This window comes from Actinomyces procaprae (assembly GCF_004798665.1).
GTDB classification, from domain to species: Bacteria; Actinomycetota; Actinomycetes; order Actinomycetales; family Actinomycetaceae; genus Actinomyces; species Actinomyces procaprae.
Genome location: NZ_CP039292.1, coordinates 2,644,967 through 2,702,637 on the forward strand (window position 1 = coordinate 2,644,967; position 57,671 = coordinate 2,702,637).

46 protein-coding genes and 1 pseudogene (1 of these 47 cut by a window edge) are annotated in these 57,671 nt (G+C 68.8%); 20 read left to right on the forward strand and 27 right to left on the reverse strand.

The window, feature by feature from the left end; all coding sequences use genetic code 11:
* Nucleotides 1-1,068 precede the first annotated feature (1,068 nt).
* Complete coding sequence (locus tag E4J16_RS10820; RefSeq protein WP_136313997.1) at nt 1,069-2,052, reverse strand: alpha/beta hydrolase; 984 nt, start codon at nt 2,050-2,052, stop codon at nt 1,069-1,071.
* Nucleotides 2,053-2,207: 155 nt separating this feature from the next.
* Here E4J16_RS10820 and E4J16_RS10825 point away from each other — a divergent pair, with 155 nt between their 5' ends.
* Nucleotides 2,208-3,116, forward strand: a complete 909-nt coding sequence (locus E4J16_RS10825; protein ID WP_136313998.1) for a LysR family transcriptional regulator — start codon at nt 2,208-2,210, stop codon at nt 3,114-3,116.
* A gap of 91 nt (nt 3,117-3,207) precedes the next feature.
* Here the strand turns inward: E4J16_RS10825 and E4J16_RS10830 are convergent, their stop codons facing one another.
* Entirely contained in the window at nt 3,208-4,260 is a 1,053-nt protein-coding gene (locus tag E4J16_RS10830; RefSeq protein ID WP_204519805.1) for a LacI family DNA-binding transcriptional regulator, read from the reverse strand.
* 200 nt (nt 4,261-4,460) lie between these two features.
* Here E4J16_RS10830 and E4J16_RS10835 point away from each other — a divergent pair, with 200 nt between their 5' ends.
* Genes E4J16_RS10835 through E4J16_RS10845 form a run of 3 tightly spaced genes read left to right on the forward strand, consistent with a single transcriptional unit; the run spans nt 4,461 to nt 8,120 of the window.
* Complete coding sequence (locus E4J16_RS10835) at nt 4,461-5,975, forward strand: sugar ABC transporter ATP-binding protein (protein ID WP_136193728.1); 1,515 nt, start codon at nt 4,461-4,463, stop codon at nt 5,973-5,975.
* On the forward strand, nt 5,972-6,955 hold the full coding sequence (locus tag E4J16_RS10840; protein ID WP_136313999.1) for an ABC transporter permease: 984 nt from the start codon (nt 5,972-5,974) through the stop codon (nt 6,953-6,955). The genes E4J16_RS10835 and E4J16_RS10840 overlap by 4 nt, the downstream gene beginning before the upstream one ends.
* 49 nt (nt 6,956-7,004) lie before the next feature.
* Nucleotides 7,005-8,120: a substrate-binding domain-containing protein gene (locus E4J16_RS10845; RefSeq protein ID WP_168709491.1), complete on the forward strand. Its 1,116-nt coding sequence runs from the start codon at nt 7,005-7,007 to the stop codon at nt 8,118-8,120.
* Between the two features lie 116 nt (nt 8,121-8,236).
* Here E4J16_RS10845 and E4J16_RS10850 read toward each other — a convergent pair whose 3' ends face one another.
* Nucleotides 8,237-9,730, reverse strand: a complete 1,494-nt coding sequence (locus E4J16_RS10850; protein ID WP_136314001.1) for an ATP-binding cassette domain-containing protein — start codon at nt 9,728-9,730, stop codon at nt 8,237-8,239.
* Nucleotides 9,731-10,145: 415 nt separating this feature from the next.
* The gene (locus tag E4J16_RS10855; RefSeq protein WP_136314002.1) at nt 10,146-11,156 is read right to left on the reverse strand and encodes an aldo/keto reductase; all 1,011 of its coding nucleotides are present in this window, start codon (nt 11,154-11,156) and stop codon (nt 10,146-10,148) included.
* A gap of 466 nt (nt 11,157-11,622) precedes the next feature.
* On the opposite strand from E4J16_RS10855, the gene E4J16_RS10860 reads away from it, so the two are divergent.
* Entirely contained in the window at nt 11,623-12,462 is an 840-nt protein-coding gene (locus E4J16_RS10860) for a hypothetical protein (protein ID WP_204519807.1), read from the forward strand.
* Between the two features lie 1,235 nt (nt 12,463-13,697).
* Here E4J16_RS10860 and E4J16_RS10865 read toward each other — a convergent pair.
* From E4J16_RS10865 to E4J16_RS10900, 8 genes are all read right to left on the reverse strand, one after another.
* Nucleotides 13,698-14,150 carry a zinc ribbon domain-containing protein gene (locus E4J16_RS10865; protein WP_136193722.1) on the reverse strand — a complete coding sequence of 151 codons (453 nt, stop codon included), beginning with the start codon at nt 14,148-14,150 and terminating at the stop codon, nt 13,698-13,700.
* Nucleotides 14,151-14,261: 111 nt separating this feature from the next.
* Nucleotides 14,262-15,452: an ATP-binding protein gene (locus E4J16_RS10870; protein WP_240038121.1), complete on the reverse strand. Its 1,191-nt coding sequence runs from the start codon at nt 15,450-15,452 to the stop codon at nt 14,262-14,264.
* A gap of 435 nt (nt 15,453-15,887) precedes the next feature.
* Nucleotides 15,888-16,400 carry a GNAT family N-acetyltransferase gene (locus E4J16_RS10875; RefSeq protein ID WP_204519810.1) on the reverse strand — a complete coding sequence of 171 codons (513 nt, stop codon included), beginning with the start codon at nt 16,398-16,400 and terminating at the stop codon, nt 15,888-15,890.
* Between the two features lie 46 nt (nt 16,401-16,446).
* A complete protein-coding gene (locus E4J16_RS10880; protein ID WP_204519812.1) occupies nt 16,447-17,265 on the reverse strand; it encodes a Fic family protein in 819 nt (272 codons plus the stop codon).
* A gap of 58 nt (nt 17,266-17,323) precedes the next feature.
* Nucleotides 17,324-18,391 carry a low-specificity L-threonine aldolase gene (gene ltaE, locus E4J16_RS10885; RefSeq protein WP_204519814.1) on the reverse strand — a complete coding sequence of 356 codons (1,068 nt, stop codon included), beginning with the start codon at nt 18,389-18,391 and terminating at the stop codon, nt 17,324-17,326.
* Between the two features lie 35 nt (nt 18,392-18,426).
* Nucleotides 18,427-19,410, reverse strand: a complete 984-nt coding sequence (gene guaA / locus E4J16_RS10890) for a glutamine-hydrolyzing GMP synthase (protein ID WP_204519816.1) — start codon at nt 19,408-19,410, stop codon at nt 18,427-18,429.
* Between the two features lie 399 nt (nt 19,411-19,809).
* Nucleotides 19,810-21,366: a glutamine-hydrolyzing GMP synthase gene (gene guaA, locus E4J16_RS10895; protein WP_136314679.1), complete on the reverse strand. Its 1,557-nt coding sequence runs from the start codon at nt 21,364-21,366 to the stop codon at nt 19,810-19,812.
* Nucleotides 21,367-21,541: 175 nt separating this feature from the next.
* The gene (locus E4J16_RS10900; RefSeq protein ID WP_136314005.1) at nt 21,542-22,279 is read right to left on the reverse strand and encodes a sulfite exporter TauE/SafE family protein; all 738 of its coding nucleotides are present in this window, start codon (nt 22,277-22,279) and stop codon (nt 21,542-21,544) included.
* A gap of 97 nt (nt 22,280-22,376) precedes the next feature.
* Here E4J16_RS10900 and E4J16_RS10905 point away from each other — a divergent pair, with 97 nt between their 5' ends.
* Complete coding sequence (locus tag E4J16_RS10905) at nt 22,377-23,735, forward strand: MFS transporter (protein ID WP_136314006.1); 1,359 nt, start codon at nt 22,377-22,379, stop codon at nt 23,733-23,735.
* Nucleotides 23,736-23,898: 163 nt separating this feature from the next.
* Here the strand turns inward: E4J16_RS10905 and E4J16_RS10910 are convergent, their stop codons facing one another.
* The gene (locus E4J16_RS10910) at nt 23,899-24,150 is read right to left on the reverse strand and encodes a mandelate racemase (protein ID WP_136193714.1); all 252 of its coding nucleotides are present in this window, start codon (nt 24,148-24,150) and stop codon (nt 23,899-23,901) included.
* Between the two features lie 248 nt (nt 24,151-24,398).
* On the opposite strand from E4J16_RS10910, the pseudogene E4J16_RS16275 reads away from it, so the two are divergent.
* The 4 genes and pseudogenes from E4J16_RS16275 to iolE form a co-directional block, all read left to right on the forward strand.
* Nucleotides 24,399-24,509, forward strand: a pseudogene (locus tag E4J16_RS16275) (hypothetical protein); the annotation flags it as partial.
* A gap of 125 nt (nt 24,510-24,634) precedes the next feature.
* Nucleotides 24,635-25,423 carry a LacI family DNA-binding transcriptional regulator gene (locus tag E4J16_RS10920; protein WP_168709492.1) on the forward strand — a complete coding sequence of 263 codons (789 nt, stop codon included), beginning with the start codon at nt 24,635-24,637 and terminating at the stop codon, nt 25,421-25,423.
* A 469-nt stretch (nt 25,424-25,892) separates the two neighbouring features.
* Nucleotides 25,893-27,089 (forward strand): Gfo/Idh/MocA family protein, encoded by a 1,197-nt coding sequence (locus E4J16_RS10925; protein WP_136314008.1) that lies wholly within the window; start codon nt 25,893-25,895, stop codon nt 27,087-27,089.
* Nucleotides 27,090-27,148: 59 nt separating this feature from the next.
* Nucleotides 27,149-28,075: a myo-inosose-2 dehydratase gene (iolE, locus tag E4J16_RS10930; RefSeq protein WP_136314009.1), complete on the forward strand. Its 927-nt coding sequence runs from the start codon at nt 27,149-27,151 to the stop codon at nt 28,073-28,075.
* Nucleotides 28,076-28,288: 213 nt separating this feature from the next.
* On the opposite strand, the gene E4J16_RS10935 is transcribed toward iolE, so the two are convergent.
* The gene (locus E4J16_RS10935) at nt 28,289-29,443 is read right to left on the reverse strand and encodes a zinc-binding dehydrogenase (protein WP_136193710.1); all 1,155 of its coding nucleotides are present in this window, start codon (nt 29,441-29,443) and stop codon (nt 28,289-28,291) included.
* A 210-nt stretch (nt 29,444-29,653) separates the two neighbouring features.
* Here E4J16_RS10935 and E4J16_RS10940 point away from each other — a divergent pair, with 210 nt between their 5' ends.
* The 3 genes from E4J16_RS10940 to E4J16_RS10950 all read left to right on the forward strand — a co-directional run bounded on the left by E4J16_RS10940 (nt 29,654) and on the right by E4J16_RS10950 (nt 32,853).
* Nucleotides 29,654-30,670: a LacI family DNA-binding transcriptional regulator gene (locus E4J16_RS10940; RefSeq protein ID WP_136193709.1), complete on the forward strand. Its 1,017-nt coding sequence runs from the start codon at nt 29,654-29,656 to the stop codon at nt 30,668-30,670.
* Nucleotides 30,671-30,878: 208 nt separating this feature from the next.
* The gene (locus E4J16_RS10945; protein WP_136314010.1) at nt 30,879-31,880 is read left to right on the forward strand and encodes a Gfo/Idh/MocA family oxidoreductase; all 1,002 of its coding nucleotides are present in this window, start codon (nt 30,879-30,881) and stop codon (nt 31,878-31,880) included.
* A gap of 109 nt (nt 31,881-31,989) precedes the next feature.
* Nucleotides 31,990-32,853: a sugar phosphate isomerase/epimerase family protein gene (locus E4J16_RS10950; protein WP_136314011.1), complete on the forward strand. Its 864-nt coding sequence runs from the start codon at nt 31,990-31,992 to the stop codon at nt 32,851-32,853.
* A gap of 142 nt (nt 32,854-32,995) precedes the next feature.
* Here the strand turns inward: E4J16_RS10950 and E4J16_RS10955 are convergent, their stop codons facing one another.
* From E4J16_RS10955 to iolC, 9 genes are all read right to left on the reverse strand, one after another.
* Nucleotides 32,996-34,450: a sugar porter family MFS transporter gene (locus E4J16_RS10955; RefSeq protein ID WP_136193706.1), complete on the reverse strand. Its 1,455-nt coding sequence runs from the start codon at nt 34,448-34,450 to the stop codon at nt 32,996-32,998.
* 210 nt (nt 34,451-34,660) lie between these two features.
* A complete protein-coding gene (locus E4J16_RS10960; RefSeq protein WP_136193705.1) occupies nt 34,661-35,533 on the reverse strand; it encodes a sugar phosphate isomerase/epimerase family protein in 873 nt (290 codons plus the stop codon).
* A 36-nt stretch (nt 35,534-35,569) separates the two neighbouring features.
* Nucleotides 35,570-36,580, reverse strand: coding sequence for a Gfo/Idh/MocA family protein (locus E4J16_RS10965; protein ID WP_136314012.1), 1,011 nt, complete (start codon nt 36,578-36,580; stop codon nt 35,570-35,572).
* Between the two features lie 84 nt (nt 36,581-36,664).
* Complete coding sequence (locus E4J16_RS10970) at nt 36,665-37,606, reverse strand: sugar phosphate isomerase/epimerase family protein (RefSeq protein ID WP_136314013.1); 942 nt, start codon at nt 37,604-37,606, stop codon at nt 36,665-36,667.
* Nucleotides 37,607-37,854: 248 nt separating this feature from the next.
* Entirely contained in the window at nt 37,855-39,348 is a 1,494-nt protein-coding gene (locus E4J16_RS10975) for a CoA-acylating methylmalonate-semialdehyde dehydrogenase (protein ID WP_136314680.1), read from the reverse strand.
* 83 nt (nt 39,349-39,431) lie between these two features.
* Nucleotides 39,432-41,339, reverse strand: a complete 1,908-nt coding sequence (iolD, locus tag E4J16_RS10980) for a 3D-(3,5/4)-trihydroxycyclohexane-1,2-dione acylhydrolase (decyclizing) (protein ID WP_136314014.1) — start codon at nt 41,337-41,339, stop codon at nt 39,432-39,434.
* Between the two features lie 76 nt (nt 41,340-41,415).
* Nucleotides 41,416-42,303 carry a 5-deoxy-glucuronate isomerase gene (iolB, locus tag E4J16_RS10985; protein WP_136193701.1) on the reverse strand — a complete coding sequence of 296 codons (888 nt, stop codon included), beginning with the start codon at nt 42,301-42,303 and terminating at the stop codon, nt 41,416-41,418.
* Nucleotides 42,300-43,178, reverse strand: a complete 879-nt coding sequence (locus E4J16_RS10990; protein ID WP_136314015.1) for a Cgl0159 family (beta/alpha)8-fold protein — start codon at nt 43,176-43,178, stop codon at nt 42,300-42,302. Before E4J16_RS10990 ends, iolB begins: the two co-directional genes overlap by 4 nt.
* Before the next feature lie 12 nt (nt 43,179-43,190).
* The gene (gene iolC / locus E4J16_RS10995) at nt 43,191-44,180 is read right to left on the reverse strand and encodes a 5-dehydro-2-deoxygluconokinase (RefSeq protein WP_136193699.1); all 990 of its coding nucleotides are present in this window, start codon (nt 44,178-44,180) and stop codon (nt 43,191-43,193) included.
* A 269-nt stretch (nt 44,181-44,449) separates the two neighbouring features.
* Here iolC and E4J16_RS11000 point away from each other — a divergent pair, with 269 nt between their 5' ends.
* The 3 genes from E4J16_RS11000 (at nt 44,450) to iolG (ending at nt 48,255) form a co-directional block, all read left to right on the forward strand.
* Nucleotides 44,450-45,196, forward strand: coding sequence for a GntR family transcriptional regulator (locus E4J16_RS11000; RefSeq protein WP_136193698.1), 747 nt, complete (start codon nt 44,450-44,452; stop codon nt 45,194-45,196).
* A gap of 820 nt (nt 45,197-46,016) precedes the next feature.
* On the forward strand, nt 46,017-47,093 hold the full coding sequence (locus E4J16_RS11005) for a transaldolase family protein (RefSeq protein ID WP_136193697.1): 1,077 nt from the start codon (nt 46,017-46,019) through the stop codon (nt 47,091-47,093).
* A gap of 172 nt (nt 47,094-47,265) precedes the next feature.
* Entirely contained in the window at nt 47,266-48,255 is a 990-nt protein-coding gene (gene iolG, locus E4J16_RS11010; RefSeq protein WP_136314016.1) for an inositol 2-dehydrogenase, read from the forward strand.
* A 67-nt stretch (nt 48,256-48,322) separates the two neighbouring features.
* Here iolG and E4J16_RS11015 read toward each other — a convergent pair whose 3' ends face one another.
* Nucleotides 48,323-49,375 carry a LacI family DNA-binding transcriptional regulator gene (locus E4J16_RS11015; protein WP_136193695.1) on the reverse strand — a complete coding sequence of 351 codons (1,053 nt, stop codon included), beginning with the start codon at nt 49,373-49,375 and terminating at the stop codon, nt 48,323-48,325.
* Between the two features lie 333 nt (nt 49,376-49,708).
* Here E4J16_RS11015 and E4J16_RS11020 point away from each other — a divergent pair, with 333 nt between their 5' ends.
* The 4 genes from E4J16_RS11020 (at nt 49,709) to E4J16_RS11035 (ending at nt 55,565) form a co-directional block, all read left to right on the forward strand.
* On the forward strand, nt 49,709-50,908 hold the full coding sequence (locus tag E4J16_RS11020; RefSeq protein WP_136314017.1) for a Gfo/Idh/MocA family protein: 1,200 nt from the start codon (nt 49,709-49,711) through the stop codon (nt 50,906-50,908).
* Between the two features lie 65 nt (nt 50,909-50,973).
* Entirely contained in the window at nt 50,974-51,972 is a 999-nt protein-coding gene (locus E4J16_RS11025) for a sugar phosphate isomerase/epimerase family protein (RefSeq protein WP_136314018.1), read from the forward strand.
* Nucleotides 51,973-52,243: 271 nt separating this feature from the next.
* Nucleotides 52,244-54,298, forward strand: a complete 2,055-nt coding sequence (gene pta / locus E4J16_RS11030; protein WP_136193692.1) for a phosphate acetyltransferase — start codon at nt 52,244-52,246, stop codon at nt 54,296-54,298.
* A gap of 82 nt (nt 54,299-54,380) precedes the next feature.
* A complete protein-coding gene (locus E4J16_RS11035) occupies nt 54,381-55,565 on the forward strand; it encodes an acetate/propionate family kinase (protein ID WP_136314019.1) in 1,185 nt (394 codons plus the stop codon).
* Nucleotides 55,566-55,600: 35 nt separating this feature from the next.
* On the opposite strand, the gene E4J16_RS11040 is transcribed toward E4J16_RS11035, so the two are convergent.
* The 3 genes from E4J16_RS11040 to E4J16_RS11050 form a co-directional block, all read right to left on the reverse strand.
* Nucleotides 55,601-56,158 carry a ribonuclease H family protein gene (locus tag E4J16_RS11040; protein ID WP_136314020.1) on the reverse strand — a complete coding sequence of 186 codons (558 nt, stop codon included), beginning with the start codon at nt 56,156-56,158 and terminating at the stop codon, nt 55,601-55,603.
* Between the two features lie 937 nt (nt 56,159-57,095).
* Entirely contained in the window at nt 57,096-57,362 is a 267-nt protein-coding gene (locus tag E4J16_RS11045; RefSeq protein WP_073328472.1) for an HPr family phosphocarrier protein, read from the reverse strand.
* 154 nt (nt 57,363-57,516) lie between these two features.
* A protein-coding gene (locus E4J16_RS11050) for an ABC transporter substrate-binding protein (RefSeq protein WP_136314021.1) crosses the window boundary here: on the reverse strand, nt 57,517-57,671 show its 3' portion. It continues 1,225 nt past the right edge of the window; 155 of the gene's 1,380 nt are visible here — the last part of the coding sequence; its start codon lies beyond the right edge, outside the window; it ends in the stop codon at nt 57,517-57,519.

A 57,671-nucleotide genomic window follows, 5' to 3' on the forward strand; every position in this document is an offset into this window, starting at 1 on the left:
GGGGCTGTGGTGCGGGGGTGGTTGGGGTGATGCGGTCGTGCTCGGGTCAGTGCGACATCGTCGGACCGCCGAAGACGCTCTCCCGGAAGGCACCCTCGAGGGCCGGGGCGTGTCCTCTAGCAGCCCCGCCAGGTCATCTGGACCGGCTCGTCGTGCTCGTGGATGTGGCGGCCGGCGTGTCTCCGGGTGAGGAAACCGGTGGGCCTGCCGGCTCGACACGGCGACCGCCGCCCAGCTGTCACTGATTGCACCATTTTACCCGCCCGGACGCGAGCCACCTAGCACACATCGTTGAAATCATGCGGTTCTGTCGACCAGGTTCCCGGCATGGCCAGCGAAAGTGGTGCAATCTGTGACAGCTGGGAGCACCATCGGATGCTCACCGGCGCTACGCGTTTGCGGGCGTGGCGGTACGGGCCCGCAGGTGGTCGCGCTCGGGTGTACGAGGTCGTGCTCGGGCGTGCTGTTCGGTGTGCACCGGGCCGGCTAGGAGGTCGTGCTCGGGCGCGTGGGGTCGCGCTCGAGCGCGCGGGCATGCTCGGGGCGCCGAGGGCGTTGTCCGCCGGGCAGGGGCGCCCTCGCCGCGGCCGGGCGGAGTGCTCGAGGACCCGGTTTGAACCTCCACGGCGCCGGCTCACCACGCCAGAACGCCAGGCCTGGCTGCACTTGGCTGCCGACAGCTCCGGCGCCCGGAAGCGGGACCGTCTGCTGCGCCACCCCCGGTCTACTGCGCCGCTTCGCCATCTGCAACGCCACTTCGGGGTTAACAACGCCAGTTAACCGTCTGCTGAAGGCCCCAGGGGTATACAGCAGAGCGTTAAGTAGCGTTGTTAACGCCCAGCCGACGCACCAGACACCCCACCCCACCCCATGCCATGTCCCAGGGAATCGGCAGCACTCCTGCCCCAGCCCAAGACAACCACCACACCCCCAAACCGGAAGAGCCACTTCTCCGCTCGGCACGCCGCCCGGGACCTCAAAGCCGCCGGAGGCCGAGGCCAAGCCAACGGGGTGGGCCACCACACGGCGGCCCACCCCGGAGTGCTCAGAGCCGAGCGCAGACGCGACTCAGGCGAGGTTGGTGCGCAGGAACTCGGTGAGCTTCTCCCACGGGATGGCGCCGTTCTCGCCACCGTCGTACAGGTCGGTGTGGGAGGCGCCGGGGATGGAGACGAATTCCTTGTTGTCGCCCTGCAGGCGGGCGAAGGCGTCCTTACCCATGTAGTAGGAGTGGGCCGCCTCCCCGTGGACGATCATGACGGCATTCTCGATCTCCTCAATGTAGCCGAGCAGGGTCGCGTTCATCAGCGAGGAGCCGCCGATAACCGTCCACCCGTCGTTGGAGTTCAGGGAGCGGGGGTGGTAGCCGCGGGGCTCCTTGTAGTAGGCGTAGTAGTCCTTGACGAAGCCGGGAGCATCCTCGGGCAGCGGGTCCACCACCCCGCCGGCCATGGCGTAGGTGCCGGAGCGGTAGTCGGCGGTGCGCTGGGCGGCCACGGATGCGCGCATCTGCTTGCGGGCCTCGGCGGAGTCGGCGGAGTCGAAGTAGCCGTTCGCGGCCACCCGGCTCAGGTCGTACATGGTGGAGACCACGGTGGCCTTGATCCGCGGGTCGGCGGCCGCGGCGGCCAGCGCCATGCCGCCCCAGCCGCAGATGCCGATGATGCCGATGCGCTCGGGGTCGACGTCCTCGCGCACGGACAGGAAGTCGACGGCGGCCTGGAAGTCCTCGATGTTGATGTCCGGGGAGTTCATGTAGCGGGGCGTGCCGCCGGACTCGCCGGTGAAGCTGGGGTCGAAGGCGATCGTGAGGAAGCCGCGCTCGGCCATGGTCTGGGCGTACAGGCCGGAAGACTGCTCCTTGACGGCGCCGAAGGGCCCGCTCACGGCCAGTGCGGGCAGCTTGCCGTCGGCGCTCTTCGGCTTGTACAGGTCGGCGGCGAGGGTGATGCCGAAGCGCGTGTGGAAGGTGACCTTCTCATGGTCCACGGCGTCGGACTGGGGGAAGACCTTGTCCCACTCCTGGGTCAGCTCGAGGTTCTCGGTGCTCATTTCCTGAGTCTCCGTTTCTTCGGTGCTCGTGAGTATCTGCGGTGCTGCGGCACGGTGCCGCAGCACCTCCGGCATCCAAATTAACCACTAGGCCGACATGACGCTAATGATTGTTTTGCATATTCGACATGCCGTTTTGGCATATCATGGCCGGTATGGAGATCCGCACACTGCGGTACTTCGCCGCCGTGGCCCGGGAGGAGAACATGACCCGAGCCGCCGCACAGCTGCACGTCTCGCAGCCGACGCTTTCGAAGCAGATGAAGGCGCTGGAGCGGGAGTTGGGGCACAAGCTGTTCGTCAGGCACTCCTTCAGCATCGAGCTCACCGAGGAGGGCCGACTGCTGCGCGAACGGACCGAGGATCTGATCGGCCTGGCAGATCGCATCGAGGCCGACTTCCTCGCCCTGGGTGACATCACCGGAGGCGATCTGTACCTGGGGCTGGCCGAGTCCTACCAGGTGGGTCTGCTCGCCCGCCAGCTCAGGCTGCTCAAGCAGGAGTGCCCCGGGCTGCGCTACCACGTCACCAGCGGCGACACCGAGCAGGTCACCGAGAAGCTGGACCGGGGCCTGCTCGACTTCGCGGCGATCGTCGAGGAGCCCGACGGCGAGCGCTTCAGCCGGTACGAGACGCTGCCCCTGCCCGTGGCGGACAGGTGGGGCGTGGTGCTGCGGCACGACGACGCCCTGGCCGGCAAGAAGGCCGTCACCGTGGACGACCTGGCGGGACTACCGCTCTTCTGCTCGGAGCAGTCCTGGGCACGGGACATCCCGGCCTGGGCCGGCAGCCGCATGGGCGAGCTGCAACTTGAGGGCACCTTCCGCCTGCCCTACAACGGCGCGGTCTTCGCCCGCGAGGGCCTGGGCTACCTGCTCACCTTCGACCGCCTGGTGGACACCAGCCCCTCCAGCGGACTGGCCTTCCGCCCGCTGGAGCCGGCACTCGAGTCGCGGATGTACCTCATCTGGCGGCGGCAGCAGGCCCACTCCCCCATGGCGGAGCGCTTCCTGGAACGGCTGCGCGCCTCGCTGGCCGACGACGCCGCTCCTGCGCCCCGCTAGTAGCCCCCTATTCCGAGACCGGCACCGTCGGCATGCCGACATCCCCTTGGAACTCCCCGAGCGCCTGCGGTCGACGATTGAACTGAGCATCCTAGGCGCCGGGCCCGATCTCCCCACTGCCACGAGTAATGAACTGCGTGGGGATCACAATGTGCTCTGGTTGGAGTGCCTCACCCTCCAGGCGGCGGAACAGGCGCTGCGCAGCCACCCTTCCCATGCGCCGTGGATCCTGCCGCACCACCGTGAGCGCCGGCTGAAGCATGTCCGCAAGCGGCAGGTCGTCGAAGCCGATATGCGCAATCCGCCTCCGCAGGTCCAGCCTATGCAACGCATGCAGCGCCCCCTCGGTGAGGAGGTTCTGCCCACTGAAGATCGCCGTCGGCGGGCTCGGCTCACTGAACAGTCCAGTGACGGCGCGCTCGGCGGATTCAGGACCAACCAGTCCCGAGACAACCAGCGCACCGCCGGCATCGGCACCGTATGCCGCGAAGGCCGCATTGAATCCCTCCCGGCGCTCCACTGCCGTGGCTACATTCAGACGCTCGGTGAGCAGCGCGATACGCCGGTGCCCACGCTCAAGCAGATGCAGGGTGGCCCGCTCGGCCGCAGACCGGGTGTCACTGGTTACGCAGTCGGCCTCGACGGCGTGCGGAGCACGGTCGACGAACACGATCGGCACGCCCAGATGCAGAACCCGCTCCAATGCGGCGCCGTCCACCGTGGTGGTGTTGACGATGATCCCGTCCACGTGGCGCCTGATTGAGTCCTCCACCGCCGCCACCTCCCGGTCCGGCCGCTCATCCAGGCTGGAGGCCAGCACCGCCACATCGTGCTCCCGGGCAACGTCCTCGACTCCCCGGTGAAGCTCACCGGCGAAGGGATTGTCAACACTGCCCACCAGCAGGGCAATCGTGCGTGTGGCTCCGCCGGGGCGACGCAGGCTGCCGGCACGCAGGTCCACGTGGTAGTCCAGCTCCCGCACCGCCTCCCACACGCGCTCCGCCGTGGCATCGGCGACATTGGGTTCCCCGTTAACAACACGCGAGACCGTCTTCACTCCCACCCCAGCCAGGCGGGCGACCTGCTTCATAGTCGCGCGCGGCCGCACCCCCGACGCCGCGCCGACGGACGAGTATGACGCCACTGTCTCCTCCCCGAATCTCAAGACGCACTTGACCCACGTGGTGACCAACCGTACCATCGACACTGCGGTTGACATCGTTGTCAGCACTGGAACGCCGCGGTTGGAGGGGTTCCAGTACCCCACTCCCACAGCCGCTTCGGCGGTTCTCCCAACCACCCCGGCACTGCCGGGATCGGGCACCTACAAGCAATGGAGCAGATATGGCACCACCACAACCACCCCTGCTGAGACTTACAGACGTCTCCAAGTCCTTTCCCGGCGTGCAGGCCCTCAGCGGCGTCTCCTTCGATCTGCAGCCCGGGGAGGTGCACGCCCTCGTCGGTGAGAACGGAGCCGGCAAGTCCACACTCGTCAAGATCCTCACCGGCATCCACCCCGACTTCGAGGGCAGCTACGAGTACGGCGGCGCCCCGGCCGCCTTCCACTCCATCCGCGACGCCCAGCGCGCCGGGATCGCCATCGTCCACCAGGAACTCAACATGATGGCCGACCTGAGCGTCGCGCAGAACATCTTCATCGGCAGGGAGTCCTCCTCCCTGCTGGTCTCCGATCGCGTACTGAACCGCCGCGCCCAGGAGCTGCTCGCCGAGCACGAGGTCGATGTTGCCCCGCAAACCCTGCTGCGGGACCTGTCGGTCTCCAAGGCACAGCTGGTGGAGATCGTGCGCGCCATGTCCTTCGAGGCGACCAAGGTGCTGATTCTGGACGAGCCGACGGCGGCGCTGTCGGAGGCCGAGAGCGCCGAGCTGCTTCAGCGAGTGCGACGACTGCGGGACCGCGGTGTCTCGGTCGTCTACATCTCCCACCGCATGCACGAGGTCATGGCGATAGCCGACCGCATCACGGTCCTGCGCGACGGCGCGCACGTGGGCACGCTCAAAACGGCCGACACCAACCTCGATGAGATCATCGAGATGATGGTCGGCCGGCAGGTCGTCAACACCCCCAAGGCCGCATCCGAGGTGGCACCGGACGCACCCGTCGTCATGCGCGCTGAGCACCTGGCCTCCGCCGACGTCCAGGACGTGTCCTTCACCCTCCGCCGCGGGGAGATCCTCGGATTCGCGGGCCTGGTCGGCGCCGGCCGCACGGAGACCATGCGGATTGTCGCAGGCGCGGACCGTCCCACATCCGGGCGGCTGGAGGTCAACGGCACCGAGGTGTCCTTCCACCGCCCCAAGGACGCCATTCGTGCGGGAATCGCCTATCTGTCCGAGGATCGCAAGCGCTTCGGCCTGGTCACGGGCCTATCCGTCAGCGACAACACGGTGCTGGCCTCCTACGACGCCTTCACCACCGCCACGGTCGTACACGAACGTGCGGTACAACGCGCAACCCGCAAGTACGTGGACATGCTGCGCATCAAGACCCCGTCCACACGCCAGCGCGTACGCAACCTCTCCGGCGGCAACCAGCAGAAGGTGGTGCTGGCCAAGTGGCTGCTGCGCGACGTCGACATCCTCATCTTCGATGAGCCCACGCGCGGCATCGACATCGGTGCGCGCGCAGAGATCTATCAGCTCATGCGCGACCTGGTCGCGCAGGGGAAATCAATCATCCTCGTCTCCTCGGACCTTGACGAGGTCCTCCACCTGTCCGATCGCGTGGTTGTCATGCGCGAGGGACGCAAGACCGGGGAGCTGGACGCCTCCGAGGCGACGCAGATCAAGATCATGGAATTGGCCACCAAGCAGGAAGAAGGTCGCGCAGCATGAGCGCAAACATCACCAAGAACAACCCACTGCGGGCGCTGCCGATGCAACAGCTGATGGCGCTGGCCGCACTGGTCATCCTGTATGCGTTCTTCGCCGTATTCGGCAATCACTTCCTGTCCCCCAGCACCTTCGTGTCGATCCTCGACTCCTCCTACTACATCGGCTTCCTGGCCATTGGCATGACCTTCGTGATCATCACCGCGGGCATCGACCTGTCCTCCGGGACGGTAATGGTCGGCTCCGCGCTGGTCGGCGGGGTCGCCTACAACGTATGGCACCTGCCTATCGGCCTCGCACTGCTGGTGGTACTGGCAACCGGAGTCGCCTTCGGCATCGGCAACGGGATCCTGGTCGGTTTCCTGCATATCCCGCCCTTCATCGCCACCCTGGGCATGCAGTTCGCCTCCCTGGGGCTGTGCGCGGTGATCGCCCAGGTGCAGACGCAGACCTACCCGAGCCTCACATCCGCTGACGGCTGGTTCAAGACGGTCCTGTACAAGGCGGGGGACCTGCCCGTGGGCATCCTCTGGCTGGCCGCCTTCTTCGTGATCGCCTGGTTCATCCTCACCCGCACCAAGCTCGGCCGCTACACCTACGCCATCGGCTCCAACGAGGAGGCGGTCGAGCTGTCGGGCGTGGTGGTCTCCCGCTGGAAGTTCTGGGTCTACGTGCTCAACGGCTTCTTCTGCGGACTGGCCGGGGTCATCTACGCCGCCACCTTCTCCTCCATTACCCCGCAGACCGGCAACGGCCAGGAGATGTATGCGATCGCCGCCTGCGTGATCGGCGGTACCTCACTGGCCGGAGGCGTCGGCTCGCTGTGGGGAACCATCATCGGCGTCTTCGTCATCTCCGTACTCAAGACCGGCCTGCTGTCAATGGGCCTGCCCGTGCAGTGGCAGCAGGTCCTTATCGGCGTCGTCGTTGTGCTGGCGGTCCTACTGGACGTCATCCGCACCCGCCGCGCCGGCCGCGCGTAATCCCAAGAACGAATCAAATCCCATTCCACCCATGAAAGGAATCACCACCATGACCACCACTCTCACCCGGAGGACCGCGCTGACGGCGGCACTCGCCTCCGCCTGCTCCCTGTCCCTGCTGGCCGCGTGCAGCGACGACGGCGGCTCCGCCGGCGCGGACGGCAAGATGAAGGTCATCATCATCTCCAAGAGCTACCAGAACCAGTTCTACCAGGCCGCCTTCAAGGGCGCGCAGGACGCTGCCGATGAGCTCGGCGTGGTCCTGGAGACCAACGGTCCCGACGCCGAGAGCAACGTCTCCCAGCAGGTGGAGCAGCTGGCCTCGGCGGTCAACCAGCGGCCGGCCGCAATCGCCCTGGCCGCCTGCCAGCCCGACGCCGTTCAGGACGCCCTGGTGAACGCCAAGAACCAGAACATCCCGGTGATCGGTTTCGACTCGGGCGTGCCCGACGACGCCTCCGGAGCGGTGCTTGCCACCGCGACCACGGACAATGAGGCGGCCGGCGGAAACGTCGCCACCAACCTCGCCGCCAACACCGATCTGCAATCCGCCCTGGCCTCCGCGAGCGCGGACTCACCCGCCGTCATCGGCGTCCTGGCACAGGACTCGACCTCCGGCTCGATCGTCCAGCGCGTGGACGGCTTCACCGCCACCCTGGTCGCCGAACTGGAGAAGCTCGACGGCCTCGCGGGGGCGGTGGACGTCTCCGGGCAGCAGCGCTGGACCACGCCGTCGTCCAACCCTGCCAAGGCGAAGATCGTGGTGACCGTGCCGCCCACCACCAGCCAGGCGGACATCCAGTCCGCGGCCGCCTCGATCCTGTCCACGGATGGACTGGTCGCGTTGTTCGCTGCGAACCAGGACGCCGTCAACGGCGTCATCAGCGCCACCGCTGACGCCTCCCAGCTGGATCGCGACTCCGGCCGCTACAAGGATCTGCTAGTGGTCGGCTTCGACGCCGGCACTTCGCAGAAGGACGCCGTGCGTTCCGGGGCCTTCCTCGGCTCGGTGACTCAGGACCCCTACCAGATGGGATACCAGGCGGTCACCCTTGCCGTGCAGGCGGCCAATGGTGAGACCGTTGCGGACGTGGACACCGGTTCACACTGGTACGACTCCACAAACATCGATGATGAGGACATCTCGGTGCTGCTGTACGACTGAGCTCATCTGAACCACATGGTGGCCGGGCGGGGCGTTTCCGCCCGGCCACCATGCCTGGTCCACTGCGGTCGCACCCCACTCCGGTTCAGGAACAGCAACTCGCAAGAGACGGCCGCCTACCCCACTACCAGCCGCAGTCGGCCCGCGCTCTCGTTGTCGATCCGCCAGGTTTTGGAGGTGGTCGCCTCTACCAGGGCGACGTCGTGGGAGACGAGTAGCAGCGCCCCCGGGAATGGCGCCAGCATCCTCTCCAGCGCCCTGATGGAGCCGATGTCCAGGTGGTTGGTGGGCTCGTCCATGACGATGAGCTCCGGCCGGTCGAGGACGCCGAGGGCGAGCATGAGCTTGCGCATCTCGCCGGGGCTGACCTCCTCCCCCGCCAGAACCCGCTCCGGCGAGGAGTTGAGCCCGGCTACGACCGACAGCACGCGGCCGCGGCACTCGGCGTCCAGCCCGGCCAGGCGCGCCAGTGTTCCCTCCCGCGCCGCCCGGTCGGGTTCTTGGGGCACATACAGCCGCGCCGTGTCCTCCGGTATCCGCGCCAGCAGGGCGCGGACGAGTGTGGTCTTGCCGGTGCCGTTGTCACCCACGAGTGCCACGTGGTCGCGACTGCCCAGGTGCAGCGCCGGCGTGCGCAGGGTTGTGGCCTCCCCCAGGGGCAGGGCGAGCGGCTGTGTGTGCAGCAGCACCGGACGGCGACTCGGGGCGGAGTCGGCCCACAGGTCGGCGTCGTAGCGTTTGTCGATGTGCATGGCCTCCACTTTGGCGTTCGCGCGGGCGAGCCGGGCCTCCATGCGGGAGGCGAGCCGGCCCGTCTTGCCGTCCTGTCCACTCACCACGGCTAGGCGTCTGCGGAAGCGCGCGTCGTTGTCGTGCTTGGCGATGTTGCGGGCGGAGCGGCGGGAGGCGGTGCGGGAGGCCTCCTCGCGGCGTCGTTGGGTCTCTCGGGCCAGGCGCCGCCGCTCCCGCCTGGCCGCCTCAAGACGCTGGACGGCGCCCTCCCGCTCCAGCTCGGCCTGGGCGAAGCCCTGCGTGTATCCGCCCGGCCGCATGACGGCGGTACCGGCGTTCATGAACAGGCACTGAGCGCACAGGTCATCCAGCAGGGCGCGGTCGTGGGAGATGAGGATGCCGACGCCGTTGAAACGCGCCAGGGCGGCACGGATGGCCGTGCGGGCCGCGGCGTCGGCATGGTTGGTCGGCTCGTCCACCACCAGCAGGTCCGGCTGCTCCCAAAGCGCACAGGCGACCTGGACCAGCTTGCGCTGTCCGCCCGAGAGCGTGTCGTAGCGCCACGCCCACTCGTCGGCGACGCCGAGGTCGCGGCGCAGCCGCATGGCAACCTCGTCATAGGCGCAGGCGAAGTCCAGCAGCGCCGACGGTGGCGCGGCGGCGTCCTGAGCACAGTAGTGGGCCACCAGCCGCGGAGCCACTGCGCCGGCGTCGGGCTTCAGTTCCCCGCAGGCGATGCGGGCGAGGGTGGTCTTGCCGCAGCCGTTGTCGCCGACGACGCCGGTCCAGCCGGCCGGGAAGGTGGCGGTGACTCCGGCCAGCGCCGGAGACGCGGCGCCGGGGTAGGTGTGGTGGATATCGGACAGGGTGAGCTGCATGCGGGCCTCCTGGGGGTAGGAGGCCGTGCGGCGGTGCAGGCTGTTCGCAGTTTCGCAACGAGGGCTGTCCGACGATGCCGTACTTGCGCGGAGGATGCCACGTCCGTCGGGGCGGGTCAGGCATTCATCCGGTCGGTGCGAGTTCAGGCCGACGGCGGATCGGTATGGAGGTCAGCGACGCTGCACCCCGGGCACGGCCTCATGGGTTGAGTCTGTTTCCGTGCGCCCGTGGGGCATCGCTACTTCCTCATGCGCCTAACGCTAGTGGGCAGTCGTGTGCCCGTCCAGCACTGCCGCGGTCTTTCCCGCCTTCGACAGTCCTCCGCCGCGGCTGCGTAGTCGACGTGCGAGGCGCGGCTCCGCCCCGGCGAGCATGAGCCACTGCCGGGGCGGAGCGATTCTGATCGTGATTCGGTTACTTGCTCACGCTGGTGCCGGCGAGCGGCTTGTCGCCGGGGCGGGCGAGCGGGCCGACCAGCTCGTGGGGCTGGTAGGGCTCCTCCAGGTAGGCGATCTCCTCGTCGGTGAGCTTCAGGTCCAGGGCGCGCACGGCGTCGTCGACCCGGCTGGGCCGCGAGCAGCCGACCAGCGGCGCGGCCACGCCCCGCGCCCAGTGCCAGGCGAGTGCCACATCCGCCATGGGCACGCCGTGCTTGTCCGCCGTCTCGGCCACGCGCTCGATGATGGGCATGTCGATCTCACGGTCGCGGTCGTACTTGCTGCTCATGACCTTGTCGGTGGTCGAGCGCACGGAGTCGGAGTCCCAGGTGCGGCGGGTCAGGTGGCCGGAGGCCAGCGGGCTGTAGGGGGTCAGGGACATGCCGTACTGCTGGCACACGGGAATCAGCTCGCGCTCGTCCTCACGGTAGAGCAGGTTGTAGTGGTTCTGCATGGAGGCGAAGCGGGTCCAGCCGTTCGCCTCCGCAGCCAGCTGCAGGTTGTGCAGCTGGTAGCCGAACATGGCCGAGGCGCCCAGGGCCCGGACCTTGCCCGCCTTCACCAGGCCGTCCAGCGCCTCCATGGTCTCCTCGATCGGGGTGTCGTAGTCGAAGCGGTGGATGATGTACAGGTCCAGGTAGTCGGTACCCAGGCGCTTCAGCGAGCCCTCGATCTCCCGGTTGACCGCCTCCCGGGAAAGGTGTCCCTCGTTGAAGTAGACCTTGGAGGCGAGTACCACGTCCTCCCGCTTGACGCCGAGGTTCTTAAGCGACTGTCCGATGAACTCCTCGCTGGTGCCGCGGGCGTAGACGTTGGCGGTGTCGATGAAGTTCACGCCCAGCTCCAGTGCCCGGGCGATCACCGCCTGGGTGGCGGACTGGTCTATCACCCACTGGTGGGAGTCGGGGAAGGCCTTCCCGAAGCTCATGCCGCCGATGCACAGGCGGGGAATGGTGATATCCGTGGTTCCGAGCTTGGTGTACTCCATGTCAGAGTCTCCTTGGGTACGTGAGTCGGTTGCGCATTCGGGCCGGGGCGGCAGCGCCGTCGCCCGAGTCTCAGCCTGCCCCGGGCTGCGCTCGTGCAGCCAGGTTCTGGCAGTGCCCCCGTGGCCCCGCGCCCGCTTAAGCCCGCCACACCGCCCGGGAGCAGGTATCGCAGAACCGCGGTCCACCGTCGGCGGAGGAATAACGCCCATTGGCGCCCCGCTGTTAGTGGCCCCCCTCGCACAATCCGTCAGAAACCACCTCTGACCTGCACTAACGCAGTTGAGACAAGAGGTCCCAGGGGCGCCCTGCCGAAAGCGTCGGCATACGGCGTTCTCACGGTAACCAAGCATCCGGAGAGTGCGAACGTAACGAATCACCTCAACTGCTAGCAATGTCATATCTAGCAAGTACCATTGCGTCACCGGCAGCTCGCCGTCACACGTTCCCGATGCCCCAGGAGCCGTCATGACCTATCCCGCCCAGAACCCTCCACCCGCACCAGCACCAGTCCAGCCGAGCGCTCAGCGCAACACCATTGGACTCATCGCACTGATCTGCGCAGTCGCGGGTTTCATACTCGCATGCATTCCCGGCGTCCTCATCGTCGGCTGGATCCTACTTCCGATTTCTTTCATCCTCGGGCTGGTATCGCTGTTCCAGAAGGAGCGCACCCGCTGGCAGGGCATCACCGCCATCATCCTGTCTATCGTCGGAACCGTGGTCGCGGCGCTGGTGTTCCTGTTCGTGGTTTCCAACGCGGTAGACGACGCCTTCGGCACCAGCTCCGACACCGTCGTCTCGAGCGCCACCGACTCGACCACGACCGACGACGCAGACTCGAGCGACAGCGACCAGGCCCCCACGGGCACCGACACCGTTACTCGGGAGAACCCTGCCGCGCTGGGCAGCGAGATCAGCAGCGACGAGTGGAAGGTGGTCATCAACTCAGTAACATTCGATGCCACGAGCGAAGTCGTCGCGGAGAACCCCTTCAACGATCCGCCTGCGGACGGCTACGAGTACATTCTCATCAACTACACGGTCACCTACGTGGGGGACGATCCGGATGGAGACATGCCTGCATTCGTCACCGTTAATTACGTGACCGCTGACGGCGTGACCATCGACGGCACCGACACGCTCGCAGTCGCTCCGGACGAGATCGACACGCTGACCACCCTGTACAACGGCGGCAGCGTCACGGGAAACGAGGCCATCGCAGTCCCGTCTGCATCTGCTGAGGACGGCGTACTCGCGGTGCAGCCCGGCCTGCTCGCGGACACCGTCTTCGTCGCGGTCAAGTAACCCACTGGCCGCATCCATTGAGCCGGCGCTCTGATCCACTGGACACGGATCGGAGCGCCGGCTCATCTTCAACTATTCGTCTCACTGCGCATCAGCGCATGGGCGAGCCGGTGCGTATTCGCGATACCAGCCCGCGCCCTGGTACGCGCACCTCCGCGGGTATCGTGCTCTTCCGGTTTGGGGGTGTGGTGGTTGTCTGGGGCGGCGGCAGGAGTGCTGCCGATGTCCTGAGACATGGCATGGGGTGGCGTGGGGGTGTCTGGTGCGCCCTGCTGGGCGTTAACAACGCTACTTAACGCTCTGCTGTATACCCCAGGGGCCTTCAGCAGACGGTTAACTGGCGTTGTTAACCCCGAAGTGGCGTTGCAGACGGCGAAGCGGCGCAGTAGACCGGGGGTGGCGCAGCAGACGGTCCCGCTTCCGGGCGCCGGAGCTGTCGGCAGCCAGGTGCAGCCAGGCCTGGCGTTCTGGCGTGGTGGGCCGGCGCCGTGGAGGTTCAAACCGGGTCCTCGAGCACTCCGCCCGGCCGCGGCGAGGACGCCCCTGCCCGGCGGACAACGCCCTCGCCGGGCCGAGGGCGTCCTCGGCGGCCCGAAAACGTCCTTGTACGCCCCACAACGACCTGCGCTGGTCGAGCACGTCCTCGTAAGCCCGAAACCCTCCCGAACGTGGAGGGTTTGGGGATGAAGAGGACGTTCTCGACAAACCAGCACCCACCGAGCACGACCCCGCCGGCCCGAACACGTCCCCGCCAGCCCCACACCGACCTCGCCGCCCCAGCCACAACCACCGCGAACACCGCAACCCGGACCAAAGCCACCACGCCGGAAGCACCACACCCTCAAACCTGAAGAGCCGGTGGACTCCTGCAGCTGCACCCGCCTGCCGCCGACACGCCCCGGGGCGAACATATCCGCGGCCGGCAAGGACGCCGGCGCCGACACACGTGGGACCGCGGCGGAGAAGTCCTCCACTAGTTGGCGCTCCTGGGCCTGGGCGAGGAAGGTCAGGTGCGCTACCGCGTCCTCGATACCAACCTGGCTGGTGCTGGCCCTCCCGGTGAAGCAGTAGGCGGGGGTCAGCCCGTAGACCTGGCCCGGGCCCAGCACCCCCAGGTGTGCGCTGGCCCAGTCCACCAGCAGCTCACCGGTGTCATCATCCTCAAGATCCTCCCGTGCCGACACCAGTGTGGTGCAGCCCATGCGCTCACGCCTGACCGACCCAGCACGCGCCGCCTACTGCTCTTTCCAACGGCGCAGGTTAGGCAGTACCGCACTCATGTAGGAGACGGCCTCGTCCTCGGTGATGTGCACGCCTTCGGACATGTAAGGAGCACTGAACTCAATCAGCTCTTCTAGCGTCTCCGGGCCGACGAAGGCGCCGTCCTGGTAGCACCAGGCGCAGTAGTCCTCAGACTTGGTCCCATCGGCCTCACTGCCGTGCTGCTCCTCCTTCGGAATGGGCATGCCGCAGCTCTGGCAGTGTGGTCCGGGAGGCGCCTCAAGAAGGCGGGTGACCGGCACTTCCAGCGCGGTGGCCAGCAGCTTGCACATGTCGATGCCGGGCGTAGTAGCGCCGGTCTCCCAGCGCGAGACCGCCTGTCGGGTCACCATGACCCGCTGCGCCAGTTCGTCCTGCGTCATCCCCCGCAACGCCCGAACCTCAGCGATGACTTCTCCGATTGCCATGTCGGCCTCCTGATCCGCGGCTCCCGGTGATGCCGCCACATAAGAACAGCACAGTTGGCACACGCCGTCGAGCAACGGGTTGTTGCATCCCCCCGCTTCCCCAATCGCTGCTCACGGGCGCAGGGCGCTCAGGGGAAAGGTGAGGACGCCGTCGGCCAGCTTCATGGTGGGCCCGTCGGCGGTCACGACGGCGGTGAAGACCGGCGCGGGCGTACGTCGCGTGTCGATGTCCGCCACGAACGCGGCTAGGGAGTTCTGGGCCTTCGCTATCTGCCGTTGCCCCAATTTGACTACAAAAGCAGCCCAACGTCCGTCGTCGAACTCGACGACGGCGTCGGCCTCCTTTCCCGACTTGTCCCGATAGTGGTAGACATGCCCGCCCCGCAACTCGACGAAGGTGCGCAGATGCTGCACAACTTGCGACTCGAACCACAACCCGGTGGTCTCCAAGTCCTGCATCAGGCGCTCCGCCGAGGTCTCGGTGATGGCTGCGGCCAGGGCAGGATCCACGAAATGGAGCTTGGACGAGGTACGCACGGCGTAGCGTGAGCGCAAGTGCGGGGCCCACGCAGGCTGCTCCTCGACAATGAAGAGCCGCCTAAGGGCATTGATGTAGCTCGCTGCCGTCTCCGCGCTAAGCGCCTGAGTCGTCACGTCCTTCGCGATGGTGGTGAACGAAGCCTCGGTGGCGATATGGCGCGCAAGCGAGCGCAGAAGCGCTCTCAACCTGATCGGATCGCGGCGCGGCTCCCCATCGAGCCGCCCCATGTCGATGTTGACGACGTCCTCCACATAGTCGCGCAGATGCCGCTGTGCCTGCGCGGTGGTGGCATCGACGTCGCCCGGCCAGCCGCCGTGAACCAGCGCATCCAGCGCCTCCCGGACGCTCGTGCCGGAGTCAAGCGCGGGTGGCGGCTCCTCGCCGTCGAACAGTGCCGTCAACGAAACGTTCCCTGCACCCAGGCCGCGCTCGAACAGAGTCATCGGACGCAGACGCACCCTGGAGATCCGGTGGGCACCAGAGTGCCGCGTAGCATCCTCAGCGGGAACCGAGGAACCGGTGAGTATGAACTGTCCGGGGTGTTGCCTGGCGTCAACCTCCCGCCGTACCGCGTTCCACAGGTCCGGCGCAAGCTGCCACTCGTCGATCAGCCTGGGAGTATCCCCCTCCAGCAGCAGCGCAGGATCAAGGTCAAGCGCAGCGCGTATCTGTGGCAGGCCCGAGTCCAGAGCGACCTCCGAGGCCGCATGCTGCCGCCCGGTCATGGTCTTGCCGCAGGCGCGCACACCCTCAATCAGCAAGCCGCCTGAGTAGCCCAGGACGTCGTCAACGAGGGCATCAACGACACGAGGACGTGTAGCTCACATCGGCCATCAGCTTCCTCCTGCAATGCAGCGCAAGACACGCCTCAATCCGGAACTTGGCGCCGTCTCAACCGGGCAGTTGGCGCCATTCTAACCGGGCAGTTGGCGTGCGGGAGCAGCGCAGCGAAACACAACAGCCGACCGATACCACTGATTCACGCGCGGGATCCGGCTGCTCCGCCCGCCACCCCGGTACGAGCTCCGCACCCGCCGGCAACCACGGCACCGTGGCGGGAGGAGCGCTCCTGCACCTCCGCGAGCAAGTACTCGATGGCCGGATAGTAGCGGCAGAAGAACTGCCTGTTGATGCGCGCCGCTCACGCAGTTCCTTGACGGACGACGGTGCCGCAGCACCGACGTCCAGTCGGCCGGCTACTCCGGCGCGGCCAGTTCGCACACCATCAGCCACTCGGTCTCGTCGAAGCCGTCGCCGACGATCCGGAAGCCCAACCGCTCATACAGGTGCACGGCCCGGTTGGCCTTGACGACGCCGAGCGAGGCGCGCGCGTAGCCTGCCTCCCGCAGTTCCTGGAGCATGCGGCGCAGCATCCGGGTGCCGATTCCCCGGCCCCGGTACTCCCGGTAAAGGGAGATCGCGAATGCCGGCGTCGAGTCGTCCAAACGGCCGTAGCAGTCGGTGGTGCGCACCCAGCAGGCACCGACGACGCGACCGTCCACTTCCGCAACCAGCGCCCGGTCGTCCGGAAGGGCTCCGAAGCGCTCGAAGTGGGCGCGGCACATGGGGTCGTCGTAGATGACGCTGCGCGGCACCTGCCCGGTGAAGTCCTCGGGAACATAGACGGCCTCCAGCAGGAAGTCCTCCAGCAGGGGCGCCTCCTCGGGCCGCAGCGGCCGAATCAGTGCAGCATCGTCGTCGATCGTCACGACGCGTGATTTTAGGGCAAAATACCGCCCTTGCAACGCTGCTCACTCATTCTGCGTAGGGAATGCGGAAGTAGTCGAGGTGCTGTTTGAAGCGGTCCTGGGCTGCACGGCAGGTCTCCAACAGGAACCCGGGCTGCGAGTCCCATTCACGCAGGCCCCGGTAGTAGAAGGCCTTCATTTCATCGGTGATGACGAAGGGCACGACGTCGCTTGCCAAGCACTCACCCAGCATGATCAGCCTGCCGACCCGGCCATTGCCGTCCTGGAAGGGGTGAATGCGCTCGAGGCGCACATGCATGTCAATAATCTCCTCCAGGGTATGGCGCTCAGCCGGACCGTAGCGGGCCAGGAGCGCACCTATCGCCTCGGGCACCTCTTCGGGCGGCGTTGTCGGCATCCCGGAGACCTCGTTGGGCACGCGCTTGTAGTCACCGACGGCGAACCACTCCTTGGCGGCGTCGCCGGTCGCCGCCTTGAGAATGCGATGCAGACGCTTGAGCGCGTCCTCGGTGAGCGGCTCACCCACGTGGTCGATCACGGCGTCGATGGCGCGGAAGTGGTTAGAGGTCTCGACGACGTCGTCGACGCGCACCGGCCCCTCGGAGGCATCAAGCGTGCGGGTCTCGAAGATGAGGCGGGTCTGGTCCTCGGAGAGCCGACTGCCCTCGATCCGGTTCGAGGAGTAGGTGAGGTCGATCTGGAGGCGGTGGTAGATGCCGCCCTTGATCCTCTCCGCCTTCTCCGCTCGCAGCCGGGCGAGTAGCGGCGAGCCGGGCACGTTGGCGTCCTCTGAGACATCATTTAGCAAGGGCCCGGCCCCCGCGCGTGACGGACGTGTCACCGGCACATCGTCATCAATCGTCATCGGGCGCGATTGTAGGTTCCGGCACCGGGTTCTGACCGGGTCCTCGCCGTCGGCAGCGTCAGCGAGCGGCATACTCCTCCAGCAGCGCCACCAGCCTGCGGCAGTCGGTGTCGTTAACGTCGTTGTTGGTCAGGAAGCGCACGACTTGTCCGTCCGGCTGGCCGATGATGGCGCCACGCTCGGCCAGCCAGCTCTTGAGGCCGGCAAGATCGGGCCAGTCGAAGGTCGCGAACACCATGTTGATCTGTACCGCGTCGAGATCGACTTCCACCCCCGGGAGTTCGTTCAGCAGCTCCGCCAGCAGACGCGCGTTGACGTGGTCCTCATGCAGGCGCTGCGTCATCTCCTCGATGGCGAGGATGCCGGCGGCGGCGAGCACGCCGGTCTGCCGCATGCCGCCGCCGAGCAGCTTGCGGTACTTGCGGGCACGCGCATTGAATGCGGCGTCCCCGCAGAGCATGCTGCCCACGGGCGCACACAGTCCCTTAGACAGGCAGAACTGCACGCTATCGACGCATGCGGCCAGCTCACTCGCCTTGACACCCAGGGCCGTGGCGGCGTTGAACAGGCGGGCGCCGTCCAGGTGCACGGGAATGCCGTGTGCGCGCCCGACCTCCTGCACCTCCCGCATCACGCTCACCGGCACCACGCGACCATTGGCGAGCCCATTCTCCAAGCAGATCAGGCCCGTGGCCGGCTCGTGAATGTCGCTGGAGCGGATGGCGCCTCGGATCTGTGCCGCGTCGGGCACACCGTCCGGGAAGGCCAGGGGGCGCAGATTCAGGCTTGAAAGCACCGCGGCCGCGCCCACCTCGTGCATGAATATGTGGCTGTCGGCGCCGACGATGGCCTCCTGCCCCTTGACGGTGTGCGACATGAGCGCGAGCTGATTGCCCATCGTGCCCGAGGCGACGAAAAGTGCCGCCTCCTTGCCCACCGTCTCGGCGGCCAGCTGCTCCAGGCGGTTGGTGGTCGGATCGTCCTGGTAGACGTCGTCGCCCACCTCGGCGTCCGCCATGGCCCGACGCATGGCCGGCGTGGGATGCGTGACCGTGTCACTGCGGAAATCCATCCGCCTTGCCGCACCGCCGTCGACGGTGTTGTTGCTCGTCATTTCATTACGCACGGTTTCTCCTTCTTAGGGGACGGCTCGAAGCCCGACTACTCCCACTCGATGGTGCCGACGGGCTTGGGGGTGAGGTCGTAGGCCACACGGCACACGCCGGGGACCTCCGCCAGGATGCGGGCGGTGATCCGGCACAGCAGCGCCCAGTCGAGCTCGGGCACCTCGGCGGTCATGGCGTCGACGGTGTTGACGCAGCGGATGATTACGGGCCAGTCGAAGGCGCGCGCGCCGTCGCGCACGCCCGTGGCGCGCATATCCGGTACCACGCAGAAGTACTGCCAGATGTCCTGGCCGGCGGCCTCGATCTCCTCACGGACGACGGCGTCGGCCTCGCGCAGCGCCTCCAGGCGGTCGCGGGTGATGGCGCCCAGGCAGCGCACCCCCAGCCCCGGGCCGGGGAAGGGCTGGCGCTCCACCATGGACTCCGGCAGGCCGAGCCGGCGGCCGACGACGCGCACCTCGTCCTTGTACAGGAGCTTGACGGGCTCGACCAGCTCGAAGTCCATGTCCTCGGGCAGGCCGCCGACGTTGTGGTGGGCCTTGACGCCGTCGGCGGACTCGAGGATATCGGGGTAGATGGTGCCCTGCCCCAGGAAGCCGACACCCTCCAGCTTCGCCGCCTCCTCGGCGAACACGTTGATGAACTCGGCGCCGATGAGCTTGCGCTTGGTCTCGGGCTCGGCCACGCCCGCCAGCAGGTTCAGGAACCGGTCCGTGGCGTCGACGTACACGAGGTTGGCGTCCAGCCCGTCCCGGAAGACCTCGATCACCTGCTCGGATTCGCCCTTGCGCATGAGGCCGTGGTTGACGTGGACGCTGATCAGCTGCTTGCCGATCGCCTTGATGAGCAGGGCGGCGACGACGGAGGAGTCGACGCCGCCGGACAGGGCGAGCAGCACCTTGCCGTCGCCGACCTGCGCGCGCACGGCGTCGACGGCCTCGGCGATGAAGGCGTCCGCCAGCTCGGGGGTGGTGATGCGCTCCATGTCGGCGGGGCGCTGGTTGGAGGTGAAGTCCACGGCAGTCTCCTTCATCGTCGCGTACGCGGGTTCGCGCCCGACTCTACTGCCATCCCCCAGGGCGGCGCGGAAGAAGCCGCCCACTCCTGATGAGCGGGCACCCAAGATGTCAAAATCGATGACAAACGAGTCCGGGGGCGTTGGCGGCAGCGAACAAAACGTTGGAATCATGCGGGTGCTGGGTCGGCTCTCGCCGGCATCGAGAGTGTTTGTCATCGATATTGACACTTCCGCCCCGGACACGCAGCCCCAGGCGTAAGCTCCCCCGCCCCAAACCGGAAGAGCCCCTTCAGGTTGCGCCTATTCCAGGCCCAAGACAACGGCGAGCTGCCGCGAGACCTCGGCCATGTCATCGTCTCCTCGAGGAGCTCCGCCTGGCGGTCAGGGAGACTCCGACGACTACTCCCACTCGATGGTGGCGGGGGGCTTGCTGGTCACGTCCAGCACCACGCGGTTGACCTCGGGGACGGCGTTGGTGATGCGCGTGGAGATGCGGGCCAGCACGTCGTAGGGCAGCCGCGTCCAGTCCGCCGTCATCGCGTCCTCACTGCTCACGGGCCGCAGCACCACCGGATGCCCGTAGGTGCGCCCGTCGCCCTGCACACCCACCGAGCGCACGTCGGCCAGCAGCACCACCGGGCACTGCCAGATCTCCTCATCCAGCCCGGCCGCCGTCAACTCCTCGCGGGCGATGCCGTCCGCGGCCCGCAGGATCCGCAGGTTCTCCGCCGTCACCTCACCAATGACGCGAATGCCCAGACCCGGCCCGGGAAAGGGCTGGCGGGCCACGATCCCCTCGGGCACGCCCAGCTCGCGGCCGATGGCGCGCACCTCGTCCTTGAACAGCGCCCGCAGCGGCTCGATCAGCTCGAAGTCCAGATCCTCGGGCAGCCCGCCCACATTGTGGTGGCTCTTGATGTTGGCGGCGCCCTCACCGCCGCCGGACTCCACCACGTCCGGGTACAGCGTGCCCTGCACCAGGAACTTGATCTCGCCGCCGGCGGCGCCGACCTCCGCGATCACGCGCCGCTGTGCGGCCTCGAAGGAGCGGATGAACTCCCGGCCGATGATCTTGCGCTTGGCCTCCGGCTCGGTGACGCCGGCGAGCGCAGTCAGGAAGCGCTCGGACTCGTCCACGGTGATCACGCGGATGCCCATGCCCCGGGCGTAGTCGCGCTCCACCTGCTCACGCTCGCCGGCGCGCAGCAGGCCGTGGTCCACGAAGATGCAGGTCAGCTGGTCCCCGATGGCCCGGTGCACCAGGGCCGCCGCCACGGAGGAGTCGACGCCGCCGGACAGGCCGCAGATGACATGGGCGTCGCCCACCCGCTCGCGGATGCGCTCGACCTGCTCGTCGATGATGTTGCCCGGCGTCCAGGTGGCGGGGATGCCGGCGCCGTCGTGGAGGAAGTTGGCCAGTGCCTGCTGGCCGAACTGCGAGTGCATGACCTCGGGGTGCCACTGCAGCCCGTACAGGCGCCGGGCGGGGTCCTCGAAGGCGGCCACGGGCGTCTGAGAGGTGGAGGCGGTGACGGTGAATCCGGCCGGGGCGGCCTGCACGGCGTCGCCGTGACTCATCCACACCGCCTGCCGGACGGGGGTGCCGGCGAACAGGCGGGAGTCGGGATCGACGTCGGCGTCGGTGTGCCCGTACTCGCGGGTGCCGGTGCGCCCGACGGTGCCGCCGAGCGCCTGGGCCATGGTCTGGAAGCCGTAGCAGATGCCCAGCACCGGCACACCCGCGTCGAACAGGGCCGGGTCCACGCTCGGGGCGCCGTCGGCGTACACGGAGGCGGGCCCGCCGGACAGGATGATGGCGGCCGGCTGCTTGGCGAGCATGTCCGCCACCGGCATGCTGTGGGGCACGATCTCGGAGTACACGCTCGCCTCGCGCACACGGCGGGCGATCAGCTGGGCGTACTGGGCACCGAAGTCCACCACGAGGACGGGGCCGATCCGGCCCTCCTCCCCGGTGGCACCATGGGGAGATGTCGTCACCGGCACAGGATAGCGGGATCCGCCGGCGCGACGACGACGGCGTCCGCGAGCGCCACAGCTGAGCGCCACATTCTCCCGGGCTCTCGACGGCGTCTGCGCGTCCCGCTTCCTCCGCCGGCCGGCGCGCCCGGACTCACACCAGCAGGTAGGCGGCGGAAAGGACCGTCAGCACCGTGACCAGCGGGTCGAATACCCGGTTGTCCATGTGCCTGGCCAGCCGGTGCCCGCCCAGCGCCGCAACCACCACAACCGGCACTAGCGCCAGGTCCATCCACAGCGTGTCGGGCCGGATGATGCCCAAACCGATCGAGAAGGGCAGCTTGACCAGGTTGACGATGAAGTAGAACCATGCGGTCGTCCCCAGGAAGGTGGCCACGGAGAACCGGGAGGCCAGGAAGTACATGGTGGTCACCGGCCCGCCGGCGTTGGCGGCCATGGTGGTGAAGCCGGCCAGGGTGCCGTAGACGGCGCGACCCGCCCGCCCCTGGATCTGCGGCGGGCGGGGCAGGCGCATGAGCACCAGTGTGATGACGATCAGGGCGATCAGCAGCACGCCGATGAACCTCTGGGTGACCTCGTCGGAGGCCACGCGCAGGAACAGGGCGCCGAGCACCACGCCGGTAAGCACGCCCGGCACGAGTCGTCGCAGCGTGCCCCAGTCGGCGTCGCGCCGGTACATGACGATCGCCAGCACGTCACCCACCAGCAGCAGCACCAGCATGGTGCCGGTGGACTCCTTCGCGGGCAGTACCGTGGCGAACAGGGCGACGGCGAGCGTGGCCGCGCCGGGCAGGGCCGTCTTGGCCAGGCCGATCGCAGCGGCGGCGACGATGAGGATGATCCATGTCGGGGTAGACAACATTGTCAGCACAAAGGCATCCTAAAGCCCGTGCGCCCCGCCTGACGGGGCCCATGGTCGCAGCCCGGCACCGCCCGCCCCGCGACCCCTCCCGGCAGGAAGGCGATTGATGACGACCGCTAAGCGCACCCCGGCGCAACGGCGCCTGCGGGCACTGCTCGCCAGTTCTGCGCTGGCCTCCGGCGCCGCCTGGGGCGCGCTCGGCGTGTCACTGGCGGACGACGCCGGCGCCCGGGCCGCGCTGACCGCCCACGGTGGCGTCGGCGGGGAGTCACTGCCGGCCGTCCTGATGGCCCTGGCGGCCCTCCCGCTGGGCTCCCTGATCGGGGCGCCCGCCCTGGACTTCGTCTCCCACGCCTGCGGGCGTCGGCCGGCGGTGCTCGCCGCCTCCGCCCTGGCCGCACTGGGATGCCTGGTCGCGGCCGTGGACGGGCCGCTCCTGCGCGCTGCAGGCATCGGCGTGGTCGGCCTGGGCATGGGCGGCTACACGGTCGTAATCCCCAAGCTCGCCCACGAACTGGCCGAGCACGGGCATCGCCGCCTGATGCCGCGCGTGCGTGCCGTCTCCCCGGCCGGGGCCGGCGCAGCGGCCCTGATCGGCGCGCTGGGCGCCCTGCTGTCCCCCGGGCAGGGCGTGGTCCGCGCCTGGGTGGTCCCCCAGCTAGCAGCCATGGTCTCGCTACTGCTGGCGCTGAGCCTGCCGGAGACCCCGCACTGGTACGCGGCCCAAGGCCGCATCGAGGCCGCCTATGCCGCGCTGCGCCGCATGGTGGGGGATCTGGAGGCCGCCGTCGGCATCGACTGGGTGATGATGGACACCGGCACCCTGGGCGAGCAGCACCCGATCGGCCGCGGCGACCTGGCGATCGCGCGCGTGCGGCGCACGGTAGTGGCCGGGCTGCTGCTCGAGGTCGTGCAGGCACTGCCGCTGGGGCTGGCAGCACTGTGCCTGGGCCCGGCCCTGCTGACGGAGGCGGCCGGGGGAGGGGGACCGACGGCGGTGCCGCTCGGCGTCGTCGCCGCGCTGGCGGCCGCCTGGGTGGCGGTCGCGCTGCTGGGCACCAGGCGGCACGGCGAGCACTTCGCCTATGCCTGGGTACTCGCCGGAATTGGGGCCTCCGCCTGCGGCATCACACTGCTGGCGCTGGCCGATACGGTCCATGGCGTCGGTCTGACGGCACTACTGGTCGGTGTGGATGCGCTGCTTGTGGCCTGCCAGTTCCTGGCGGTGGCGCCGGCGTGCACCGGCAGCATCGACCCGCTCGTGCCCCCGTGGCTGCTGCGCTCGCAGCGGCGCGCCACCGCCGCACTCAGGCCCCTGGTGCAGTTGGCGGCCGTGCTGGCGCCGGCGCTGCTGCTGGCACTCGTGCCCGCCCCGGCGGCCGCCGGCATCGTACTGAGCTGCCAGGTCCTCACCGTCGTGATCGCGGTGGCGGCGCTGCCGTGGGCACTGGAGGCGCTGCGCTGAGGGCAGCGAAAAGCGCCGACCCATCGGGCCGGCGCTCGGTGCCTGGTTCGCGGGATTCTCGCCGCGCCCGGCCGTCCAACGGCTGGGTGCTGCGCGGTCCGCGTCGCCCGCGCAGCTCTGGAGAAGTAGGCGCCCCGCCCCTCCTCCGTTACCGTTCAACGCGTCACGCGACCGAGAGGCTCACGCCGGTGCTCACGTTGACCAGAGCGGCCACGACGGTGAGCAGGCCGGATGCGATGAGCAGGGGCGCGGAGGCGACGATAACGCCGACGATGGTCATCACCAGCAGCACCGCGGCAACGATCGCCATTCCGATCTGGAAGGTGAGCACGTCGGCGGACTTGGCCTCGTCCTGAGCGGAGGTGGCGGGCTTCGGGGTGGTGACGGCGACGGCGTCGATGACGGGAGCGTTCATGTTGGCTTTCCTTCCGGTTCCTGTGTGCGGAACCGGTCGGGCGGCCCGCACAGCGGTGTGCCCGACCTGATGGTCGGCACCGGCCTGGCTGACCGGCAGGCAGTACATTACGAACCTCGCCGGCGCTTTGTAAAGACAAACTTCTGATAAGCGCATCACGCCCGGCGAGCAGCCGACCCGCCGCCGGAGCCCGTCATCTATCCTGAGGCGGTCCAATCCCGCCCGCCACGGGCCGTACAGGAGCAGCCGTGTCCCCCACTCCGCGTCCGGCACAGCCCCACGCCACCCAGCAGGATGTCGCCGACGCCGCCGGAGTCTCCCGCGGACTGGTCTCCCTGGCCCTCAAGGGCGAGGGGCGAATGTCGGACCAGACGCGCCGACGCATCCTTGACACCGCGGCGCGCCTGGACTACCACCCCCCACGCCGCCGCCGCGGAATTGGCCGCCCGGCACTCCCTGCGCCTGGCCGTCGTCGTCCCCTATCTTGGACAACCCGTTCTTCGACCGGTTGCTGCGCTCCCTGCGCCACCACGCCAAACAGGCCGGCTACACGCTGGTGGCGCTGGTATCGGACCTCACCGATGATCTGGAGAGCTCCACGATCGACGACGTGCTGTCGCTGCGTCCGGCCGGCCTGATCCTGCCGGGCACCTCCATGACGGCCGAGCAGCTGCGAGACCTGGGACGGCGGATCCGCCTGTGCGTCATCGATCGCAGCCTGCCGGAGTCCGTCGGCGTCGCCACGGTTCGCCTGGACGAGGCCGACGCCGCGCGTCTGACCGTTGCGCACCTGGCCTCCCGGGGATACACGCGCCTGGCATTCCTATCTCCCGTCGCCCGACTGAGGGAGGCCATCCTGGGCGAGCGGATTGAGCAGTGCCGTAGCGCCGCCGCGAGCGCCGGGATCGACCTCATTGAGGTCGACGCCGACGCCGGCATCAGGTCAGGCATCACCCGGGCCATGGACGCCGGGAGCGGACCGCTGGGGCTGATCGCCTACAACGACCTGCTGGCGATCGACGCCGTCGCCGCCGGACTCAGTCTGGGGCTGGACATCCCGCAGCAGTTGGGCATCTCCTCCTACGACAACACCTCCCTGGCGGAGCGCGCCGAGCTGCGCATCACGAGCATCGACCAGCGTCCGGAGATGCTGGCGGCCGGCGCCCTTGAGGCACTACTGACACCGGGCGACATATCCGGCTTCCACCGGACGGTCCCCGCGCGCCTTGTCGAGCGCGCCTCCACCGCCCGACACCCGGGCTCGGATGTGTGAGTCCGCGATGGGTGGGTGGACCGCCTACGCCCCGTTGGACCGCTCACGCCCCGTTGGACCGCCGTAGCCGCCGGTTACGGCGGTCCAACGGGGGCACAGGGGTCCAACCGGGGAACAGCGGTCCAACTACGGTGTTCGCGGCCGCGCACGCGGACACCGCAACCGACCCTCGGCCCCCGATCACCCACACAACCGGGACAAGGATGCGGGAGCATGGCACCGGGCGCCACTTCGACCGACCTCGACGGTAACGTCTACCGACCTCGTTCGTAACGTCGACCGACCTCGATGCAGGAGCGGGGACGGGGAGGGGTGCTGCACACCTCCCGCTCCGCTTCTCCAACTCATCCCTTGACAGGACAAATTGAGGGCACATAGACTGCTTCGCGTCATCGCTGACGCGCGTTACCACCCTGGTTTCGCCATTTTCATCACTATGCCGACCACGGCGGTCGCCGAAGGAGCCCCCATGAGCACCAAACGCAAACTCGGAGTCGGAGTCATCTCCCTGGGCTGGATGGGCCGCCTGCACGCCCGCAGCTACCGCGCCCTGTCCGAGCGCTTCCCCGAGCTGGGCGTCGAGGCCCGCCTGGTGGCCGCCGCCGACCCGATCGAGGAGGCGCAACGGGCCGCGGTGGAGGATCTCGGCTTCGAGCGCGCCTACGCCGACTACCGCGAGCTGTTGGCCGACCCCGAGGTGGAGGTCGTGTCCATCGCCTCCCCCAACTTCCTGCACGAGGAGATCGCCCTGGCCGCGATCGAGGCCGGCAAGCCCTTCTGGATTGAGAAGCCCATGGGCACCTCCGCCGCGCAGTCCAAGCACATCGCCCAGGCGGCCGAGGCCGCCGGCCTGGCCACCTGTGTCGGCTTCAACTACCGGCACGTGCCCGCGATCGAGTACATGCGCGAGCTCATCCGCTCGGGCGAGCTCGGCCGCATCACCAATGCCCGCGTCTGGTTCATCGCCGACTACAACTCCTCACCCCGCAGCCCGCTGACCTGGCGAGCCTCCCGGGAGAAGGCGGGCGCCGGCGTCGTCCCCGACCTGATGAGCCACGGCGCGGACCTGGCCCAGTACTTGATCGGCCGCATCGCCTCGGTCACCGCCCTGACCGACACCTTCATCAAGCAGCGTCCCATCCCCACCAAGATCGGCATCGGCCACTCCGGCTTCGAGATCGGCGACGAGGTCGGCGAGGTGGAGAACGAGGACTACGTGGGCATGCTCGCACGCTTCGACGGCGGCGCTGTGGCCACCATGGAGTCCTCTCGCGTGAGCGTGGGCCCGCGCGCCGAGTACGTGGTCGAGATCTACGGCACCGAGGGCTCGGTCCGCTGGAACTTCGAGCGCCTCAACGAGTTGGAGGTCTGCCTGGGCGTCGACGGCGGCCCCACCCACGGCTATCGCCGCGCCATGGCCGGCCCCGCCTGGGGCGAGTGGCACCGCTACCAGCCGGCCATCGGCACCTCCATGGGCTTCGACGACCTGAAGTCCATCGAGGCCGCCCAGTTCGTCCGCTCCGTCCTGACCGGCGAGCAGCACGCCCCCTCGGCCGCCGACGCCTGGTGCGCCGCCGAGGTCGACGCCGCCGCCGTCGCCTCCGCCGCGGACGGCCGCTGGCACGACGTCGCGCGCGTTCAGGGCCGTACCACCTTCGACGCCTGACCCCGCCCACCGATTACCACCACAACGAATCCGTCCCAACCACAGCGAAGGAGATCACCATGAGCTTCCGCCTCGACCCCACCACCGCCATCAACGACCCCCACGGCATCACCTGGGGCATGCACCCCATCGCCTGGCGCAACGACGACATCAAGGAGGTCGGCGCCTTCAACACCCTTGAGGACATGCTCCTGGACCTCGCGGACCTGGGCTACCGCGGCACCGAGGTGGCCGGCTGGTTCCCGGCCAAGGAGGTCGCCAAGCAGCGCGCCGAGGCCCGCGGCATTCAGATCGTCGCCCAGTGGTTCTCCTCCTTCATCGTGCGCGACGGCGTCGACGCCGTGATCCCGGAGTTCACCGCCACCTGCGAGTACCTGCAGTTCCTGGGCGCCACCCGCGTGGTCGTCTCCGAGCAGACCGGCTCCGTGCAGGGCAAGCGCGACGTGTGCATCTTCACCAACAAGCCGGTCCTCACCGACGAGCAGAGGCCCGTGCTGGCCGCAGGCCTGAACCGTCTGGGCGAGATCGCCAGGGAACACGGACTCACGCTCGTCTACCACCACCACCTGGGCACCGTGGTGCAGACCAAGGCCGAGACCATCAGGCTCATGGAGCTGACAGACCCGGACAAGGTTTCCCTCCTGTTCGACACCGGCCACGCCTTCGTGGGCGACGGCGACGTCATGGGCCTGCTTGAGGCCACCATTGACCGCGTGGCACACGTGCACTTCAAGGACGTGCGCCCGGAGAAGCTGGAGGAGTCCAAGCGCCTGGAGCGCTCCTTCCTGGACTCCTTCCTGGCGGGCATGTTCACCGTTCCCGGTGACGGGATGATCGACTTCACCGAGCCCTACAAGTTCCTGATCGACCACGGCTACCGTGACTGGATCCTGGTGGAGGCCGAGCAGGACCCGGCCGTCGCCAACCCGCACGAGTACGGCGCCAAGGCTCGCGACTACATCGAGTCCACGCTCCTGACGATCTGAGCGTCTTTCTCCAGCATTCAGCCCCCGCGGTGGGGCCCCGGCCAGTGTGGCCGGGGCCCCACCGCGACGGACGCGGACGCAGCGGGAGCTGTCGGCGCACGACGCAGCCGCCCACAGCACGGGGCCCCGGGACGCACCCGGGACCCCGTTCCTGTAGCCCCGACGGCGACTCGCGGGGCGTCGTCGAAAGTGGCGCGGCTCAGCGCGTCGGCCTCACAGGCTCATATCCACGACGGCGCGGCCCTGGATCTGGCGGTTGCGCAGGGCCTCATAGCCGGCACCGGCCTCCTGGAGCGGGAAGCGGCGGGAGACGACGTCCTTGTAGTTGATGACCCCGCGGGCGGCCAGGTCCACCACGGCGGGCAGGTCCTGGCGGGTGCGGGCGCCGTAGGAGCCGAGGATCTTCTGGGAGCGGCGCACCGTGCGGTTGATCTCCACTTCCGCGGTCTGCACGCCGGCGCCCAGGCCGATCGGCACCATGCGGCCGCCGTCGGCCAGGACGTCCAGGGCGGTCTTCCAGGTGGCCGGAATGCCGAGCGCCTCGAAGGCGACGTCGACGCCCTTGCCGCCAGTGAGCCTCAGGACCTCCTCGCGAGCGTCCTGGGTGACGGAGTTGACCACCGCGGTGGCGCCGTAGCCGGTCATGGGGGCGAGCTTGTCATCGGATACGTCGATGGCGATGACCTGGCTGGCGCCGAAGGCGCGGGCGACCTGGACGATGTTCGTCCCCACTCCGCCGGTGGCGACAACGGCGACGGTCTCCCCGAAGCGCAGGTCGGCGCCGCGGCGCACGGCGCCGTAGCCGGTCATGGCGGCGCAGCCGAGGATGGCGCCGGGCACCAGGTCGAGGGCGTCGGGCACGGGGGCGACCGAGGTTGAGGGGATGACCGCGTACTCGGCGAGGCCCCCCATGGAGTACATGTAGATGGGGTCCCCCTCGAGGGCGGCCAAGCGGGTGGTGCCGTCGTAGAGGACCCCCTTGAGACGGTTGAGGTCGAAGAAGGGCCCGCACAGCTCGTCATGGCCGCAGGCGCAGGCCTCGCACTGGCCGCAGGGCATGAGGAAACCGCCGGCGACGTTCTGTCCGACCCGCAGGCCGGTGTGCTCGTTGCCGGGTCCGAGCTCGACGATGGTGCCGGTGACCTCGTGCCCGAGCACCGCGGGCAGCGGGAAGGCGATGGCGCCTCCGATCACGTGCAGGTCGGAGTGGCACAGGCCGCAGGCGGCGACCTTGATGAGGACCTCCCCGCTCTTGGGGTGGGGGGTGCGGATGGTTTCGACCTCGAGGCCGACCTCGGGATCACGCAGCACCGCGGCGCGCATGGTTTCCGGGATGGTGGTGTTCAGGGCTGCTTCGTTGCTCGTCATGTGGGTGTCTCTCTCGAAGCGGACGCGACGATCGCGCCCCCGGCGCGTGGCCTCTTGCAGCGTAACACACACAACCCCTATTTGTCCTGACAAATGGCGGGCTGGCTGGCGCCCGTGCCGCCGCGTGCGCACAGTCGTGACCCGGGCCCGCCGCCCATGTCGGCTAAAGTCCCTCCTGTCGGCTCGCTTGCGCTGACAGAAGGGAAAGCCATGCCTGCCAGCGGCCACGACGTCACCCAGTCCGACGTCGCCGCGGCTGCCGGAGTCTCGCGCAGCCTCGTCTCCCTCGCCCTGAGCGGCTCACCCAAGGTCGCCGAGGACACGCGCGCACACATCATGCAGGTCGCCGCCGCCCTCGGCTACCGCATCAACACGGCGGCCTCCGCGCTCGCACGCCAGCGCTCCTCCACGATCGGCCTGGTTCTGCCGAACCTCCGCAACGCCTTCTTCGAGCAGGTCTCCCGCTCACTCGACGACGCCGCCGCCGCACAGGGGCTCACCGTCTTCGTCACCGTCGGCGCCCAGGACCAGGAGCGCCTGCACCGGGCGATCAACTCCCTGCTGGGCGTGCGGGTGCTCGGCCTGATTCTGGTGTCCCCGTGGCTGACGGATCAGCAGCTGGTGGCACTGGGAGACGAGGCCCCGACGTGCCTGATCGGTCGGCGCACGCCCGGCGGGAAGGTCGACGCCGTCCACATCGACGAGCAGCTCGCCGCCGAGCAGATCGTCTCCCACTTGGACGCCCAGGGAGTTGACTCCCTGGGGTACGTGGCCCCCAGGATCGGCGACGACGCCTCCCGCGTTGCCCGCGAGCGCGCCCTGGCCCGGGCCGCCCACAAAGTGGGGCTCACGCTGACCACCGAGGAGGCGAGCACCGACGACGCCGGCGCCGCCATCCGGCGCCTACTGAGCGTCGGCACCCCGCAGATGGGCCTGATCGCCCACAATGACATGCTCGCGATCGACGCCGTGGCCGTGCTGCGCGAGCTGGGCTCGGGCGGGGCCGGTCGCACCCCCCTGGCCTCCTACGACAACACCTATCTGGCCCGGCGCGCCGAGTTCGCACTCACCAGCCTGGACCAGCCCGACCCGCACATGGCTCACGAGGCGGTGCGCCTGCTCGTCGAGCGCTCCGCCGCCCTCGCCCGCACCCCGGACAACCCGCCCGCGCCCCGCGAGGTGTGTACGGAGGGGCACCTGGTCATCCGCGCCTCCTCCACCGTCTAGCGGACTGGAACCCGCTGCCGCACGCCGACTCTTGTACGGACAAGTCGACGACGACCCATTGACGTGGTGCGCCGCGCGAGAGAAGATGAGGACGTGAATTCACGCGTGTGAACCACGTGGGTTCAGCCGCCCGGCAACGCCGCCGCCCGGCCACCAGCACGATCCTGCCCTGGCCCGCCCGAGCCCAAGGCACCCGAAAGGAATCCTCATGCAGACCTTCGCCCTCCTGGGCGCCGGGTTCATCGGCCGCGTCCACGCCGAGAACCTCGCCGCCCAGCCCGATGTGGACTTCGCCCGCGTCTTCGACGTCGATACCTCCCGCGCCACCGAGCTCGCCGACCGCTACGGCGCCGACCGCGCCGACGATCTGGACACCGTCTTCGCCGACCCGGCCATCGATGCCGTCCTGATCGCCTCCTCCACCAACACCCACGCCGACCTCATCAAACGCGCCGCCGCCGCGGGCAAGGCCGTCTTCTGCGAGAAGCCCATCGACCTTTCCCTGGACGTGGCCCGGGAGGCGGCCGCCGCCGCCCGCACGGCCGGCATCCCCGTGATGATGGACTTCAACCGCCGCCACGACCCCGCCTACGCGGCGGTCCACGACGCCGTCCACTCCGGCGAGGTGGGTCGGGTGGAGCTCGTGTCCATGACCACCCGCGGCCCCTCGCTGCCGCCGATCGCCTACCTGGAGGTCTCCGGCGGGCAGATGCGCGACCAGACCGTGCACTTCTTCGACCTGCTGCGCTGGATCACCGGCCTGGAGCCGGTGGAGGTGTACGTCGCCGGCGCCGCCCTGGCGGACCCGGCCGTGGCCGAGGTCGGCGACGTCGACACCTCCGTGGCCGTGCTGCGCATGGAAGGCGGCGCGCTGGCGCAGATCGACTCCCAGCGGCGCATCGGCTACGGCTACGACGAGCGCATCGAGGTCAACGGCTCGGAGCGCATGGTCGAGGCCGCCCGCCACCGCACCGGCTTCGTCAACCACTACGGCCCCGGCGAGCTGCGCACCAACGGCCTCGACGCCGGCTGGTTCGAGCGCATCCGCGGCACCTACCGCAAGAGCCTGGACGCCTGCGTCGACGCCCTGGAGCGCTCCGCGCCGATGCCCGCCCCGCTCGACGACGGCCTGCGCGCCCAGGTCATCGCCGAGGCCGCCACGCAGTCCCTGCGCACCCACCGGCCGGTCGCCATCCCGGAGGCTCGGTAACGCCGTCGCCACGGCGATGGCAACCCGGCCATTCGCCCAGCCGCACAGCCACAACCACCCCGGCGGGCCCCGACCCGGCCCGCCACCACCCCGATCGAAGGAGATCACCATGAAACTGTCCATGAACGTCACCTCCACCTTCCACGGCACCGCCCTGAACGACATCACCGTCGCCAAGGACGTGGGCTTCGAGGGCATCGAGCTGCAGAGCCCCAAGCTATGGCGCTACCTGGATGCGGGCTTCACCCCCGAGTCACTGCTGCCGCACCTGGAGGGCATCGAGGTCTCCGGCATCGGCGCCCTGCAGGAGGCCGAGCCCGAGGCCTTCCGCGCCGAGGCGGAGAAGCTGGCCCACGTCGGCCAGGTCGTGGGCGCCCCGGCCATGCAGATGTGCACCGGCCCGGTCGACGTCACCGTCGTGCAGGACTTCAGGGCGGGCCGCCTGGCCGACGACGACCCCCGCTTCCGCGGCCTGCTCGGCCGCCCCGAGGCGGAGGTCATCGAGGAGACCGCCAAGCACGTGGCGCTGGCGGCCGATATCGCCGCCGATCACGGCCTGGACCTGTTCCTGGAGCCGCTCGGCTGGGCGCCGGTGTGCCACGTGAACCAGGCCCTGGAGATCCTGGAGCGCATCGACCGGCCCAACGCGAAGATCGTCGTCGACTTCTGGCACTTCTGGGTGACCGGCTCGACCCCGGAGGAGGTCGCCAAGCTGGACAAGGACCTGATCAGCGCCGTCCACGTGTGCGACGGCGTGCCCGTGCCGGCCGGCGAGGTTCCCGACCAGGGCGTGTCCCGCAACGTGTGGACCGGCGGCGGCTCCATCCCGCTACAGGAGTGGGTCGACGCCATCAAGGCGACCGGCTACGACGGCTGGTACTGCTCGGAGATCTTCCACGACCACTCCGCCGAGCTGGACTTCCACCTGGTGGCCCAGACGCTGCTGAACGAAATGCGCATCCTCACCGCCTGAGCCCACCCGCGCATGCGGCCGCGCCCCAGCCGACCGGGTAGATTCCCGGATCGACTGGGGCGCGTGGCTGGTGTGGCTCGCGGCACCGTAGCCGAGCGAGCGCACCGATGGGCGTCACCCACCTGCGCGCCGGCGTCGGATGCTACTTGCCGCGCTTGAACAGCTCCCCGCTCATGACGTCCGCCTCGAGCTGCTCCAGCGTGCGGCCCTTGGTTTCGGGCACGAACAGGAAGAAGAACACGAAGGCGATGACATTGAGGACGGCGAAGACGAGGAAGGATCTGGACAGCCCGATTGCCGAGATGACGCTGGCGAAGCCCAGACTCAGAAGGGAGTTGGTCATCCACAGCACGAAGACCGACAGCCCCATGCCGAAGGCGCGCATCTTCAGCGGGAAGATCTCCGAGAGCGTCACCCAGGTGGCCACGTTCAGGCACAGCTGCATGGAGCCGACGAAGAACACGATGAGGGCCAGCAGCACGAAGGGCTTGGCACCGCCCTCCGGCAGCGCGCTCGCCGCAGTGGCGATGAGGACGTGCGTGATCGCGACCAGGGCGTAGCCCCACAGGAAGGTCTTGCGCCGGGAGAATCGGTCCATCATCTGCAGGGCGATGATTGCGGCGATCACCGAGATGGTGGCCGGAGCGATATTGGCAATGAGCGCAGCACCTGTGCTGAATCCGGACTCCTCCAGCACCCTCTCCCCGTAGTAGAGGATGGAGTTGATGCCGGTGGTCTGCTGGAAGAAGCCGATGCCGCAGCCGATCAGGACGATGCGCACCAGGTTCTTGTTGGAGAAGATCTCGCCGACGCTCATGTTGACCCGGCTGGCCTCCTCCCTACTGGCGGCCTGGATCTCGGCCAGCTCGGGCTTGGCCCGCCCCTCGGGCCGCAGCTCATCCAGAATCTTGAGGGCCTCCTCCTCGCGTCCCTTGTCGGCCAACCAGCGGGGGGACTCGGGCAGGCGGGTCACCCCCAGCAGCAGGAGGATGGCGGGAACAGCCGCCAGCGCGAACATGGCGCGCCACACCCACGGATACTCGCTACCCCAGACATTGCCGATGATGGCGTTCATGACAATGGCCAGGAGCTGGCCGGTCACGATCATCATCTCGTTGCGTCCGGCCAGCGAGCCACGAATCTCGTAGGGCGCCAGCTCGGCCAGGTACACCGGCACCACCACGGAGGCCGAGCCGACGGCGAGCCCCAGGATCACGCGACCGAGCGCCAGCATGGGCAGGTTGACGGCGGTGACGACTACGACCACGCCCACGATGAACATGGAAGCCATGAAGGTAATAGAGGTCTTGCGACCGATCCGGTCGGAGATGCGGCCGCCGGTCAGGGCGCCGACGGCGCTGGCGAACAGCAGCGAGCTGACGGCGATGCCGAGGCCGAAGTCGGTCAGATCCAGTTGATCGGGCCGGACCATGAAGCTCTGGGCGCCGTTGATGACGCTGGTGTCGTAGCCGAAGAGCAGGCCACCCAGGGTGGCGATCAGGGCGACGACGGTCAGTCGGGCGCGGTAGGGACCGGGCGTGAGCGGGGGCAGCTTGGTCCCACCGGACTGTGCGGTGGCCGTCGGATTGTGAGACACATTGACTCCTTTGTCGGTTCTGGGGTTGACTTCGACGCTAACACGGTTGATACTTATATGTCAGGACAAATCCCCCTATTGTGACTTATCCCACTTTTTGTAATTGTTTATGGCAGGGCATTTACTCATAGCCCGTGCCTGCCGCCATTGCGGGGCCGGGCGGGGACCGGGCCGACCGTCCCGCGTCGCACGGGGCGGCCGGCCCGGGGCTCAGGCGCCGAGCTCCTGGGTCAGGCGCTCCAGCGCGGCCCGGTTGTACTCATCGGCCCACTCGTGCCAGCCGAAGATGCACACCGAGACGACGCCGTCGAAGCCCACCTCCCGCAGCGTGGAGAAGACCTGCTCCCAGGGGACCTCGCCGTTACCGATGGCATTGTGCTGGTGGACGGTGACGTCGGCGCCGGGCGGGTTGATGATGTACCGGTTGCCGTCGTTGATGCGGTGATTGAAACCGTCGGAGACGTGCACCTCCCGGAGCTTGCCCGCCGCCGCGGCGGTACGGATCATCCGGTCGGCATCGCCGGCGCCGTCGGACAGGTGGAAGGTGTGCGGGCAGCAGTACTCGTAGCCCAGCCAGTCCTTGTCCACGCTGCGGACCAGCTCCAGGGCGCGGTCGTGCAGCTCCACGAAGTCGTAGGGGTGCGCCTCCATGTTCAGGCGGATGCCGTACTTCTCGAAGTGCGGGATCAGCTCCTCAATGGACTTGTACCACTGCTGCTCGGAGCGGCTGGCACGGTTGCGGTCGCCGGAGAACTCCGAGACGATGTCGCGCACGTCCAGGGCGTCGGCCAGTTCCAGCAGGCGCCGCCAGTTGCGCACCTGCGCCTGCCGCTCGGCCTCGTCGGGCGAGGACCAGTTGAACACGGGGTTCAGCGTGCGGACCTTGACGCCCGAGTCCTTCTCCGCCTGCTTGAGCTCGGCGATGAAGGCCCGGTCGGCCTTGGGGTAGTGGTGCCAGAGGTGGAACTCGTTGTTGGGTGACAGCTCCACGTACTTGAAGCCGAGCTCGGCGGCCTTGTGCAGGGTCTCCGCGGTGGACATGCTCAGGTAGTACATGTTCGGGTCAAGGGCGATGTCGACCATGAGGCCTCTCCTTTCCGTCGGTCTTCCCGGTCGCCGTCAGGCGTAGAAGTCCGGCTTGTCGATGAGGGTGACGTCCACCAGCGGGGAGGAGGCGTCCTCCAGGGATACGACGGCGGCGTCGACGACGGAGGTGGCGGCGTAGCCGTCCCATGAGGTCGAGCCGGTGTGCTCGTCCCGGGCGACGGCGTTGATCCACTCCTGGAACTCGCGGTTGAAGGCCCCCTGGAAGCGATCGATGTGCGACTGGCACATGGCGTTGCGGTTGCCACTGGCGTCGCGGATGTGGATCTTCTCCTGGTCGCCCAGGCGCACCGCCGCGGTCTCGAGCACGAGCTCGCACTCGATGGAGTAGGCCCACTGGAGGTTGACGTTGACCTCGTCGTCGATGCGCACACCGGACTCGGTGTACATGACCACCACGACCGGGTCGATCAGGTGCTCGAAGCGGTGGGTGGTGGACTTCGGGCGCTCGACGCGCACCTTGACGATCTCCTCCCCCAGCAGCCAGCGCATGGTGTCGATCTCGTGGATCGCGGTGTCGTCGATGGCCATGCGGGAGGTGTAGGACTCCGGGACGGAGGGGTTGCGGTGGCGGTTGTGGACCAGCAGCGCCTGGCCGTTCTCGCCCGCCTCCAGCACCGCCTTCATCTCGTTGTAGGCGGCGTCGAAGCGGCGCATGAAGCCGACGGTGACCAGCTTCTTGCCGGCCCTCTGCTCGGCCTCCATGATCGCGATGCAGTCCTCGGCGGTGGTGGCCAGCGGCTTCTCGCACAGGACGTACTTGCCGGCCTCGATGCACTTGATGACGTCGGGGGCGTGGACCTTGCCGAAGGTGGCGATGACGACGGCGTCGACCTCGGGGTCATTAATCAGCTCGTCGGAGGTGTCGTAGGCCTTGGCGCCGTAGGGCTCGGCGGCCGAGACGGCGGCGTCGTGGTTGATGTCCGCCACGGCGACGATCTTGCCCCCGGACAGCTCATTGGTGATGCGGGCGAGGTGGGCGCGGCCCATGCCGCCGGCGCCGATGAGACCAATGCGAACGGTCATGATTTCTCTCTTCCTTGAGGATTCGTTGCGTGTGAGTGCTTGCGGGTGCGCGGCGGGCCCGGCGGGGGCCGCCGGCCGATGCGCTCAGGCCAGGCCCAGGCCGCACTCGGCCAGGTACTTGCGCATGTTGATGGCGTTGGGCTTGGGGAAGGACGGCTCGCAGGGGTAGCAGTCCTGCTCGCAGATGCAGTAGATCGGCTTGTCGAGCTCGGCGAGCGCATCCACGAAGGCGTGCATCTCCGGCAGTCCCGCGGGCGGGCAGACCGAGGCCCCCTTGGTGACGGCCTCACCGAAGGGCCAGTCCTTCTCATGGGCCTCCCGGGTGATGTCCTCATCGAAGGCCTTGATGTGCACGTAGGTGATCCGCTCGGGGTACTTCTTGCACAGCTCGACCGGGTCGCCGCCTCCGTAGACCACGTGGCCGGAGTCCAGGCACAGGTTGACGTACTTGGGATCCGTCGCGTCGAAGATGCGGGCGATCTCCTCGGGGGTCTCGATGTGCGAGTCGCCGTGGGGGTGCAGGACCATCTTCAGGCCGTACTCGTCCAGCAGCATCTGCCCCAGGGCGTTGGCGTGCTCGACGTACAGCTTCCAGGCGTCGTCGGACAGGACGCGGTCATCGGTCCACTCCCAGGTCTTGTCGTCGCGGTAGAGCGGGGGCAGGTGGACCATGTACTCGGCGCCGACGGCGGCATGGGTCTCGGCGATCTCCCGGAAGTGCCGCAGCGTCTCGGGCCAGGCCTCGGCCCTGTGCAGGATGCCCCAGCCGGTTCCGGCGACGACGCGCATGCCGTACTCGTCGCACCACTTCTGCAGCTCCTTGGGGTCGGTGGGGAAGTAGCCCCACGGCCCGGTCTCGATGACTTCGAAGCCCGCCTCGGCCATCTCCTGCCAGGCCTGGCGCGGATCCATCTGCTTGGGGTCATCGGCGAACCAGACGCCCCACTGGTCGGGGCAGACGCCGATGGTGAGCTTGGAGTACTTCGGATCGTTGGTGTTGACAGCCTTTGAGGCGGTTGACGTCATTGTCGCTCCTGAGAGTTCTGATCGATTTCGCGGGCCGGGGCTGGGACCCGGCCCGGCCGCCCGAATCGTTTCGGACAATCACGAGTGTAACGAGTCCAGCTCCAAAACACCAGAGGTTTGTACGGACAAATTTCACGGATTGCGGGATCTCGCCCCACCCCGCGAACCAGCGGGCAAACGGCGCGCCCCCGCAGCAGCAGGCCGCTGCGGGGGCGCACACGCGCAGGACCGCGCCCCGCGCTCGTGGGCTACTCCTCGCGCTGGAAGGACATGGTGGCGGCGTAGGTCTTCTCACTGGGCCAGCGGGAGGTGATCGCCTTGGCCCTGGTGTAGAACTTCACGCCCTCCGGGCCATGGATGTGGGTGTCCCCGAGCAGGGACTCCTTCCACCCGCCGAAGGAGTAGTACGCAACCGGCGTGGGGATGGGCACGTTGATGCCCACCATGCCGGCCTCGACGTCCAGCTGGAAGCGCCGGGCCACCCCGCCGTCGTTGGTGAAGATCGCCGAGCCGTTGCCGTAGGGCGAGGAGTTGACGATCTCGATGGCCTCGTCATAGCTGTCCGCGTGCACGATCGACAGCACCGGGCCGAACACCTCCTGCCGGTACAGCTCGGAGTCCAGCGGCACGTTGTCCACGATGGTGGGACCCAGGAAGTGCCCGTTCTCGTGGCCGGGAACCACCAGGCCCCGCCCGTCCAGGACCACATCGCCGCCCTTGGACTCGCCCTCATTGATCAACCCGATGATGTTCTCCTTGGACTTGGCGTCGATCACCGGCCCCATCTCCACGCCCTCGTCCATGCCGTAGCCGACCTTGATCCTCTCGGCATGCGCCTTCACGCGCCGGGCCAGGTCCGGGCCGATCCCGCCGACGGCCACGACGACGGGCAGCGCCATGCAGCGCTCACCGGCGGCGCCGAAGGCCGCGGCGGAGACGTGCTGGGCGGCGAAGTCCAGGTCGGCGTCCGGCATGACGATGGCGTGGTTGTTGGCCCCACCGAGCGCCTGCACCCGCTTGCCGTGAGTGACGCCGGTGTCCTGCACGATATGGGCCACCGGGGTGGAGCCCACGAAGGAGATCGCGTTGATACCCGGGTGCTCCAGCACCTTGGTGACCATCTTCCGGTTACCGGAGACCACGTTGAACACGCCGTCGGGCAGGCCGGCCTGCTTGTACAGCTCGGCGGTCAGCAGCGCCGCCGACGGCGTCATCGAGGCCGGCTTGAGGATGAAGGCATTCCCGGTGGCGATGGCGATCGGGTGCATCCACATGGGCACCATGGCCGGGAAGTTGAAGGGGCAGATGCCGGCGACCACACCGACCGGCTGACGCAGCGTGTGGATGTCCACGCCCGTGGAGATGTCGAAGGAGTACTCCCCCTTCAGGGCGAGGTTGATCGCGGTGGCGAAGTCGAGGGTCTCCCGGCCGCGCTGGATCTCCCCAATGGCGTCGGAGTAGTTCTTGCCGTGCTCGGCCACGATCATCCTGGCCATCTCATCCTGGTGCTCCAGGACCAGATCGCGCATGCGGAACATGACGGCGGTGCGCTTGGCCAGGGAGTACTTGGCCCACTCCTTCTGCGCCCGGGTGGCCACCTCGACGGCGTAGTCCAGGTCGGCGTCGGAGGCCTGCAGCAGCTCGGCCTCCACCTCGCCGGTGCCCGGGTTCTCCACCGGGAAGCGGCCGATCGGGCTACCCTCATAGGGCTTGCCGTCGACCCAGTGCGTTATGGTCCGCAGACCGGACGCTGACGTGCTCTGTGTCATCACTGACTCCTTGGGATCTTGTTCAGGTGTTCTTCCGATACTGGGGCAGCCGTCATTCACAGGTAGTGACGCTGCGGCTTGCGGTCCTCGACGTACTGCTCATAGGCCTTCTGCGTGGACTCCAGGTTGGAGACGCTGGAGACCACCACGTCCCACCAGGAGGATGCGGGCGGGTTCGGGCCGTACAGGTCGGTCTCGATGTGGATCATGGCGGCCTCGTCCCCGGCGTGCGCCCGGGCGTATGCCTCCTTGAACTCGGCGATCGTGCCGACCCGGTAGACCTTCAGGCCCCAGGACTCCGCATTCGCGGCGATGTCCACGCCGACGATCTTGTCCTCGTCCTGCAGGTGGCCGCCCTGGCCGCGCCGCCGGTACTTGGTGCCGAAGCGCTGGGAGCCGTGCGACTCGGACAGGGAGCCGATCGAGGCGAAGCCGTAGTTCTGCAGCAGCACGTAGATGACCTTGATGCCCTCCTGGGCGACGGTGGCCAGCTCCATGGGCAGCATCTGGTAGGTGCCGTCACCGACGATGGAGACGACCTCACTGTCCGGCCGGGCGAGCTTGACGCCCAGCGCGGCCGGAATCTCGTAGCCCATGCAGGAGAAGGCGTACTCGACGTGGTACTGGACGGGGGTCTTGGCCTGCCACAGCGCCTGGAGGTCACCGGGCATGGAGCCGGCGGCGTTGATCACCACGTCCTCGTCGCCGAGCAGCTCGTTGAGGGCGCCGAAGACCTCGGTCTGCGCGGGCAGCGGACCGTGACCCAGGTGATAGCACTTGTCGGTGGCGGCGAACCAGGCCTCGCGCTCGCGGGTGATCTCCTCGGTGTAGGCGGCCTCCACGTGGTACTCGGCCAGGGCCCCGGTGAGGGCCACGAGGGCCTCCCGGGCGTCCGCCACGACCATCTCGGCGCTCTGCTTGGCGGCGTCGAAGGCGGCGACGTTGATGTTGACGAACTTCACGTCCGGGTTCTTGAACTGGGTCTTGGAGGCGGTGGTGAAGTCGGAGTAGCGGGTGCCCACACCGATGATCAGGTCGGCCTTGTCCGCCAGGTGGTTGCCGGAGTCGCCGCCGGTGGAGCCGACGCCGCCGACGGCGCAGGGGTGGTCGAAGTTGATGGCGCCCTTGCCGGCCTGGGTGTCGGCCACCGGGATGCCGGTGGCGGTGGCGAAGGCGCGCAGCTGCTCGGAGGCCTCGGAGTAGATGGCTCCGCCGCCGGCGATCACCAGGGGGCGCTTGGCGGCGCGGATCATGGCGACGGCGCGCTCCAGGGCGGCCGGCTCGGGCACCGGGCGGCGCACGTGCCACACGCGCTTGCGGAAGAACTCCACCGGCCAGTCGTGGGCCTCGGCCTGCACGTCCTGCGGCATGGCGATGGTGACCGCGCCGGTGTCGGCCGGGTCGGTGAGCACGCGCATGGCGCTGAGCAGAGACGGGATGAGCTGCTCGGGCCGGTTGATGCGGTCGAAGAACCGGGACACGGGCCGGAAGGCATCGTTGACGGTGATGTCCAGCGTGGTGGGGTCCTCCAGCTGCTGGAGCACCGGATCGGGCACGCGGGTGGCGAACTGGTCGGAGGGGAACAGCAGCACGGGCAGGCGGTTGGTGGTGGCCAGGGCGGCGCCGGTGACCATGTTGAGCGAGCCCGGACCGATGGAGGCGGTGCACATGTAGGTCTGCAACCGGTTCTTGGTCTTGGCGAAGGCCGCCGCCGCGTGCACCTGCCCCTGCTCGTTGCGGGGCATGATGTAGGGCATGGGCTCCTCGCCCTCCAGGGGCGCGACCTCGTTCTGCAGCAGCGCCTGGCCGATGCCGGCCACGTTGCCGTGCCCGAAGATGCCGAAGGCGCCGGCGATCAGGCGCTGCTCGACGCCGTCGCGCTCGGAGTACTGGTTGGACAGGAACCGGATGGTGGCCTGGGCGACGGTCAGGCGGATCGTGCCCGCATAGGCTTCATTGCTCATGTGTCTTCTCAATCTGTTGTATCGGTGCTGGTCCGGGTTGGCTGGGATGGTGGTCTGGGCTTGGCGGGTTCGGGCGTCAGTGGGTCATGGGCAGCCGGGGGTCGATCTCCTGGTCCTCCCAGGTGCCGCGGATCCAGTGGTGGGCGGGATCGTCGGGGGCGAGCCAGACCAGGTCCTCGGCGGGGCCCGCCATGACGTTGAGGTAGTACATGTCGTAGCCGGGCGCCGCCACACACGGGCCGTGGTAGCCGTATGGGACCAGGGCGACGTCTCCCTGGCGCACCTCGGTGCACAGGTCGATGGGGCGCTCCGGACTGGAGGCGTAGGTGCGGTGCAGCCCGAAGCCGGCAGTGCCGTCGGGGGCATTGCGGATCTCGAAGTAGTAGATCTCCTCCAGCTCCCGCTCATCGGCGGAGGCGACGTCGTGCTTGTGGGCCGGGTAGGAGGACCAGTTGCCACCCGGGGTGAGCACCTCGCAGCACAGCAGGTGAGAGGTGTCGACGCCGTTGTTCAGGGCGTAGTTGTTCACCTGCCGGGAGCAGTCCCCCGCGCCCCGCAGGTCCGTGCGCACCTGGTCGCGGCCGTAGTAGGCGACCGGCAGGTCGCGGGAGGCCACCGCCGCCGGCAGGGCGAAGCGTCCGCACCCGTGAGAGGTGATGGTGAAGCTCTTGCCGCGCGGCACGTACAGGTAGTCGGTCACCTCCTCGAACACGCCGGTTCGACCCGCAAGCTCGTAGGCCTGCCCGTCCACCAGGACGGTGGCGCCTCCCTCAAGCGGCAGCACCAGCAGCTCACTCTCTCCGGTTTCCAGGGTGGTGGAGCGCTCGGGTGCGAGCACGCACACGCGCAGGCCGGAGTAGGTCCAGCCGGCCCGGGCGGGATCGACGTCGACGGTGAGGGTCCCGTGCCCGCTGGAGCCCGCGGGCACGTAGATGTCGGATGCGTCTGGTGCATTGGTGTTCATGAGAGCAGTCCTACGGTGTTGTCGACGGCGGCGGCGACGTCGTCGTCTGGGGGGAACAGGAGGGAGCGGCCGATGACCAGCCCCTTGACGGTGGGCAGGGCGAGTGCCCTGGCCCAGGACTCCCGGGCGGCGTCGGCGTCCGCGGAGACGGCCCCGCCCAGGATCAGGGCGGGAAGTGTGGATGCCTCCATGACACGTTCCATGTCCTGGACGGCGGGCAGCTTCAGCCAGGTGTAGGCGGAGGTGCGGCCCAGGCCGGAGGCGATGGCCATGGAGGTCATGACGGCGTCGGGACTGAGGTCGTTGACCACGCGCCCGGACTCCCAGCGGGAGATGAACGGCTCGACCATGGCCATGACTCCGCGCGCGGCCAGGGCGTCGACGGCGGCGGCGCAGGCGGCGATGGTGGCGGCCGTGGCCGGGTCGGAGTAATTGATGCGCAGCAGCATCTTGCCGCCGTCCAGGCCGGCGGCCACCACCCCGGCGGCGTCGTAGCCGGTGAAGCGGTCGTCCATCTCGAAGGAGGCACCGGCCAGTCCGCCCCGATTCATGGAGCCGTAGACGAGCTTGCCGTCCAGGGCGCCCAGCAGCGCCAGGTCCTCGATGAGGTCGGCGGTGCCGAGAAACCCGTTCACGCCCGGCCGCGACAGGGCGGTGATGCAGCGGGCGAGCACCTGCTCCCGCGAGGCCATGGCCATGGGGTCGGCACCGGCAGCGAGCGCCCCGCGGGCGGGGTGGTCACAGGCGATGATCATGAGCTTGCCGTCGCCGTCGGGCAGCGCGCCGCGGGGGCGGTCGGCCAGCACCTGGGCGATGCGCTCGGGGGCGCGGGTGCGGATCTCGACGATCCGGTCCGTCAAGGGCGTGTCAGTCATGCTCGCGCCTCCTCACAGGTCCGCAAGCGCGGGTACGAGCTCGCGGTGAGTGCGCATCAGCGCGAGCAGTTCGGGCTCTGCGGGCATTGCCGTGGAGCACTCCAGGCGCGAGGAGACGATGGCTCCGGCCGTGGATGCGGCGAAGATCGTCTTGTCCAGCGGCCAGCCGGACAGCAGCCCGTGGCAGACGGCGCCGCCGAAGGCATCCCCTGCCCCGAGGCCGTTCTTGGTGACCACCGGGGTCACGGGGATCTCCACGCGCTCGTCGCGGGTCTTGGCCAGTGTCCCCTCCAGGCCCTGCTTGACGATGGCCAGTTCGACGCCGGCCTCAAGCAGGGCGTCGGCGGCCTTGTCGGGCTCGGTCTCGCCGACGGCGACGCGGCACTCCTCACGGTTGCCGATGGCGACGGTCACCTTGGGCAGCACGGCTGCGACCTCTTGGTGGGCGGTGGCCTCGTCCTTCCAGAACATCGCGCGATAGTCGAGGTCGATGATGGTGTGCCGCTTGCGCTCGCGCAGGTCCAGGGCGGCGTGGTGGGCGCCGCGCGAGGGCTCCTTGCTCAGCCCCGTGGCGGAGATCCAGAAGATGGCGGCGTCGCGCACGGCGTCGGCCGGGATGTCGTCCTCGGTCAGTTCCAGATCGGGCGCGGAGGGCTCGCGGTAGAAGTACAGGGGGAAGTTGTCCGGCGGGAAGATCTCGCAGAAGGTGACCGGGGTGTTGAAGTCGGACTTGGTGACGACGTAGTCGTCGTACACGCCGAGCCTGCGCATCTCCGAGCATACGAAGCGCCCGAAGGGGTCGTCGCCCACCCCGGTGATCACGGCGGAACGGTGCCGGTAGCGCGCGGCGGCGACCGCAACATTGGTGGGGCTCCCGCCCAGAAACTTGCCGAAGCTCTCCACGTCCTCCAGGCCGACGCCGGTCTGGAGCGGGTAGATGTCGATTCCACAGCGTCCGATTGTCAGAACATCGAGCGGCGGCGTGCTCGACCGAGCGGTCATGGTTGGTCTCCCTTTCCACATCATCGGGGGCGGGGCGCATCGTGGCGCCCGCGAGGGCCCGCTGCGAGAAGCCTGCCCCACCCCAACCCCACCAGTCAAGAGATTTGTCCGAACAAATTGATATGGCCTTCGCCGTCGGCCGCCGAGGTGCGCGGCACCCCGGGCAGACCCGCGACCCGAACGAGTCGAAGTCGATTCCCCGTTGCCGCTCCGTGCGCCGACCCGCCGCCGTACCATGGCTTCACTGATCACCTCTTCAGAGAGCCTGCATGTCGGACACGCCCTTTCAGCCAGAGATCACCATTGATCGCTCCAGCAACCTCCCGCTGTACGCCCAGATAGCGGAGGCGCTCGGCGCGCTCATCCTGGAGGGCACCCTCGCGCCCGGGACCCGCATCGAGGACGAGGTCTCCATGGCACGCCGCCTGCAAGTCTCGCGCCCGACTGCGCGCCAGGCCCTTCAGTCCCTGGCGGACCGCGGCCTGGTGTCTCGCCGACGCGGGGCCGGCACCGTGGTCGCCTCTCCGCACGTGCGACGCCCGATGGAGCTGTCCAGCCTGCTGTCCGACCTGACCGCCGCCGGCCACAAGGTCTCCACCGAGCTGCTGGAGTACACCACGCACCCCGCCAATGAGGAGGACGCGGAGCACCTGGAGGTCGAGCCCGGCACCGAGGTCACTCATCTGCGCCGCCTGCGCAGCGCCGACGGCGAGCCGATCGCCCTCATGGACAACCTGCTGCCGGCCGCCATCGCCCCCACCCGTGAGGAGCTGGAGCAGGCGGGCCTGTATGAGCTGCTGCGCGCCCGCGGAATCGTCCCCGCGACCGCCAAGCAGGTCATTGGCGCGCGCAACGCCACCGCCAAGGAGGCCGACGCCCTGGACGAGCGCCGCCGCGCCGCACTCCTGACCGCCAAGCGCACCACCTACGACGCCTCGGGCCGCGTCATCGAGTACGGCGATCACATCTACCGCGCCTCGCGCTACTCCTTCGAGACCTCCCTGTTCACCGGCTGACCGCACCCAGCCCCACCCCCCTCACCCCTCCCCCACCGAGGTCGGTAGCTATAACCACCGAGGTCGGTAGCTATAACCACCGAGGTCGGTAGATATGACCGCCGAGGTCGGTAGAAAGTTGCGCGGATGCCTGGAGGTAAGGCTGGTCGGGCAGGCACCGTGGAGGCCTCGGAGACCATCATCGCTCGCGACATCCCGCCGCCTGAGCGGATAAGCGGGCCGCGAGGTACGGTTGCGTAAGTGCTCAGGTGGCGGTGCACGGTTCAGTGGCGGCGTGCGGCCGTCGAGCCTGCCAGTTGGACCCCTGTTCTCCGCTTGGACCCCTGTCCCCCCGTTGGACCCCTGTGCCCCCGTTGGACCGCCGTAGCCGCCGTTTACAGCGGTCCAACGGGGCGTAAGCGGTCCAACGGGGCGTAAGCGGTCCAACGGGGCGTGAGCGGTCCAACCAGGGCGGCGCAAGACCCACTCACCCCCTCGTTCGCCGGCAACCAGGCCCACAGCACCATGGAAACGGCCCCGCACGCCCGAGCGCACACAACGACCCCCACCGAGCACACGGGCCCACCCGCCCACAGGCACCCGCACCGACAACCCGGCTCCGGGACGACGCTCCCAACAACGCGAGCGTGTGCCCGGGACAGGCACGGACGTCGTGCGCGCCCACCGGGGCGAGGCGACGCGCACACCCGCCAGCGTCGACACCCACCTCAAATTTGTCAGTACAAATCCTTGACAGCGTGGCCGGTCGGGGCTTGAATTGGGCCACCGGACCACACAGCCGAAGACGCCGGTGGCCCAACCTTCACCCAGGAGCACGCCGATGACCATCGAATACACCCCCGGCCCCCTTCTCGAGGCCGCCCGCACCACCCCGACCGCCCTGTGGAACGACTCCGCGGACCCAGACGAGCTGAGCCAGTCCATCTCCTTCGGAGGAGTTGGGGCAACCTGCAACCCGACGATCGCCTACACCTGCATCAACCAGAAGAAGGACCGCTGGCTCCCCCGCATCGCCGAGCTAGCCGAGGAGATGCCCGAGGCCAGCGAGTCCGAGATCGGCTGGCAGGTGGTGCGCGAGCTGAGCATCGACGCCGCCAAGCTGCTGGAGCCGATCTTCGAGGAGCACAAGGGCCGCAACGGCCGCCTGTCGATGCAGACCGACCCGCGCCTGGCGCGCTCCGCCAAGGCCCTGGCCGATCAGGCCGAGGAGTTCTCGAAGCTGGCCAAGAACATCATCGTCAAGATCCCCGCCACGGCCACCGGCATCGAGGCGATCGAGGACGCCACCTACCGCGGCGTGTCCGTCAACGTGACCGTCTCCTTCTCCGTGCCGCAGGCCGTATCAGCCGGCGAGGCGATCGAGCGCGGCCTCAAGCGGCGCGAGGCCGAGGGCAAGGACACCTCCACGATGGGGCCGGTCGTCACCCTCATGGGTGGCCGCCTGGATGACTGGCTGAAGATCGTCGCCAAGCGGGACAACCTGTTCATCGACCCCGGCCACCTGGAGTGGGGCGGCGTGGCGGCGCTGAAGCGCGCCTACCAGGAGTTCCAGTCCCGCGGCCTACGCGCTCGCGTCCTGTCCGCGGCGTTCCGCAACGTCATGCACTGGTCCGAGCTGGTCGGCGGCGACCTGGTGATCTCCCCGCCCTTCAAGTGGCAGAAGCTCATCAACGACTCCGGCTACAAGGTCGAGCCCCGGATCGACGTGCCCGTGGCACCGGAGATCATGAAGACGCTGATGTCGATCCCGGAGTTCGTCCGCGCCTACGAGCCCGACGGCATGACGCCGGAGGAGTTCGAGTCCTACGGCGCCACCCGCCGCACACTGCGCGGATTCCTCCAGGCCGACGCCGACCTGGACGCCTTGGTGCGCGACGTCATCATGCCCCAGCCATGAGCCATGCGGTCCCGGGGAGCCCCGCACCCGCCGGAGGCTCCCCGGGACCGGCACCCCCGTAAGCCAACCGCTCAAGACCTCGTTCAAACACATTGGGTGGCCGCACGCCTGTTGCTAACGCGCGCGATCAGGTTTCGGCAGACCGCCCCACCAAGACCAAGGAAGCTCTGAGATGCTCAACATCGCCATCATCGGCGCCGGCCGCATCGGCCACGTCCACGCCGGCACCGTCGCCGCCCACCCCCATGCCCGGCTCGCCCTGGTGTGCGACCCCTTCGGCGACGCCGCCGAGAAGCTGGCCTCCCAGTACGGCGCCCGCTCCTGCAAGGACGCCGAGGAGGTCTTCGCGGACCCGGAGGTCGACGCCGTCGTCGTCGGCTCCCCGACACCGCTGCACATCCCCCACCTGCTGGCAGCGGCCAAGGCCGGCAAGGCGGTCCTGTGCGAGAAGCCCATCGCCCTGGACATGAAGGACGTCGACGCCGCCCGCGCCGAGCTCGACGCCGTCACCACCCCCGTCATGTTCGGCTTCAACCGGCGCTTCGACCCGTCCTTCGCCGCTGTGCACGCCGCAGTCCAGGAGGGGAGGATCGGCACACTGGAGCAGCTGACGATCATCTCCCGCGACCCGGCCGCGCCACCCGCGGAGTACATCAAGGTATCCGGCGGGATCTTCCGCGACATGACCATCCACGACTTCGACACCGCGCGCTTCTTCCTGGGCGACATCGTCGAGGTCCACGCAGTGGGCCAGCACCTGGACCCGGCCATCGCGGCGACCGGCGACTTCGACGCCGCCGTCGTCACGCTCAGGGCCGCCAGCGGCGCGGTGGCAACGATCATCAACAACCGCCACTGCGCCTCCGGCTACGACCAGCGCCTGGAGGCCTCCGGCCGGGACGGCGCCCTGTTCGCCGAGAACGTCCGCGCACACACGGTGCGCCTGTCCAACGCCGAGGTCACCGACGCCCAGGAGCCCTACCTGGACTTCTTCCTGGAGCGCTACGCGGACGCCTACCGGCTGGAGCTGTCCGCCTTCATCGAGGCGGTCGAGGCGGGCACGACTCCGCCGACCGGCATCGCCGACGCCGTTGCCGCACTGCGCCTGGCCGAGGCCGCCACCGAGTCCGCCAACACCGGCAACCCGGTGCGCCTGGCCTGACACCCCACCCGGCCCGCGCACCCGTGCCCGCGTGACCGGGCCGCATCACATCGCGGATGCGGCCCGGTCACGCCGTCGAGTCGCGCTCGACCAGCTCCGGGGTAACCAGGTAGGACCACCCGCCCTGCGTGCGGGCCTGGCGAACAACGCCGTCCGGGAGCCAGGCCCCGTCGTCGCCGCCCGCCCCGGGATGCACACGCCCCAGGAGCGCCCGCACCGCCGTCTCGGCTATGAGCGCGGCGTCCTGGCGAACCGTGGTCAAGGAGAAGGCCGACGACGCGGCCACGGGAATGCCGTCGTAGCCGCAGACGGCGACCTCCCGGGGCACCCGGACCCCGCGCCGCCGCAGCTCCATCAGCGCCCCGACCGCGGCGTGGTCGTTGAAGCACATGACGGCATCGGGCAGTGCCGGCTCCTCGGCCAGCACCGCGGCACAGCCGGCGCCGGCATCCTCGTCGGCACCGCCGGGAAGCACCCGCACCGCCTCCGCCAGGCCGTGAGCGGACATCGCGGCGCGGTACGCGGCGGTGCGGACCGCCGAGGCGGACTCGTCGCCGCCGTCGATGTAGACGATGCGGCGCCTGCCGCGTGCAACCAGATGGTTGACCTGGGCGGCGATTCCAAGCTCGTCGCGCGACCGCACCTCGTCGATGCCCGCGACGGCGGTGGTACGGCACACGACCACGATGCGCACGCGGTTCGCCGCCCGGGCAAGCACGTCCTCGGGGATCGCCGGGTCCACCAGGACCAGCCCCTCGCAGTGGTCGGCGAGCAGGGAGCGCAGCCCCTCCGAACCGCCGCGGTGCGGCGTGACGGCTGCGAGCGCCAGCGAGTGGTCAAGGGCGGCACAGGCGCGATACAGCCCGTCCACGATCAGCCCCTGGAAGGCCTGCCCGACGGCGAAGCTCGCCCCGATCAGCCCGGAGTGGCTGCGGCGCAGCAGGCGCGCACGCGGATCGGCCTCATAGCCCATCTCACCGGCGACCCGCAGGATCTCCTCCCGAGTATCGGCGGCCACGCCCGGCACCCCGTTCAGCGCCGCCGAGACGGTGGAGGCCGAGCGCCCGCACCGGGCCGCGACCATGGCAATGGTTACGCGCGGTGCGCGGTCGGCGGACATCAGCGGCTCCTCTCCCACGCCCCTCGCCGATGCCGACCGTGGCGGGCGGCACCCGGCCAGCATTCTATGAGCCCCGCCGAGGCCGGGACGGCGCCGCTGACCGCTCGCCCGCCGACGTCGGCGCGCCGCCCCCTCCCAAGGCCGGGCCGACGACGATTATCCGGACGAACTCGAAGTTCATCGGCACCACCCCTTGACTTGGCCACCTCGCCGCAAACATACTGAAGACACTGATTCACGCGCGTGAATCAGTGGGTGGGCAGCCACCGCCGACGCTCACGGCAGGTCACGGAAGCCCACCAGCAACAAACCATCCGTCAACGAGGACACACCATGAGCAACACATCCCTGTCAGTGGCCGTCATCGGCGCCGGCATGGCCGGCACCACCCACGCCAACGCCTGGCGCCAGGTGGGCACCGTCTACGACCTCGGCCTGCCCAAGGTCCGCCTGGCGGCCATCGCCGACGCCTACGAGCCCTTCGCCAAGGACGCCGCCGAGCGCTACGGCTACGAGAAGGCCGTCACCGACTGGCGCGACATCGCCGACGACCCGAGCATCGACATCGTCTCCATCGTGGTGGGCAACGCCCTGCACCGCGAGATCGCCGAGGCCCTGATCCGCGCCGGCAAGCACGTCCTGTGCGAGAAGCCCCTGGCGGATACGCTCGAGTCCGCCAAGGCCATGGCCGACGCCGAGCGGGCGGCGGGCACCGTGACCGCCGTCGGCTTCACCTATCGCCGCAACGCCGCCATCGCCGAGATCGCCAAGCTGGTCCGCGAGGGCCACCTGGGGGAGGTTAACCACTTCTCGGGCCGTTACTGGTGCGACTACGGCGTCGACCCCAACACCCCCATGGCCTGGCGCTACTCCGGCCCCATGGGCTCCGGCGCCCTGGGCGACGTCGGCAGCCACCTGATCGACACCGCGGAGACCATCTGCGGCCCCCTGGTGTCCGTCTCCGGCGGCGCCATGATGACGTCGATCAAGCAGCGCCCCGTCGCCAAGGGGCACGTCACCCGCGGCACCGCCCTGGACACCTCGGAAGTAGAAATGGCGGAGGTCACCAACGACGACGTCGCCACCTTCACCGGCCACTTCGCCAGCGGTGCGGTGGGCACCTTCTCCTGCTCGCGCGTCGCCTGGAACATGCCCAACGCCATGATGCTGGACGTGCTCGGCTCCCGGGGCCGCGCCTCCTGGGACCTGGCCCGCTGCGGCGAGATCAAGCTCGACGACGTCAACTCCCCCGCCGGCCTGGGCGGTGCCCGCCAGGTGCTCGTGAACCCGACCTTCCCCTACTTCGAGCGCGGCTCCTCCATGGCCTTCGGAGGCGTGGGCCTGACCCAGATCGAGCAGTTCACCTACCAGGCCTACGCCTTCCTCCAGCAAGTCGCCGGCGTCACCGACGGCGCCCTGCCGCCCTGCGCCACCTTCGCCGACGGCTACCGGGAGATGCTCATCGCCGACGCCGTCGCCACCTCCGCCGCCAACGGCGGCGCCGCCGTCGACCTCAGCCACCTCAACCAGTAGGCCGGCCCCGCCCGGCCCGCACCAGACCACTCGCCCGAACCAACACGCAACAAGGAGAACCCATCATGACACTCAACTACGGCGCCTACACCGCCTGCCTGTCGGACCGCCCCCTGGAAGCCGCCCTCGACGTCCTCAAGGAGGCCGGGCTGACCGGCGCCGAGGTGAACGTCGGCGGCTTCATCCCCTCCCCCCACTGCCCCGTGGACGCCCTGCTCGCCTCCAAGGCCGCCCGGGAGGACTACCTGGGCGTCTTCGCCGAGCGCGGCATGCGCCTGTCCGGCCTGAACACCTCCGGCAACCCGGTCTCGCCGCTGCCCGCCGAGGGCATCAAGCACGCCGAGGACATTCGCAACGCCATCAGGCTGGCGGGCCTGCTGGGCGTCGGGGAGATCGTCACCATGTCCGGCACGCCCGGCACCGACCCGACGGCGAAGTACCCCACCTGGGTGGTCAACCCCTGGAACGGCATCGACATGGAGATCCTCGACTACCAGTGGAGCGTGGTGGTGCCCTTCTTCAAGGAGATCGACGCCCTGGCCCGGGACCACGACGTACAGGTCTGCCTGGAGCTGCACCCGCGCAACCTCGTGTTCAACATCCCCGCCTTCGAGCGGCTGGTGGAGGAGACCGGGACCACGAACATCAAGGTGAACATGGACCCCTCGCACCTGTTCTGGCAGCAGATGGACCCGATCGCCGCCACCAAGCGCCTGGGGGACCTGGTCGGCCACGTCCACGCCAAGGACACCAAGATCCTCCCCGGCGCCGCCTACCGCGGCGTGCTCGACACCGACTTCGGGCACGTGCCCGCCGAGGCGGAGAACAAGACCCCGGTCGCCTACGGCTACTGGTGCACCGCCTGGCCGCAGGACCCGGCCTGGCGCTTCGTCGCCTTCGGCCTGGGGCATGACACCGACTACTGGGCCGAGTTCCTGCGCACCATCGCCGCGGTGAACCCGGACATGAACGTCAACATCGAGCACGAGGACGCCGAGTACGGCAACGTCGAGGGCCTGCGGCTGTCGGCCGCCAACCTGCTCGACGCCGCCGCCAGGCTCTGAGCGGCAACCGCCCCGTGCCGGGCGGGAGGAGGATGCCTCGGCTTACTTCCGTGGCCCCGGCCACGCCTTCGGCCACCTCCTCCTGCCCGTCCTCTCCCCCGTCTTGCCCGCTGCGCGACCGGCAAATGGGCCGAATCTCCCGCAGGCCGTGTCTGCGGGCCCCAAGATCGCGCCAGTTGGGGCAGACTTAGGTCCGGTGCGCTACGGCCGCCCGCGGCGTACCCCACTCGATGTCGAGACGCACAATCGCAGAACTAAGGACAGCTGAACCGTGGCGCGCAGTATTTACATCGCCTCCCCCAATGCCAGCACCGGCAAGTCGACCGTGGCCCTGGGCCTGGTCGCCTCCCTCACCAAGGTAGTGGCGAAGGTCGGCATCTTCCGCCCCTTCGTCGCCTCCCGCGAGGACGAGCCCTTCCTCGAGCTGCTGCTGCGCCGGTGCGGCTCAACCACCCCGGCAGCGCAGTGCATCGGCGTGACCTGGGACGAGTTCCACGCCGACCCCGACGAGTCCCTCTCACGCATCGTGGGCGCCTACCGGGCAGTCGCCCGCGACCACGACGTCGTAATCATCGACGGCTCCGACTTCTCCGACGTCGTCGGTAACCCCGAGCTGGCGCTCAACGCCCGAGTTGCCGCGAACATCGGCGTGCCCGTGCTGCTGGTCGTCTCCGGTCAGGGCGACCCCGAGGACGTGCGCAGCACCGTCGAGGTCTCCATGGCGGAGATCGCCGACAACCACGCCCGCACCGTCGCGGTTGTCGCGAACAAGTGTCCCGCGGCCTCTCGGGCCGAGGTCGCCTCCGCCCTGAAGAGCATCGACGGCGTGACCACCACCACGCTGCCGGAGGTTCCGCTGCTGGGTGCCCCCTCGGTACGCGAGGTGATGAACGCCGTCGAGGGAACACTCATTGCCGGCGATGAGGCGCTGCTGGAGCGCGAGGCCGAGGGCGTGCTCATCGCCGCCATGGACGTCTCCCACGTGCTGGAGCGCCTCAACGAGGGGCAGGTGGTCATCGTTCCCGCCGACCGCTCCGCCGCCCTGATCTCCCTGGCCGCGGCGCAGGCGTCCACCGGTTTCCCGAACCTGTCGGGGCTGGTTCTCAATGGCGGCTTCAAGGTGGCCCCGCACGCGCTGCGCCTGATCGAGGGGCTGCGGCTGCCGCTGCCGGTGATGACCTCCCCGCTGGACACCTTCGCCGCGGCCTCCGTGGCCGGCTCGCTGCAGGGCGGGCTGGGTCAGGCCTCCTCCCGCAAGCTCGACGTCGCCGTGACCACCTTCGAGCAGGAGGCCGACGTCGACGCCCTGCTGGCCGCCCTGGAGGTGGAGCCCAGCGAGGTGGTCACTCCGATCATGTTCCAGGCCGAGCTGCTCGAGCGCTCCCGGGCCGACCGCAAGACGATCGTGCTGCCCGAGCCCGACGACGACCGCATCCTGCGCGCCGCCGACGTCATCGCCCGCCGCGGCATTGCGGACCTCATCCTCCTGGGGGACGAGGCCTCGGTGCGTGCCCGCGCCGCCGAACTGGGGCTGGACATCTCCGCAGCCCGCGTGGTGCCCACGGACAGCCCCGAGCTGCTGGAGAAGTACGCGGCGGAGTTCGCCCGTCTGCGCGCCAAGAAGGGCGTAACCCTGGAGCAGGCGCGCGAGCGGGTTCAGGACGTGTCCTACTTCGGCACCATGATGGTGCATATGGGCGACGCCGACGGCATGGTCTCGGGCGCCGCCCACACCACCGCGCACACGATCGTCCCCTCCTTCCAGATCATCAAGACCAAGCCGGGCACCTCCATCGTCTCCTCGGTGTTCCTGATGCTGCTGGAGGACCGGGTGCTGGTTTACGGCGACTGCGCCGTCAACCCCGATCCGACCGCCGAGCAGCTGGCCGACATCGCCATCTCCTCCGCCGAGACCGCGCGTCAGTTCGGCGTCGAGCCGCGCGTGGCCATGCTGTCCTTCTCCACCGGCACCTCCGGCAAGGGCGCCGACGTGGACAAGGTGCGCGAGGCCACCGAGATCGTGCGGGAGAAGGCGCCGGAGCTCGCCGTCGAGGGCCCGATCCAGTACGACGCCGCAATCGACCCGACCGTAGCCGCCAAGAAGGCGCCCGGCTCAGAGGTGGCCGGCCGCGCCAACGTGTTCATCTTCCCCGACCTGTCCAGCGGCAACATCGGCTACAAGGCCGTGCAGCGCTCCTCCGGCGCCGTCGCCATCGGCCCCGTGCTGCAGGGCCTGAACAAGCCCGTCAACGATCTCTCCCGCGGGGCACTGGTGGAGGACATCGTCAACACGGTCGCCATCACCGCCGTCCAGGCCCAGGCCTGACCGGCACCGGGGCCGTCGTACCCGCGCGGCGCCCCGGTGCATCCCCGACTTCATCACCTCCCGATTCGCAGAAAGGCTCATCGTGACCACCCGGACCGTTCTCGTCATCAACTCCGGCTCCTCCTCCATCAAGTACCAGCTCGTCGACCCCGGCTCCGGGCAGTCCCTTGCCTCCGGGCTCGTCGAGCGCATCGGTGAGGAGACCGGCACGATCATCCACCGGCACGCCGGGGAGAAGACCCAGCTGGACGAGCCGGTGCCCGATCACGGCTACGGGCTTTCGGAAGTGCTGCGCCTGTTCGACGAGAAGGGCCCCGCCCTGGCGGAGGCGAATATCGTGGCGGTCGGGCACCGGGTGGTCCAGGGCGGCCGCTACTTCTCCGGCCCCGCACTGGTGGACGAGGACGTGATCACCAAGATCAGCGAGCTGGTTCCGCTCGGCCCGCTGCACAACCCCGCCCACCTCAAGGGCATTGAGGTCGGCCTGGAGCTCCTGTCCGACGTGCCGCACGTAGCGGTGTTCGACACGGCCTTCTTCCAGGACCTGCCGGAGGAGGCCGCCCGCTACGCCCTCAAGCGCGAGGTCGCCGACAAGTACTCCATCCGCCGCTACGGGGCGCACGGCACCAGCCACCAGTTCGTCTCCGGCGAGGTCGCCCGGATGCTGGGGCGCGACGACCTCAAGCAGATCGTGCTGCACCTGGGCAACGGGGCCTCCGCCTCCGCCGTCGTCGCCGGCCGCGCCGTGGACACCTCCATGGGGCTGACCCCCCTGGAGGGACTGGTCATGGGCGGGCGCACCGGCGACATCGACCCGGCGGCCGTATTCCACCTGGGCCGGGTGGCCGGAATGAGCGTGGATGAGATCGACTACCTGTTCAACCGCGAGTCCGGCATGAAGGGCCTGGCCGGGGACAACGACATGCGGGAGGTGTGGAAGCGCATCGACGCCGGCGAGCAGGACGCCCGCGACGCCATGGACATCTACCTGCACCGCCTGGTGAAGTATGTGGGCGCCTACACCGCCGTCATGGGCGGCCTGGACGCCCTGACCTTCACCGCCGGCATCGGTGAGAACGATGCACGCCTGCGCGCTGAGCTGGTGGCGCGACTGAGCTTCACGGGCATGAGGCTGGATGAGGAGAAGAACGCCGTCCGCTCCGGCGACGGACGCATCGTCTCCACCCCGGACTCGGCGATCGCCGTGCTGGTCTACCCCACCAATGAGGAGCTGGCCATCGCCCGCCAGGCCATGACGCTGATCTAAGACCCGGCCGGGACGCTCCCCCGCCGGGCCGGCCGTCAGAAGAGCGTCTCAGCACCCTGATCCCGCAGCTGCGGCACGGTGCCCGATCCCACGGGGTCGGGCACCGTCGCATCCGCTGCGGGCCGGGTCCAGCCGGGGCCCGCGGGCACGGCCGTGCCCCGCTGGTAGGCGGTGGCGGCGGCGCGGGCGCGCTGGTCGGCGGCCTCGTTCATGGGGTGCCCGACGTGCCCGCGCACCCACTCAAACCGCACCTGGCGCCCGCGCATGGCCGCGTCCAGCTGCTTCATCAGGTCATCGTTGAGGACCGGCTTGCCGTCACCCTTGCGCCAGCCGCGCTTCTTCCAGCCGTGGATCCACTTGGTCAGGGAGTTGATGACGTACTGGGAGTCGGCCTGGATGAGCAGCTCCTCACCGGCCAGACCCGCCTGCGCCGTTGCCCGCAGCAGCTCGAGCACCGCAGTCAGCTCACCGCGGTTGTTGGTGGAGTTCTCCCAGCCTCCCGCCGCCCAGCAGTCGTCATCCACATACCAGGCCCAGCCGGCCGGGCCGGGGTTTCCCAGGGCGGAGCCGTCCGCCGCGGCGATGATCGTCATGAGCGCACCCTACCGGCTCCAGCCGCCTCCCCTCCCGCCCACCCCCACCCATCGAGGTCGGTCGACGTTACCGCCGAGGTCGGTCGATATAACCGTCGAGGTCGGTCGATATAACCATCGAGGTCGGTCGATATAACGGCTCTTCCGGTTTGAGGGTGTGGTGCTTCCGGCGTGGCGGCTTTGGTCCGGGTTGCGGTGTTCGCGGTGGTCGTGGTTGGGGCGGTGAGGTCGATGTCGGGCTGGCGGGGTCGTGTTCGGGCTGGTGGGGTCGTGCTCGGTGGGTGCTGGTTTGTCGAGAACGTCCTCTTCATCCCCAAACCCTCCACGTTCGGGAGGGTTTCGGGCTTACGAGGACGTGCTCGACCAGCGCAGGTCGTTGTCGGGCGTACAAGAACGTTTTCGGGCCGCCGAGGACGTCGTCGGGCTGGCGAAGGCGTTGTCCGCCGGGCAGGGGCGCCCTCGCCGCCGGCCGGGCGGAGTGCTCGAGGACGCGGGTTGAACCTCCACGGCGCCGGCTCACCACGCCAGAACGCCTGGCCTGGCTGCACTTGGCTGCCGATAGCTCCGGCGCCCGGGAGCGGGACCGTCTGCAACGCCACTTCGCCGTCTGCAACGCCACTTCGGGGTTAACAACGCCAGTTAACCGTCTGCTGAAGGCCTCTGGGGTATACAGCAGAACGTTAAGTAGCGTTGTTAACGCCCAGCCGGCGCACCAGACCACGCCGCCCCGTGCCATGTCTCAGGACATCGGCAGCACTCCTGCCCCCGCCCGAGACAACCACCACACCCCCAAACCGGAAGAGCCGATACAACCATCGAGGTCGGTCGAAATGGTTCCGCCGCGGGCATACCCGATACCCGACAAAACCGACGCGCCGCCCGTCGCCCGTCTCAGGTGAGGCGGGTGACGGACGGCGCGTCTGGCGACGCTCGTGCGTCAGGCGTCGAGGTCGGTCTCGAGGAGGGCCTTGAGCTCCTCCAGGGCACCGTCGGCGCCGTCGGCGTCGGAGGCGAGGGTGACGACGTCACCGAAGCCGGCGCCGAGCGTCATGACACCCAGAATGGAGGAGGCGTCCACGGGGGCGCCGCCCTCCTTGGCGATGGTGACGGGAACACCCTTCTCAGCGACGGCCTTGACGAAGGTCGCGGCAGGACGGGCGTGGAGGCCGACCTTGGAGGCGATTGTGGCGGTGACCTGGGCCATATGTACTCCTTAGAGAGAACCGGGACCGGCGCCCGGGATGCAGGGACTGCACCTGTGCGCCGATACGAACCAGCACGACGGCTGATGTCACGCTCACACTACCCGACTTCACCGTGATGTGGCAGCGAATAACACCACGAATACGGGCACAGGCTCACTGATCGCCGTGAGCTGAGGTCTCGAACAGCAGATTGACCTGCTCGTTGTACCCGCTCAGCGTGGAGGCCGGCACCCGATCCACCCAGACCGCGTCCACCGCCGGCGTGATGATCGCGTTGACGTCGGCCCCGAAGTAGGTCAGCGGGAAGA

What these genes read in the sequence shown, in the direction of transcription:
- E4J16_RS11025 (WP_136314018.1), top strand. Translation starts at nt 50,974, where the DNA reads ATGACACTCAACTACGGCGCCTACACCGCCTGCCTGTCGGACCGCCCC.
- E4J16_RS10865 (WP_136193722.1), bottom strand. Translation starts at nt 14,150, where the DNA reads ATGGCAATCGGAGAAGTCATCGCTGAGGTTCGGGCGTTGCGGGGGATG.
- E4J16_RS10940 (WP_136193709.1), top strand. Translation starts at nt 29,654, where the DNA reads ATGCCTGCCAGCGGCCACGACGTCACCCAGTCCGACGTCGCCGCGGCT.
- E4J16_RS10950 (WP_136314011.1), top strand. Translation starts at nt 31,990, where the DNA reads ATGAAACTGTCCATGAACGTCACCTCCACCTTCCACGGCACCGCCCTG.
- E4J16_RS10965 (WP_136314012.1), bottom strand. Translation starts at nt 36,580, where the DNA reads ATGACCGTTCGCATTGGTCTCATCGGCGCCGGCGGCATGGGCCGCGCC.
- E4J16_RS10970 (WP_136314013.1), bottom strand. Translation starts at nt 37,606, where the DNA reads ATGACGTCAACCGCCTCAAAGGCTGTCAACACCAACGATCCGAAGTAC.
- E4J16_RS10855 (WP_136314002.1), bottom strand. Translation starts at nt 11,156, where the DNA reads ATGGAGTACACCAAGCTCGGAACCACGGATATCACCATTCCCCGCCTG.
- E4J16_RS10860 (WP_204519807.1), top strand. Translation starts at nt 11,623, where the DNA reads ATGACCTATCCCGCCCAGAACCCTCCACCCGCACCAGCACCAGTCCAG.
- E4J16_RS10845 (WP_168709491.1), top strand. Translation starts at nt 7,005, where the DNA reads ATGACCACCACTCTCACCCGGAGGACCGCGCTGACGGCGGCACTCGCC.
- E4J16_RS10960 (WP_136193705.1), bottom strand. Translation starts at nt 35,533, where the DNA reads ATGGTCGACATCGCCCTTGACCCGAACATGTACTACCTGAGCATGTCC.
- E4J16_RS10850 (WP_136314001.1), bottom strand. Translation starts at nt 9,730, where the DNA reads ATGCAGCTCACCCTGTCCGATATCCACCACACCTACCCCGGCGCCGCG.
- E4J16_RS10990 (WP_136314015.1), bottom strand. Translation starts at nt 43,178, where the DNA reads ATGACTGACACGCCCTTGACGGACCGGATCGTCGAGATCCGCACCCGC.
- E4J16_RS10905 (WP_136314006.1), top strand. Translation starts at nt 22,377, where the DNA reads ATGACGACCGCTAAGCGCACCCCGGCGCAACGGCGCCTGCGGGCACTG.
- iolG (WP_136314016.1), top strand. Translation starts at nt 47,266, where the DNA reads ATGCTCAACATCGCCATCATCGGCGCCGGCCGCATCGGCCACGTCCAC.
- E4J16_RS10935 (WP_136193710.1), bottom strand. Translation starts at nt 29,443, where the DNA reads ATGACGAGCAACGAAGCAGCCCTGAACACCACCATCCCGGAAACCATG.
- E4J16_RS10925 (WP_136314008.1), top strand. Translation starts at nt 25,893, where the DNA reads ATGAGCACCAAACGCAAACTCGGAGTCGGAGTCATCTCCCTGGGCTGG.
- E4J16_RS10945 (WP_136314010.1), top strand. Translation starts at nt 30,879, where the DNA reads ATGCAGACCTTCGCCCTCCTGGGCGCCGGGTTCATCGGCCGCGTCCAC.
- E4J16_RS10835 (WP_136193728.1), top strand. Translation starts at nt 4,461, where the DNA reads ATGGCACCACCACAACCACCCCTGCTGAGACTTACAGACGTCTCCAAG.
- iolC (WP_136193699.1), bottom strand. Translation starts at nt 44,180, where the DNA reads ATGACCGCTCGGTCGAGCACGCCGCCGCTCGATGTTCTGACAATCGGA.
- E4J16_RS10910 (WP_136193714.1), bottom strand. Translation starts at nt 24,150, where the DNA reads ATGAACGCTCCCGTCATCGACGCCGTCGCCGTCACCACCCCGAAGCCC.
- iolD (WP_136314014.1), bottom strand. Translation starts at nt 41,339, where the DNA reads ATGAGCAATGAAGCCTATGCGGGCACGATCCGCCTGACCGTCGCCCAG.
- E4J16_RS10840 (WP_136313999.1), top strand. Translation starts at nt 5,972, where the DNA reads ATGAGCGCAAACATCACCAAGAACAACCCACTGCGGGCGCTGCCGATG.
- E4J16_RS10880 (WP_204519812.1), bottom strand. Translation starts at nt 17,265, where the DNA reads ATGACGATTGATGACGATGTGCCGGTGACACGTCCGTCACGCGCGGGG.
- iolE (WP_136314009.1), top strand. Translation starts at nt 27,149, where the DNA reads ATGAGCTTCCGCCTCGACCCCACCACCGCCATCAACGACCCCCACGGC.
- E4J16_RS11020 (WP_136314017.1), top strand. Translation starts at nt 49,709, where the DNA reads ATGAGCAACACATCCCTGTCAGTGGCCGTCATCGGCGCCGGCATGGCC.
- iolB (WP_136193701.1), bottom strand. Translation starts at nt 42,303, where the DNA reads ATGAACACCAATGCACCAGACGCATCCGACATCTACGTGCCCGCGGGC.
- E4J16_RS11040 (WP_136314020.1), bottom strand. Translation starts at nt 56,158, where the DNA reads ATGACGATCATCGCCGCGGCGGACGGCTCCGCCCTGGGAAACCCCGGC.
- E4J16_RS11015 (WP_136193695.1), bottom strand. Translation starts at nt 49,375, where the DNA reads ATGTCCGCCGACCGCGCACCGCGCGTAACCATTGCCATGGTCGCGGCC.
- E4J16_RS10825 (WP_136313998.1), top strand. Translation starts at nt 2,208, where the DNA reads ATGGAGATCCGCACACTGCGGTACTTCGCCGCCGTGGCCCGGGAGGAG.
- E4J16_RS11045 (WP_073328472.1), bottom strand. Translation starts at nt 57,362, where the DNA reads ATGGCCCAGGTCACCGCCACAATCGCCTCCAAGGTCGGCCTCCACGCC.
- E4J16_RS11000 (WP_136193698.1), top strand. Translation starts at nt 44,450, where the DNA reads ATGTCGGACACGCCCTTTCAGCCAGAGATCACCATTGATCGCTCCAGC.
- E4J16_RS10820 (WP_136313997.1), bottom strand. Translation starts at nt 2,052, where the DNA reads ATGAGCACCGAGAACCTCGAGCTGACCCAGGAGTGGGACAAGGTCTTC.
- E4J16_RS11005 (WP_136193697.1), top strand. Translation starts at nt 46,017, where the DNA reads ATGACCATCGAATACACCCCCGGCCCCCTTCTCGAGGCCGCCCGCACC.